The sequence below is a fragment of the Acinetobacter sp. YH12106 genome (assembly GCF_013418995.1).
Taxonomy (GTDB): domain Bacteria; phylum Pseudomonadota; class Gammaproteobacteria; order Pseudomonadales; family Moraxellaceae; genus Acinetobacter; species Acinetobacter pseudolwoffii.
In genome coordinates this window covers 57,672-115,342 of record NZ_VPAV01000002.1, presented here as the reverse complement: position 1 = coordinate 115,342, position 57,671 = coordinate 57,672, and the positions used below count along the sequence as shown (strand labels likewise).

General features: G+C 41.7%; 57 protein-coding genes (2 of these 57 cut by a window edge). 41 read left to right on the top strand and 16 right to left on the bottom strand.

All coding sequences use genetic code 11. The features are described 5' to 3' along the window. The 5 genes from FTU45_RS02940 to FTU45_RS02920 all read right to left on the bottom strand — a co-directional run. Positions 1 to 136, bottom strand: the start of a protein-coding gene (locus tag FTU45_RS02940) for a MacA family efflux pump subunit (RefSeq protein WP_100329237.1). It extends 1,214 nt beyond the left edge of the window; only the first 136 of its 1,350 coding nucleotides appear in the window; the start codon lies at positions 134 to 136; its stop codon lies beyond the left edge, outside the window. Positions 137 to 255: 119 nt separating this feature from the next. Beyond that, a complete protein-coding gene (gene holA, locus FTU45_RS02935) occupies positions 256 to 1,242 on the bottom strand; it encodes a DNA polymerase III subunit delta (protein ID WP_180075899.1) in 987 nt (328 codons plus the stop codon). A 9-nt stretch (positions 1,243 to 1,251) separates the two neighbouring features. Next, a complete protein-coding gene (locus tag FTU45_RS02930) occupies positions 1,252 to 1,785 on the bottom strand; it encodes a hypothetical protein (protein ID WP_100329236.1) in 534 nt (177 codons plus the stop codon). Between the two features lie 236 nt (positions 1,786 to 2,021). Then, a complete protein-coding gene (leuS, locus tag FTU45_RS02925) occupies positions 2,022 to 4,658 on the bottom strand; it encodes a leucine--tRNA ligase (RefSeq protein WP_180075898.1) in 2,637 nt (878 codons plus the stop codon). A 124-nt stretch (positions 4,659 to 4,782) separates the two neighbouring features. Continuing rightward, positions 4,783 to 5,133: a DUF4124 domain-containing protein gene (locus tag FTU45_RS02920; protein ID WP_159138487.1), complete on the bottom strand. Its 351-nt coding sequence runs from the start codon at positions 5,131 to 5,133 to the stop codon at positions 4,783 to 4,785. A gap of 687 nt (positions 5,134 to 5,820) precedes the next feature. Between FTU45_RS02920 and FTU45_RS02915 the strand changes: the two genes are divergently transcribed. From FTU45_RS02915 to der, 19 genes are all read left to right on the top strand, one after another. Next, the gene (locus tag FTU45_RS02915) at positions 5,821 to 7,548 is read left to right on the top strand and encodes an acetolactate synthase 3 large subunit (protein WP_180075897.1); all 1,728 of its coding nucleotides are present in this window, start codon (positions 5,821 to 5,823) and stop codon (positions 7,546 to 7,548) included. After that, on the top strand, positions 7,545 to 8,036 hold the full coding sequence (ilvN, locus tag FTU45_RS02910; protein WP_004813125.1) for an acetolactate synthase small subunit: 492 nt from the start codon (positions 7,545 to 7,547) through the stop codon (positions 8,034 to 8,036). The genes FTU45_RS02915 and ilvN overlap by 4 nt, the downstream gene beginning before the upstream one ends. Before the next feature lie 107 nt (positions 8,037 to 8,143). After that, positions 8,144 to 9,160, top strand: a complete 1,017-nt coding sequence (gene ilvC, locus FTU45_RS02905) for a ketol-acid reductoisomerase (protein WP_180040569.1) — start codon at positions 8,144 to 8,146, stop codon at positions 9,158 to 9,160. A 1,210-nt stretch (positions 9,161 to 10,370) separates the two neighbouring features. Further along, positions 10,371 to 10,910 (top strand): hypothetical protein, encoded by a 540-nt coding sequence (locus FTU45_RS02900; RefSeq protein WP_180075896.1) that lies wholly within the window; start codon positions 10,371 to 10,373, stop codon positions 10,908 to 10,910. A 76-nt stretch (positions 10,911 to 10,986) separates the two neighbouring features. Next, a complete protein-coding gene (locus FTU45_RS02895) occupies positions 10,987 to 11,691 on the top strand; it encodes a molecular chaperone (RefSeq protein ID WP_180075895.1) in 705 nt (234 codons plus the stop codon). Positions 11,692 to 11,713: 22 nt separating this feature from the next. Then, positions 11,714 to 14,050 (top strand): fimbria/pilus outer membrane usher protein, encoded by a 2,337-nt coding sequence (locus tag FTU45_RS02890; RefSeq protein ID WP_180075894.1) that lies wholly within the window; start codon positions 11,714 to 11,716, stop codon positions 14,048 to 14,050. Positions 14,051 to 14,063: 13 nt separating this feature from the next. Further along, positions 14,064 to 14,480 (top strand): hypothetical protein, encoded by a 417-nt coding sequence (locus tag FTU45_RS02885; protein ID WP_180040561.1) that lies wholly within the window; start codon positions 14,064 to 14,066, stop codon positions 14,478 to 14,480. A 277-nt stretch (positions 14,481 to 14,757) separates the two neighbouring features. After that, entirely contained in the window at positions 14,758 to 16,029 is a 1,272-nt protein-coding gene (locus FTU45_RS02880; protein WP_180075893.1) for a glycosyltransferase family 1 protein, read from the top strand. Positions 16,030 to 16,059: 30 nt separating this feature from the next. Next, positions 16,060 to 16,611: a phosphatase PAP2 family protein gene (locus tag FTU45_RS02875; RefSeq protein WP_005095663.1), complete on the top strand. Its 552-nt coding sequence runs from the start codon at positions 16,060 to 16,062 to the stop codon at positions 16,609 to 16,611. A gap of 87 nt (positions 16,612 to 16,698) precedes the next feature. After that, entirely contained in the window at positions 16,699 to 16,899 is a 201-nt protein-coding gene (iscX, locus tag FTU45_RS02870; protein WP_005172695.1) for a Fe-S cluster assembly protein IscX, read from the top strand. Positions 16,900 to 17,009: 110 nt separating this feature from the next. Continuing rightward, positions 17,010 to 17,441: a nucleoside-diphosphate kinase gene (ndk, locus tag FTU45_RS02865; RefSeq protein ID WP_004647460.1), complete on the top strand. Its 432-nt coding sequence runs from the start codon at positions 17,010 to 17,012 to the stop codon at positions 17,439 to 17,441. A gap of 122 nt (positions 17,442 to 17,563) precedes the next feature. Next, entirely contained in the window at positions 17,564 to 18,799 is a 1,236-nt protein-coding gene (rlmN, locus tag FTU45_RS02860) for a 23S rRNA (adenine(2503)-C(2))-methyltransferase RlmN (protein WP_005095669.1), read from the top strand. 14 nt (positions 18,800 to 18,813) lie between these two features. After that, a complete protein-coding gene (gene pilW / locus FTU45_RS02855) occupies positions 18,814 to 19,614 on the top strand; it encodes a type IV pilus biogenesis/stability protein PilW (RefSeq protein ID WP_005172689.1) in 801 nt (266 codons plus the stop codon). Beyond that, the gene (locus tag FTU45_RS02850; RefSeq protein ID WP_180001544.1) at positions 19,605 to 20,396 is read left to right on the top strand and encodes a DUF4115 domain-containing protein; all 792 of its coding nucleotides are present in this window, start codon (positions 19,605 to 19,607) and stop codon (positions 20,394 to 20,396) included. The genes pilW and FTU45_RS02850 overlap by 10 nt, the downstream gene beginning before the upstream one ends. 23 nt (positions 20,397 to 20,419) lie before the next feature. Then, entirely contained in the window at positions 20,420 to 21,541 is a 1,122-nt protein-coding gene (ispG, locus tag FTU45_RS02845) for a flavodoxin-dependent (E)-4-hydroxy-3-methylbut-2-enyl-diphosphate synthase (protein WP_005172685.1), read from the top strand. Positions 21,542 to 21,544: 3 nt separating this feature from the next. Then, entirely contained in the window at positions 21,545 to 22,840 is a 1,296-nt protein-coding gene (gene hisS / locus FTU45_RS02840; RefSeq protein WP_180075892.1) for a histidine--tRNA ligase, read from the top strand. Between the two features lie 30 nt (positions 22,841 to 22,870). Further along, positions 22,871 to 23,566: a tetratricopeptide repeat protein gene (locus FTU45_RS02835; protein WP_180075891.1), complete on the top strand. Its 696-nt coding sequence runs from the start codon at positions 22,871 to 22,873 to the stop codon at positions 23,564 to 23,566. Beyond that, the gene (bamB, locus tag FTU45_RS02830; RefSeq protein ID WP_005095682.1) at positions 23,563 to 24,711 is read left to right on the top strand and encodes an outer membrane protein assembly factor BamB; all 1,149 of its coding nucleotides are present in this window, start codon (positions 23,563 to 23,565) and stop codon (positions 24,709 to 24,711) included. Before FTU45_RS02835 ends, bamB begins: the two co-directional genes overlap by 4 nt. Before the next feature lie 171 nt (positions 24,712 to 24,882). After that, positions 24,883 to 26,292, top strand: coding sequence for a ribosome biogenesis GTPase Der (gene der / locus FTU45_RS02825; RefSeq protein WP_005095683.1), 1,410 nt, complete (start codon positions 24,883 to 24,885; stop codon positions 26,290 to 26,292). A gap of 58 nt (positions 26,293 to 26,350) precedes the next feature. Here the strand turns inward: der and FTU45_RS02820 are convergent, their stop codons facing one another. Beyond that, positions 26,351 to 26,920 (bottom strand): hypothetical protein, encoded by a 570-nt coding sequence (locus tag FTU45_RS02820; protein ID WP_005095685.1) that lies wholly within the window; start codon positions 26,918 to 26,920, stop codon positions 26,351 to 26,353. Between the two features lie 307 nt (positions 26,921 to 27,227). Between FTU45_RS02820 and FTU45_RS02815 the strand changes: the two genes are divergently transcribed. After that, positions 27,228 to 27,821 (top strand): 4'-phosphopantetheinyl transferase superfamily protein, encoded by a 594-nt coding sequence (locus FTU45_RS02815; protein WP_370982283.1) that lies wholly within the window; start codon positions 27,228 to 27,230, stop codon positions 27,819 to 27,821. A 22-nt stretch (positions 27,822 to 27,843) separates the two neighbouring features. Here FTU45_RS02815 and FTU45_RS02810 read toward each other — a convergent pair whose 3' ends face one another. Continuing rightward, positions 27,844 to 28,614, bottom strand: coding sequence for an SDR family oxidoreductase (locus FTU45_RS02810; RefSeq protein ID WP_180075890.1), 771 nt, complete (start codon positions 28,612 to 28,614; stop codon positions 27,844 to 27,846). 90 nt (positions 28,615 to 28,704) lie between these two features. Between FTU45_RS02810 and mazG the strand changes: the two genes are divergently transcribed. The 10 genes from mazG (at position 28,705) to FTU45_RS02760 (ending at position 37,339) form a co-directional block, all read left to right on the top strand. Beyond that, complete coding sequence (gene mazG, locus FTU45_RS02805; RefSeq protein WP_180075889.1) at positions 28,705 to 29,517, top strand: nucleoside triphosphate pyrophosphohydrolase; 813 nt, start codon at positions 28,705 to 28,707, stop codon at positions 29,515 to 29,517. Next, positions 29,477 to 29,890 carry a ComEA family DNA-binding protein gene (locus FTU45_RS02800; RefSeq protein ID WP_180075888.1) on the top strand — a complete coding sequence of 138 codons (414 nt, stop codon included), beginning with the start codon at positions 29,477 to 29,479 and terminating at the stop codon, positions 29,888 to 29,890. The genes mazG and FTU45_RS02800 overlap by 41 nt, the downstream gene beginning before the upstream one ends. Positions 29,891 to 30,026: 136 nt before the next feature. Then, positions 30,027 to 31,499, top strand: a complete 1,473-nt coding sequence (gene pcnB / locus FTU45_RS02795; RefSeq protein WP_180075887.1) for a polynucleotide adenylyltransferase PcnB — start codon at positions 30,027 to 30,029, stop codon at positions 31,497 to 31,499. Further along, positions 31,496 to 31,981, top strand: coding sequence for a 2-amino-4-hydroxy-6-hydroxymethyldihydropteridine diphosphokinase (folK, locus tag FTU45_RS02790; protein ID WP_180075886.1), 486 nt, complete (start codon positions 31,496 to 31,498; stop codon positions 31,979 to 31,981). Before pcnB ends, folK begins: the two co-directional genes overlap by 4 nt. A gap of 53 nt (positions 31,982 to 32,034) precedes the next feature. Next, on the top strand, positions 32,035 to 32,844 hold the full coding sequence (gene panB / locus FTU45_RS02785; protein ID WP_074384037.1) for a 3-methyl-2-oxobutanoate hydroxymethyltransferase: 810 nt from the start codon (positions 32,035 to 32,037) through the stop codon (positions 32,842 to 32,844). A 1-nt stretch (position 32,845) separates the two neighbouring features. Beyond that, entirely contained in the window at positions 32,846 to 33,694 is an 849-nt protein-coding gene (gene panC, locus FTU45_RS02780) for a pantoate--beta-alanine ligase (RefSeq protein WP_100329221.1), read from the top strand. Positions 33,695 to 33,712: 18 nt separating this feature from the next. Beyond that, the gene (rapZ, locus tag FTU45_RS02775; RefSeq protein ID WP_179999045.1) at positions 33,713 to 34,564 is read left to right on the top strand and encodes an RNase adapter RapZ; all 852 of its coding nucleotides are present in this window, start codon (positions 33,713 to 33,715) and stop codon (positions 34,562 to 34,564) included. Beyond that, positions 34,561 to 34,830: an HPr family phosphocarrier protein gene (locus tag FTU45_RS02770; protein ID WP_034608740.1), complete on the top strand. Its 270-nt coding sequence runs from the start codon at positions 34,561 to 34,563 to the stop codon at positions 34,828 to 34,830. Before rapZ ends, FTU45_RS02770 begins: the two co-directional genes overlap by 4 nt. Positions 34,831 to 34,832: 2 nt before the next feature. Next, a complete protein-coding gene (gene yjgA, locus FTU45_RS02765) occupies positions 34,833 to 35,366 on the top strand; it encodes a ribosome biogenesis factor YjgA (protein ID WP_074384040.1) in 534 nt (177 codons plus the stop codon). Between the two features lie 704 nt (positions 35,367 to 36,070). Next, positions 36,071 to 37,339 carry a sensor histidine kinase KdpD gene (locus FTU45_RS02760; RefSeq protein WP_180075885.1) on the top strand — a complete coding sequence of 423 codons (1,269 nt, stop codon included), beginning with the start codon at positions 36,071 to 36,073 and terminating at the stop codon, positions 37,337 to 37,339. Between the two features lie 12 nt (positions 37,340 to 37,351). Here the strand turns inward: FTU45_RS02760 and FTU45_RS02755 are convergent, their stop codons facing one another. Then, positions 37,352 to 38,419: an RNA-guided endonuclease TnpB family protein gene (locus tag FTU45_RS02755; RefSeq protein WP_180075884.1), complete on the bottom strand. Its 1,068-nt coding sequence runs from the start codon at positions 38,417 to 38,419 to the stop codon at positions 37,352 to 37,354. A gap of 198 nt (positions 38,420 to 38,617) precedes the next feature. Between FTU45_RS02755 and glnE the strand changes: the two genes are divergently transcribed. The 7 genes from glnE (at position 38,618) to FTU45_RS02720 (ending at position 46,830) form a co-directional block, all read left to right on the top strand. Further along, a complete protein-coding gene (gene glnE, locus FTU45_RS02750) occupies positions 38,618 to 41,368 on the top strand; it encodes a bifunctional [glutamate--ammonia ligase]-adenylyl-L-tyrosine phosphorylase/[glutamate--ammonia-ligase] adenylyltransferase (protein ID WP_180075883.1) in 2,751 nt (916 codons plus the stop codon). Positions 41,369 to 41,392: 24 nt separating this feature from the next. After that, positions 41,393 to 42,319 carry a branched-chain amino acid transaminase gene (locus FTU45_RS02745; protein WP_074384043.1) on the top strand — a complete coding sequence of 309 codons (927 nt, stop codon included), beginning with the start codon at positions 41,393 to 41,395 and terminating at the stop codon, positions 42,317 to 42,319. A 128-nt stretch (positions 42,320 to 42,447) separates the two neighbouring features. Next, positions 42,448 to 43,170, top strand: coding sequence for a glycosyltransferase (locus FTU45_RS02740; protein WP_180075882.1), 723 nt, complete (start codon positions 42,448 to 42,450; stop codon positions 43,168 to 43,170). Between the two features lie 38 nt (positions 43,171 to 43,208). Continuing rightward, positions 43,209 to 43,952: a hypothetical protein gene (locus FTU45_RS02735; protein WP_004733016.1), complete on the top strand. Its 744-nt coding sequence runs from the start codon at positions 43,209 to 43,211 to the stop codon at positions 43,950 to 43,952. 2 nt (positions 43,953 to 43,954) lie between these two features. Beyond that, complete coding sequence (locus FTU45_RS02730; RefSeq protein WP_373685731.1) at positions 43,955 to 44,767, top strand: glycosyltransferase family 25 protein; 813 nt, start codon at positions 43,955 to 43,957, stop codon at positions 44,765 to 44,767. A 6-nt stretch (positions 44,768 to 44,773) separates the two neighbouring features. Then, positions 44,774 to 45,817 (top strand): glycosyltransferase, encoded by a 1,044-nt coding sequence (locus FTU45_RS02725; protein WP_180075880.1) that lies wholly within the window; start codon positions 44,774 to 44,776, stop codon positions 45,815 to 45,817. Positions 45,818 to 45,852: 35 nt separating this feature from the next. Continuing rightward, on the top strand, positions 45,853 to 46,830 hold the full coding sequence (locus tag FTU45_RS02720; RefSeq protein WP_180075879.1) for a glycosyltransferase: 978 nt from the start codon (positions 45,853 to 45,855) through the stop codon (positions 46,828 to 46,830). Here the strand turns inward: FTU45_RS02720 and FTU45_RS02715 are convergent. From FTU45_RS02715 to FTU45_RS02695, 5 genes are all read right to left on the bottom strand, one after another. Beyond that, a complete protein-coding gene (locus FTU45_RS02715; protein WP_253134152.1) occupies positions 46,827 to 47,723 on the bottom strand; it encodes a capsular polysaccharide synthesis protein in 897 nt (298 codons plus the stop codon). The two genes, FTU45_RS02720 and FTU45_RS02715, sit on opposite strands and share 4 nt — an antisense overlap. Before the next feature lie 87 nt (positions 47,724 to 47,810). Then, the gene (locus tag FTU45_RS02710) at positions 47,811 to 48,674 is read right to left on the bottom strand and encodes a lysophospholipid acyltransferase family protein (protein WP_180075877.1); all 864 of its coding nucleotides are present in this window, start codon (positions 48,672 to 48,674) and stop codon (positions 47,811 to 47,813) included. An 18-nt stretch (positions 48,675 to 48,692) separates the two neighbouring features. Further along, positions 48,693 to 48,914, bottom strand: a complete 222-nt coding sequence (locus FTU45_RS02705) for a hypothetical protein (RefSeq protein ID WP_004733007.1) — start codon at positions 48,912 to 48,914, stop codon at positions 48,693 to 48,695. Between the two features lie 114 nt (positions 48,915 to 49,028). Then, a complete protein-coding gene (gene aspS / locus FTU45_RS02700) occupies positions 49,029 to 50,813 on the bottom strand; it encodes an aspartate--tRNA ligase (RefSeq protein WP_180075876.1) in 1,785 nt (594 codons plus the stop codon). A 162-nt stretch (positions 50,814 to 50,975) separates the two neighbouring features. Next, on the bottom strand, positions 50,976 to 51,740 hold the full coding sequence (locus FTU45_RS02695) for a DUF4184 family protein (protein ID WP_005095731.1): 765 nt from the start codon (positions 51,738 to 51,740) through the stop codon (positions 50,976 to 50,978). A gap of 140 nt (positions 51,741 to 51,880) precedes the next feature. Between FTU45_RS02695 and znuD the strand changes: the two genes are divergently transcribed. Continuing rightward, positions 51,881 to 53,938 (top strand): zinc piracy TonB-dependent receptor ZnuD, encoded by a 2,058-nt coding sequence (znuD, locus tag FTU45_RS02690; protein ID WP_180075875.1) that lies wholly within the window; start codon positions 51,881 to 51,883, stop codon positions 53,936 to 53,938. 105 nt (positions 53,939 to 54,043) lie between these two features. Then, entirely contained in the window at positions 54,044 to 55,507 is a 1,464-nt protein-coding gene (locus FTU45_RS02685; RefSeq protein WP_074384052.1) for a phospholipase D-like domain-containing protein, read from the top strand. An 83-nt stretch (positions 55,508 to 55,590) separates the two neighbouring features. Here FTU45_RS02685 and FTU45_RS02680 read toward each other — a convergent pair whose 3' ends face one another. Further along, entirely contained in the window at positions 55,591 to 56,043 is a 453-nt protein-coding gene (locus FTU45_RS02680; RefSeq protein ID WP_180075874.1) for a hypothetical protein, read from the bottom strand. Between the two features lie 179 nt (positions 56,044 to 56,222). Here FTU45_RS02680 and FTU45_RS02675 point away from each other — a divergent pair, with 179 nt between their 5' ends. Beyond that, a complete protein-coding gene (locus FTU45_RS02675) occupies positions 56,223 to 56,678 on the top strand; it encodes an RcnB family protein (RefSeq protein ID WP_159516249.1) in 456 nt (151 codons plus the stop codon). A gap of 38 nt (positions 56,679 to 56,716) precedes the next feature. On the opposite strand, the gene FTU45_RS02670 is transcribed toward FTU45_RS02675, so the two are convergent. Next, the gene (locus FTU45_RS02670) at positions 56,717 to 57,214 is read right to left on the bottom strand and encodes a phosphate-starvation-inducible protein PsiE (RefSeq protein ID WP_005095743.1); all 498 of its coding nucleotides are present in this window, start codon (positions 57,212 to 57,214) and stop codon (positions 56,717 to 56,719) included. 173 nt (positions 57,215 to 57,387) lie between these two features. Between FTU45_RS02670 and FTU45_RS02665 the strand changes: the two genes are divergently transcribed. Beyond that, positions 57,388 to 57,594 carry a hypothetical protein gene (locus tag FTU45_RS02665; protein ID WP_005095746.1) on the top strand — a complete coding sequence of 69 codons (207 nt, stop codon included), beginning with the start codon at positions 57,388 to 57,390 and terminating at the stop codon, positions 57,592 to 57,594. Between the two features lie 62 nt (positions 57,595 to 57,656). On the opposite strand, the gene FTU45_RS02660 is transcribed toward FTU45_RS02665, so the two are convergent. Then, positions 57,657 to 57,671: the final stretch of an acyl-CoA dehydrogenase C-terminal domain-containing protein gene (locus tag FTU45_RS02660; protein WP_180075873.1), read on the bottom strand. Its footprint extends 1,767 nt past the window's final position; the window shows 15 of its 1,782 coding nt (coding positions 1,768-1,782); its start codon lies beyond the right edge, outside the window; it ends in the stop codon at positions 57,657 to 57,659.

Sequence of the window (57,671 nt, the reverse complement as noted above, 5' to 3'; positions counted from 1 at the left end):
TATCGCCTGTGGTGACTTCAGCCGTAATGAATTGCATTGGTTTTTCTTTTGGTTTGAGGAAGTACCATGCGGTCGCTGCGACAGCAATGGCAATCACGACAGCCATAATCAGTTTAGTCGGTTTTATTTTTGGCATGATGAACAAATTTAAGTCGGAGATTTGATTGTGATTATAGAATCGAATTGAGGATAAATCGTGAATTTTTTTAACAAACAAGAATGATTATTATTTTATTTATCTAATTTTAAAGGAATTTAATGGAATAGGGATTTGCCACACATACTCGCAATTGCCTGTTGTACAAGGTGTTCAGCATTCTCGTGGCCTAAGCCTTTGATGGATGCGTCAATTCTAATTATGAGAGAAGGCCATGCTAAAAACGTTTGCGGACTTAAGCGACGTAAGGCTTGTTGATACTGACTAACTTTGGTTTTCCAAATACCGAGTTGTAAAGCATTTTGCGGTTGTTCAAACAGTTGCATGAGCAAACGCATCTCTTTACTAATACTCCACAAAATTAAACTTAAGGGTTCGCCTGAAGCCATTAAATACTGAAATATTTTAACCGACTGAGCAAGATTACCTGCCAACAAGGCATCACTTAAGTCATACGTGCTATAGCGTGATTGATCTTGCAGACACGCATATAAATGCTCAATCTCGATGACATCGACTTCAGCAAACGTATCTGACACACGCATCAAGCTATTTTTTGCAGCCAGTAAGTTATGTTCGTGATGTTGCTCCAGCCAAGCCCACGCATCATTGGCAAGTTTAATTCCGAGTTTATCTGCTTCAACGGCTAAAATTTGTTGACGATCACGAGGGTAATTTGCAGTGAGTGCGACATTGACACCATTGGCCTCAACCGTCTGGAAGAAGCTGGATTTGAGGCTGCTCGCATCTTGCTTGGGCATAACGACCAATAGCAGATTATCACTGTCTTGTTGTAAATAGCTTTTCAGCAGTTTGATGCTACTGGCATCTGGTTTGATATTGCCATGCACTTCAACTGCCAGTTGGGTTGAGAACAATGACAAACTGTTCAATGCATTAAAGACATTTTTCCACTCAGAAACTGAACTGACATCATAACGTTGACGTTCGATGTCTTTGGCTTGCCAATGTGCGCGAAAGGCATCGATCAGGTTTTGTTCTAGCAAAGGCTCTTGACCATGCAAGACCCAGGCACCGCGAGCTTCATCGACACGTTTTAGGGCTTGCAGATAGTCAAGTTTCATAAGGCGTTCTTATTGAGCAGGTTGCGCTGGGGTATTTTGTTTGGCCAAGGGTAGGCGGTTCGATGAAATCTGACGCGCGATCTGCTGTGCCACATCATCAATAATCACCTGATTGAGAAACTTTTGTTCCTGGTCATCAGTGTTGACTGTTTCAATGTCATATTGATAAGTACGCGTTGCCACCACAGTCCGTGGTTCGGTCACCGGATTGCCTTGCGCATCTTCAATGCGAAAAGTTACATTTAAACGTAGCAAGGTTTCAACCAGCTTACCATTCAATTCTAAGCGGCGCGGCGTGTAATCGAGAACACGTAAAACATAAGCTTCTGGTGCATTACTGAGTTGTACGCCCGCAGCACCTAAATAAACCGCCAGCTTTTCTTGTAATTCTTCAGTATTGGGGGGTAAAGAAAGGCTCATAACCGAATAGGCAACAGGTGCCGAGCTTGGGTTGGTGCCTTTCAGATGGAAGCCACAACCGACTAAGCCTGCACTTAGACCACAAGTTAAAACAATTGCTGCTAAACGTTTGCCTAAATGCATGAGTATCCTCTTTTTCCCTCAGGGAAATATTTGAAATCCTGAACCGGATTGTAAAGTCAAAGCCCGCTGGCTGGCAACGGGCTTTGTGTTTTTTAAGCCTCCCTTTGGCAAAGGGAAGTTTGGAGGGATTATTTCTTAAAGTCCTTCTCCTAAGTGAGGGTTAGGGAGAGGTGAATTATTCGCCCTCATCCCCTTGCAGAATTGTTTAAAGCAGTGCTTAAACCATTCTTCAGGATTTAAACCACCAAATTCACCAATTTATTCGGTACCACAATTTCTTTCTTGGTTGGACCAGTCAGGAATTGTTGAACTTCAGGCAATGCTTTGGCTTGCGCCAAGATGTCATCTTTTGATGCACCCACAGAAACTTCAAGTTTGCCACGAAGCTTACCGTTCACTTGTACCACAATGGTTTGCGTATTACGTGTCAGTGCAGATTCGTCCACAGCAGGGAATAGGGTTGAATTCAATTTAATCCCAAACTCAGCCAATAAAGTTTGGCTTAAGTGCGGTGCAAATGGAGCTAACAAAGTCAGAAGTGTAGTGATCGACTCACGTGCTACCGCAACGTCATTGTCATCTTTGGCTTCAAACTTATTGTTTGCGTTTAGCAATTCCATCATCGCGGCAATTGCAGTGTTAAATGCATGACGACGTTCGATGTCATCACCGACTTTCTGGATGGTTTCATGGGTTTTACGGCGTAAGTCTTGGGCAGCAGTAGAAAGTGCAGCTTTGTCGATATTTGATGCAGCATTACCTTTTTCAAGGAAACCTGTTGCCAAACGCCATACACGTTTCAAGAAACGGTTGGCACCTTCAACACCGGCATCCGACCATTCAAGCGATTGATCCGGTGGTGCTGCAAACATCATAAATACACGTGCCGTATCTGCACCGTATTGGTCGATAATGGATTGCGGGTCGATACCGTTATTTTTCGATTTCGACATTTTTTCCTGACCGCCAACCACAACCTCTTGACCATCGCCTGTGTATTTCGCAGATAGCACACGGCCTTTTTCATCTTTTTCCAGTTCGATATCGGCCGGGTTGAACCAGGTTTTTTTGCCAGAATCCGCTTCACGGTAGAAAGTATCTGCCAGTACCATACCTTGAGTTAAAAGGTTGGTGAATGGTTCATTGCCTTGGACTACACCTTCATCACGCATGAGTTTGTGGAAGAAGCGTGCGTATAACAAATGCAGAATCGCGTGTTCCACACCACCGATGTATTGGTTGACTGGAAGCCAGGTTTGACCTGCTTCTGGTTTCACCATGCCATCAGTAAAGTCAGGCGATGCATAACGTGCATAGTACCAAGAAGACTCTACGAAAGTGTCAAGCGTATCGGTTTCACGACGCGCGTCGCCACCACAGCTTGGGCATGACGTTTCGTAGAATTCGGGCATCTTGTTCAATGGATTGCCTGAACCGTCTGGAACAACGTCAGTCGGAAGTACAACAGGAAGTTGCTCTTCAGGCACTGGCACTTGACCACATGATGGACAGTTAATCATTGGAATTGGACAACCCCAGTAACGCTGACGGGAAACACCCCAGTCACGTAAACGGAATTGAACTTTAGAGCTTGCCAGACCTGTTGGTTCTAGTTTGGCTAGGAATGCATCGTATGCACCCTGAAAATCTAGACCGTCAAACTCGCCTGAATTCACCAGTTTGCCTTCTTTCGAACCGTACCATTCTTGCCATTCTGTTGCAGAAAAGTCGCTATCGTCAGCGCCTTTGGCATCAATGACTTGTTTGATGCTTAAGCCATATTTATTGGCAAATTCGAAGTCACGCTCATCGTGTGATGGAACCGCCATCACCGCACCTGAACCGTAAGACATCAACACATAGTTGGCGATCCAGACCGGAACTTCTTCACCAGTCACAGGATGCTTAACAGACAGGCCTGTTGCCATACCTTTCTTCTCGGCAGTCGCAAGATCCGCTTCAGCAACTGAACCCATACGACATTCTTCAATAAATGCAGCAAGTTCAGGGTTGCCTGCTTCTGATTGGAGAGCAGCAGCTTTGAGTGCCATTGGGTGTTCTGCTGCAACAGCAACATAAGTCACGCCCATCAACGTGTCAGCACGTGTGGTAAAGACTGTTAAGCCTTCAGCGTAGATTTCTGGATTTGCTGAAGGGAACGTAATGTCCATCCCTTGTGAGCGACCAATCCAGTTACGTTGCATGGTCAGAACTTGTTGAGGCCAACCGTCTTTCAATGTGTCTAGATCATCTAATAATTCTTGCGCATAATCGGTAATGCGGAAGTAGTACATTGGAATGTCACGTTTTTCAACCAATGCACCTGAACGCCAGCCGCGACCATTTTCAACCTGTTCGTTGGCAAGTACAGTCTGATCGACCGGATCCCAGTTCACGGTTGAAAGCTTACGGTAGATCAAGCCTTTTTTATAAAGCTGAACAAATAACCATTGTTCCCAACGATAGTATTCAGGGGTACAGGTGGCAAATTCACGATCCCAATCGACAGCTAGACCCAATTTCTTTAATTGGTCACGCATGTAAGCGATATTTTCAAATGTCCATTTTGCCGGAGCAACCTGGTGTGCAATCGCTGCGTTTTCAGCAGGTAGACCGAAAGCATCCCAACCCATCGGTTGCAGGACCGTTTCACCTTTTAAGCGATGGAAACGGCTGATCACGTCACCAATCGTATAGTTACGCACATGACCCATATGCAGTTTGCCACTTGGGTAAGGGAACATCGAGAGAATATAACGACGTGGACCTTCTACTTTGTCGGCAACTTTAAAGGCTTTGCGAGATTCCCAATCCTGTTGGACTTGAGGCTCGATCGCACTGGCTTGATATTCGGAATCAATGTGAGTAGTCATAAACGTATCAGTGAATTACGGTGAAAAAAGTCTGTTGCACAGCATAGCGCAAAATGCACCTAAAAGTGAATTTTGCGCAGGCATTTCCCTAAGAAAAAATGATCAGTTCCATAGTGGAGGTCGCTTATAAAGCCACTGCGCGATTTTTCGATTGTTCTAAGGCTTCGTTGGCTTCACGTTGCTGCTGATCCTGATTCGCAGGAATTTGAGGCTGTTGCAGTTGTTCTTGAGTACTATTTTCTGTTTGCACTTCAGTTTCATTCGTTCTAGGCGGTGTCGGTGCCGAGTTTTTCCAGCCATAGGTATCGACAGTTGTGGCTTTTTTCGCTGTTTTCGGGGGCGGTGTTTTTGTATAGTGCGTGGTGCCCTTGGCATCGACCCATTTATAATACTGGATTGCTGAAGCACTACTGCTACAAATGCCCAGAGAAATTGCACAACTCAGACTTAAGGCAGTTAAAAAAGATATTTTCATTGTTTTTGAGCCTCTGTGTTCTAGCCATAAAATACTACAAAACATTGTAGTGATTTTCACAGTAAAAATAATGAATTTTTATCCGCTCTATTCATGATCACGGATCGAACAGCTTCTGCATCTCGTTTGTAGAAGTGGTGAGCAAATTTTCAGACACAAAATTTATTGATAAACAACTTTACTGGATTTAATAAAAATTCATTCATTTTTTTTATATAAGACATACTAAAAATTTATAAAATTAAATATATAAGTTTATGAATTTTATTGGATTAAATATTATTAGATTAATTCTTTATTACTGTCCTTGCTCTAGATTGCTGTTAAAAACAGCAAATCAGGTGTTTTTAAGCGCATATTGCCTGTTTTTTAAACTTGACTTTAAAGCCTGAAAACACAAGAATGCTGCAATAGTTTTATATGCCTTAATCGATCACCCTTCGACTAAGTGTCATTTCATGCAGTGGGCGATTTCTCTAGCCGAGAAATTGAACAAAGCTAAGCAAAATATGTTTATCCCAACATGTTTTAGGTCTTGTATTGCTCGAACAGCCAAAAGATCAGATTTTTTTCCTATTGCTATGAAAACTATGAAATTTGTGTGCTATAACAGTGCAGACAGTTAACAAATGAAACACTGCAAATGCCTCCCATTTGTGCAGTGTCATAATATTAGGGTGAATCACGTTGGAACTTCTATCTGGTGGTGAAATGCTTGTTCGCGCATTAGCGGACGAAGGCGTTGAACATGTTTTTGGATACCCAGGCGGCGCAGTTCTTCATATTTATGATGCGCTATTTCAACAAGACAGAATCAATCATTATCTCGTACGTCACGAACAGGCTGCCGGTCACATGGCCGATGCTTACTCACGCGTGACAGGCAAGACCGGTGTTGTGCTGGTGACCTCAGGTCCGGGCGCAACCAATACGGTGACCCCAATTGCAACGGCTTATATGGACTCAATCCCGATGGTGATTTTGTCAGGTCAGGTTGCGAGTCATCTGATTGGTGAAGATGCATTCCAGGAAACCGATATGGTCGGTATTTCACGTCCAATCGTGAAACATAGTTTCCAGGTGCGTCATGCCAGCGAAATTCCTGCGATTATCAAAAAAGCCTTCTATATCGCGTCTTCAGGTCGTCCAGGCCCTGTAGTGATCGATATTCCAAAGGATGCGACCAATCCTGCAGAAAAATTTGCTTACGAATACCCAGAAAAAGTGAAGATGCGTTCGTATCAGCCACCATTCCGTGGTCATTCAGGTCAAATTCGTAAAGCCATTGAAGAGCTTATTCACGCAAAACGTCCTGTAATTTATTCAGGCGGTGGTGTGGTTCAAGGCAATGCTTCAGCACAATTGACAGAACTGGCGCATTTATTGGGTTATCCAGTGACCAATACCTTGATGGGTCTTGGTGCATTCCCGGGCGATGATGAACAGTTCATCGGTATGTTGGGTATGCACGGTACTTACGAAGCCAACATGACCATGCACAATGCAGATGTAATTCTGTGTGTGGGTGCGCGTTTCGATGACCGTGTTACTAATAACCCTGCGAAATTCTGTCCGAATGCCAAAGTCATTCATATTGATATCGACCCAGCGACGATTTCAAAAACCATTATGGCACACATTCCAATTGTCGGTGCTGTAGAGCCGGTATTGAATGAAATGCTGAACCAGTTGAAGCAGATGAATGTATCCAAGCCAAATCCTGAAGCGATTGCGGCATGGTGGAAACAGATCAATGAATGGCGCAAGGTTCATGGCGGTCGTTTTGAAGCGGGTGTTAATGGTGTAATGAAGCCACAGCAAGTGGTTCAGGCATTGGACAAGGTAACCAATGGCGAAGCGATCATCACTTCTGACGTAGGTCAGCATCAGATGTTTGGTGCGATGTATTACAAATACAAACGTCCACGTCAATGGATCAACTCGGGTGGTCTAGGCACCATGGGTGTCGGCTTGCCATATGCAATGGCGGCTAAGCTGGCATTCCCGGATCAACAGGTGGTGTGTATCACGGGTGAAGCATCAATTCAGATGTGTATCCAGGAGCTTTCGACCTGTAAACAATATGGCTTGAACGTAAAAATCTTGTGTCTGAATAACCGTGCCTTGGGTATGGTGAAACAATGGCAGGATATGAATTACGAAGGCCGTCATTCTAGCTCTTATGTAGAGTCACTGCCTGATTTTGCCAAATTGATGGAAGCCTATGGTCACGTCGGCATTCAGATTGACCATGCCGATGAGCTTGAATCGAAACTTGCAGAAGCGATGGCGATCAATGACAAGTGCGTATTTATTAACGTCATGGTTGATCGTACTGAACACGTTTATCCGATGTTGATTGCAGGCCAGTCGATGCAAGATATGTGGTTAGCAAAAGGGGAGCGCACAGCATGAGACATATCATCTCTGTACTTGTTGAAAACGAAGCAGGTGCGCTTTCCCGTTTAGTGGGTTTGTTCTCACAGCGTGGCTACAACATCGAAACATTGAATGTTGCCCCAACTGAAGATCCAACACTTTCTCGTTTGACATTGACCACCTATGGCGATGATCACAAGATTGAGCAAATCACCAAGCAACTCAACAAACTGGTTGAAGTGGTTAAAGTGGTTGATCTTTCTGAAGGTGCGCACATTGAACGTGAATTGATGTTGATTAAGGTGAAGGCACTCGGTTCATCTCGTGACGAAATTAAGCGTACTGCGGATATTTTCCGTGGTCAGATTGTTGATGTCACACCGACCACCTATACCATTCAAATTGCGGGTACGACTGAAAAAGTGGATGCATTTATCGATGCACTAGCAGAACACACCATTTTAGAAGTCGTGCGTTCAGGGGTTTCTGGTATCGCACGCGGTGAAAAAGTACTCACCATCTAAATTTTAAAGTATTTCCTCATCCTAATAAGAAGGGGGTATCAGGCAGTGTAAATACAAAGGTCACTGCCTGATTTAAACAGACAAACAAGCATTAAGCGGAGACAGCAATGCAAATTTTTTACGATAAAGACTGCGACTTATCTATCATCCAATCGAAGAAAGTAGCGATCATTGGTTACGGTTCACAAGGTCACGCACATGCGCTTAACCTTAAAGATTCTGGTGTTGACGTAACTGTTGGTCTGCGTGCGAACTCTACTTCTTGGAAAAAAGCTGAGAATTCTGGTCTTAAAGTTGCTGAAGTTGCTGCTGCTGTAGCGCAAGCTGACGTAGTTATGATCTTGACACCTGATGAATTCCAATCTCAACTTTACCGTGACGAGATTGAGCCAAACATCAAGCAAGGCGCGACTCTAGCATTTGCTCATGGCTTCTCTGTTCTTTATAACCAAGTTGTTCCACGTGCTGACCTTGATGTTATCATGGTTGCTCCAAAAGCGCCTGGTCACACTGTACGTTCTGAATACCAACGTGGTTCAGGTGTTCCTGATCTTATCGCGATTCACCAAGATGCTTCTGGTAACGCGCGTAACGTTGCACTTTCTTATGCTTCAGGCGTAGGTGGCGGCCGTACTGGTATTATCGAAACTTCATTCCGTGAAGAAACTGAAACTGACCTTTTCGGTGAGCAAGCAGTTCTTTGTGGTGGTGCAGTTGAACTGGTTAAAATGGGCTTCGAAACTTTGGTTGAAGCTGGTTATGCGCCTGAAATGGCGTACTTCGAATGTCTACACGAGCTTAAATTGATCGTTGACTTGATGTTCGAAGGCGGTATCGCGGATATGAACTACTCAGTATCGAACAACGCTGAATATGGTGAATATGTAACGGGTACTGAAGTAATTAACGAGCAGTCTCGTGAAGCGATGCGTAATGCACTTAAACGTATTCAATCTGGCGAATACGCGAAGATGTTCATTCAAGAAGGTGCTTTAAACTACCCTTCAATGACTGCACGTCGTCGTCAAAACGCTGCTCACGGTATCGAAGTAACAGGTAACAAACTTCGTTCTATGATGCCTTGGATTCAAGCGAACAAGATCGTTGATAAAGAAAAGAACTAAGTTCTGATTTCTAAGTCAAAAAGCCCTTGCTTTTAACAGGGGCTTTTTTATGTCTTGTAAAAATAAAATGACTTATTTGAGTTGAACTGCGTGCCTCAAATAGAAGAAAGCAGTGTTTTCACTTCTTGCGTTTCATTCAAAGTAGTGCTTGCCTCCTTGCACTTCGTACAAAACAGTATTTTGTACTTGTTCATACCTTAGATTCAAGCGAACAAGATTGTAGACAAAGAAAAGAACTAAGTTCTTGATCAATTGATTTGATGCTAAAACCTACTCAATTTGAGTGGATTTTTTATTGCAAGTTTTTAGTTAAATCTGAGAGATAATGTCAAATTTTTTTCAGACTTTTATGAGAAGAAGATCAGATAGTGTATTAAAAAAATAATATAATATTGTGGGAAACGAAAGATGAGCCAAATTTTTATATAAGTTGATCGCTAGTTTTTATTTAAAATAGATTATTTTTAATAATAGGGATAAATATTCTTTAAATAGTTGATTGAATCTATCAGAAGTATAGTTATTTAATTGATTTAAATGGGATAAAGAATATAAAGTATAGTTTTAATGAGAATTTTCATTCAATAAGATATTAAATTAATTAATTGAATTGTAAGATGATTCAAAGAGTGTAAATTTTATAAAAATATAGGTGTTGATTAGGATGTTATGAAATCAAAAGATTTAAATGAATGTATTAATTTAACAATAAGTTTTCAGAGTGAGATTAATAGTAAGTATAGGAGGGGGATTTTTACTAAAGGCGATGATGTATGAAAAATAACAAAAAAAACAAAACGGAATCACACTTTTTTTACCTATCCGAGGGTAAGTTGTAAATCTTTGTAAATAATGCAAATAGTTTGGGGTTATTATTATTTAAAAAATATGAAAATCATATAGTTAAATTTTATTTGATTATCTTCAATTTTTTAAGTTCTTTTTTAGCTTTATGGGGAGTTTCGTAGGAATTACATGTAATAATTATTATTTTTAAATAATTGTATATAAAATAATGACATACAAAAAAATACTAATCCAGGGAAATAGGGAAATATATTGTGAATAATAAAGTATCTGTATGTTTTTTTATTAATGATAGTAAGATAACTACACGCTGTATAGCCTTACTCATAATAAGAAAGAGTTTTTATATCAGCGCGACCCAAACAAATAAATATATTCTTTTTTTTAAAGAATGGAGAAGATCATGAATAAAATGACTCAAACAGTATTAGCAGCATTAGCACTAAGCTTTGGTTTTGGCTCAACAGTTGTTTATGCAGAAGATATGGGAGCTGCAGGACGCCCAGGTCATAATCCTAAACCACCAATTGACTGGAGTAAATGTAATACTTTAGGTTGTGAAAAAGAAATTCCAATTTCACTTAAAATTAATAAGAAATGTATTTTAACTGGTGGAAATGCAATAGTATTATCTGCTGCTGGTGGAACCCAAACTACAAATTATTCAATTACAACAAACACCCCTTATGTTCTGAATTTGCAAACTGCAAATGCTAGCGCTAGTAATAATACGTTTGTTAGACATGAAACAGATGCATCTGAAACAATTTCTACAACAATTGTGACAACTAAACAAGGTGCAGGCGCTGTTCCGTTTGGTAATTCAAATCATAACGGTCAAGCAGTTGATAATTATACACTTGCAGTTACTAATGCTGCAGTTAATGCTACAAAGTTAGCAGGTAATTATACCGATCGCTATCTAATCAAAGCTTACTACTAATTTATTTAATCAACCTAACCTAACATTTATGTTGGGTTAGGTTGCCTTATTATATTTTTAAGTGGAAAATTATAATATGAGAAAAATAGCTAAATTATTTATTATATCTTTTTTTTCTATGACTGGGGTAAAGGCTGATGTGGCAATTGATCCAGTACAAATGTATATACTTAATGATACAAAACAAAAAACAACAACACTTACTTTAGAATCTATAAATGAAGCAGAAAAAAAGATATTTGAAATAAAAGCATTTAAATGGGATCAAAATAATAAAGGTGAAGACGTGTTGGAGAAGGATAACACTCTTATTATTAATCCAAGAAATTTTATTTTGAAACCTAATGGAAAACAAGTTATACGTGTTGGGTTTAATCGTCCAATAGCATCTGTATTAGATGGTAGGGAAGAGGGTGCCTGGCGCATTGTAATTGAGGAATTACCTCAGCCTGTAAAAGAATCATCTATTACTTTTTTGATGAATTTTAACCTGCCATTATTTATTGGAAAGCAAGATAACCTAAAATTAAATTTCAATATTGAGAATGATAAGCTTATTGTTAAAAACAAAGCAGAATCTCATATTCAAATTTCAAAGTTACAAATTTTAGATTCTAATAAGAAAGAAGTTTTTACTAGTAATAATATGAAATATGCCCTTAAAGACAAGAATATTTTCTATGAGTTAGAAGGGGTTAAGATAAATAATCCTCGTAATTATTTTGTTAAAGTAATGACAGATAAGTCGCATGAGGAAATAGAGTTAAAGCTTATGGATTAAAATTATAATTAAGGATTATATTATGCAGTTAAATAGAAAAATAATTATTCTAGTTAATATTTTATTCTTGTGTAATGCTAATGCTAACCAGAATCCTGATGATGAATTTTTTGCTAATCTCTGGATAAACGAGCTTGATCATAATATAGATATTATTTTAATAAAAAGTAATGATAATTTTTATATAGAGTGCAATATATTGTCGGAACGAGATATTGATATATCTAAATTATCAAAAATGGCTTCTCGGGATGAGTTTTGTCTTATTTCGGATCGGAATATTCAATCTAATTTTGATGCCTCTAAGCAAACAATTAATCTCACGATACCTACCCAACTGTTTAAATCAAGTACACAGATCTCCCAGTTGCAGACTATGCCAGAGAGAGCCAGCTTTGGAGGTTTCGTAAATTATGATTTTACCTATTTAAATGCAAAAATAGACAGAGAGACGAATTCTTTATATAACGGCCTGACAGAGCTGGGTATTTTTAAAGATTATTGGATTTTTAAGAACTCAATAGCATATTATAATCATCCTTTGAATGAATATTTTACTCGACTCAGTACTAGTATTGACTTTGAATTTCCTAAAAGTATGACTCAGCTTACTTTAGGAGATACAACTACAGTATATAATCCATTAATTAATTCTTTACGTTTTGCCGGTTTAAACTGGGGAACTAATTTTACTGAGCGACCAAATTTTATTTATTGGAATACTCCAACCTTACAGGGGAGTGCGCGTGTTCCTTCTACAGTTGATTTGTATATTAATGGGGTAAGTATATATAGCCAAAGAGTCAGTCCTGGTGATTTTAATCTTCAAACTGGTGCACAAATTCAACAGGCAGGAAATGCACAAATTGTTGTTGAAGATGTGTTAGGGAATAGGAGTGTACAAAGTTTTCCTATTCTGGTGACGAATCGGTTATTAAGACCTGATCTTAGTGAATATAATGTTTCATTAGGAAAGTTGCGTTATAATTATAATATAGAAAGTGATGACTATCGTGATTTTTTCTCTAACTTTTATTATCGTTATGGGGTATCTAATTGGACAACCCTTGGTTCTAATTTTGCTTATAGCGAAGACTTGCAAAATTTAGGCTTTCTATGGACTCAAGCGATTAGTCATTATTTGGTTTTGGATAGTGTAGTTCAAGCTTCACATGATGAACTTAATAATTTTAATTATTCATATGGATTATCTGCAGCAAAGGATTTCGGAAGAGTTTCACTTGGTGCCAGTGCAAAATATACAGAAAGAGATTTTAAATATTTAGGTGATGAACTGGATAATTTTTATAGTTATCCTAAGTATGAATATTTAATTTATGCAGGAATGAGCAATGTCCCTCTCTTGCATAATATTTATTTGAATTATGCTGCCCAGAGTTTTCATCAGCAAGAAATACGCGTGGAAGATGAGATTCCTTTATTTTTTCAAAATGATCGTAAAACTTTAAATTTAGGGTTTAATCGTCGGCTAGGTAGGAAGGGAAGCCTAGGTTTAAGTTATTTTAGCTCATTCGGTGATGATCGGGATTCTGGAGTTGTCTTATCACTTAGCTATAGTTTTGATGATGATAAAGCAGTTTATTTTAGTCATTCAACAGATGAAAGAACTAAATTGCAATTTGTTAAAAGTAATCCTAATCAGGTTGGATTTGACTATGAAACAGGTGTAAATAGACTCGAAGATGAAACACTATATAATTTCAATGGGCGATTGAAAACAGATGTTGGGGATTTAAGTTTTTATCATATAGAGGGAGATAATGAGTCTGAATCACAATTAAACTATCGTGGTGCGGTTGTTTTTCTTAATAATAAATTTAATTTTACCAAGTTAGTTGATAATGCATTTTCTGTTGTTAGTGTGGGAGATTATCAGGATGTCGATGTTTTAAGGTCTTTATCTGTAGTGGATAAAACGAATAAGAAAGGCTATACCTTTGTTCATGATATTATTCCTTATGTAAATTATGATATTGGTTTTGATCAGAATCAGTTACCAGTTGAAGATAAGATTCCTTATGCAACCAAGAGGCTTACTGCTTTAGATCAGCGGGGCTATATTATTAATTTTCCTATATATAATACAAAACAGGTCACGATTTTACCTGTAGATAGTAATAATAATAAATTTACAGCCGGTTCAGAGTTATATATCGATAATGATGGTGGGGATGTTTATCCTATCTCATCGGACGGTACGGTCACTCTATATGGGCTTATTCCAAATACTTACAATATTAAAATCATCAGCACCGAATCTAAAACTTGCTTTGCACAATTGACGGTTACAGAAAATCAAAAAGAAGAAAGCGGACTGTCTACGCTTATTTGTAAATAAAGGATGAAAAATAATGAAACTTAAATTTACTGTACTTATGTTCACTCTATTATTGACCAGCCTAAGTCATGCCCAACGTTGTCAGATTGATCGGTCGACAGCATCAGAACTCAAATTGAACTCCTCTTATCTGAGCCAGGCTGCGACTTCATTTATCGTAAGGTGTGATAGCAGTTATGCTATTCAATTTAATTCTAGAAACTTAACCAGCACTAATGGCAGCAGTTATTTGGTTAATGAGCGCAATCATAAAATAAGAACACAAATGTATATTTCTGGAGCAACCTCATCCCGTTGGAATATGCCGATATCCCAACCGGCAACTAGCCTAAGTAAATTTGTTGTATTGGTACAACTGGCTGAACAACCTTCTGCTTTGACCCCAGCTGGAGTTTATAAGGACAGTTTATATGTTGATCTTATCTACTGAATTCTTTTAGCTAGCTCTTAACAGGGAATTAAACTTTGGTCTATTTAAGTCCTTTAGCCAGATTTTGAGGCTTTCTGTCTGGATTTTTTAGGCATAAGCTATGGTTGTGAATAGGTAAGTTAATTTATTGTCAACGCTGTTAATTGTTAGTCGAGTGAATTAGATATCTCTATAAGTACATAAACTTCCGAATAAAATGAAAGAAGGGGACAATATCATTAAAATGCAATAAACAAGCATTAGACTCTAGCTTAAAATATAATCACATAGGTGTGATATGGAACAGCCCTGCACCTCAGCGTTATCGAAAAAAATGTCTGCACTTCAAAATATTAGCTTTGACTTAAAACAGTTGCGACAGCAAAAAACAAAAATGACCCTGCCTTTGGAAGAGTTGACTCGTCCTCGTCTCAAAATTGCCATAGTGACCGAAACATGGCCACCTGAAATTAATGGTGTAGCCCATTCACTGTTACAACTCTGCAAAGGGCTGAAAAAACAGGGGCATAAAATTTTATTGATTCGACCCGAGCAAAAAGGCATCTGTGCTGAATTTCAACCCTATCGGGAATGTTTGGTTAAAGCACAGCGTATTCCCAAATATTCAGGCTTACAGTTCGGTTGGCCGCAGTTTCTAAAAGTTCGCCATGCGGTAGAAGTCTTTGCACCCGATGTAGTGCATATCGTCACAGAAGGCCCATTAGGGCTTGCCGCGCAGCAAACTGCAAGATTCCTTAAAATTCCTGTATCGAGCGGTTTTCATTCACCATTTCAGGAATTTAGCCGTTTCTTTGATTTGGCATTCTTGGTTAAACCTATTCAGCATTATCTCAAATGGTTTCATAATCATACCGCAATTACCTGTGTACCGAGTCGTGAGACTGCCGAAGCACTCCGCAAATTTGGAGTGACGTGTCCACTGGTTGTGGTGGGGCGAGGGGTAGATACACAAGCCTTTTCACCTAAATGGCGTTCTGATTCCCTACGCCAGAGCTGGGGAGCTTCCAAAGAGACCCGTGTCATGTTGTATGTCGGGCGTTTATCGCCTGAAAAAGAAATACCAGTGGTGATTCAGGCATATTTCACATTGCGTCATATGCATTGTCAGGATGTGCGTCTGGTGGTGGTCGGAGATGGTCCAGACCGACAGCGCTTAGAGCAGTTGAATCATGATGCTTCGATTGTGTTTACCGGGAGTTTGCGTGGTCAACAGCTTGCTGAAGCCTATGCCAGTGCCGATGTGTTTTGCTTTGCGAGTCAGGTTGAAACCTTTGGCAATGTGGTATTGGAGGCGATGGCCAGTGGACTGCCGGTTATTGCTTATGATTATGCTTGTGCACATCTACATGTACAACACGACCGAACAGGCTGGCTCAGCTCACTGGGTCTGCAAGAAGATTTAACAGCCAATATCTTAAAGTTACCAGATTATCACACACTTAGAAGAATGGGTGTGTATGCTTCACACTGTGCACAGAAGGTCGGATGGCAACATCCTGTAGAGCAGTTTGAACAGGTTCTGTACTCAATCACAAGGCAAAATAAATGACCTAATTAAAACAAGAGCGGGAGCAACATGATGAAAATCCACAATGCCAAACTCAAATTTTTAGAAATAGATTTAAAAGGCTGTGTCTACCTCAATCATCTCTCCCACTCAAATCGAATCGCTGCTTTTTTTAAAATCATTAGCCGTTTGGGGGATGGCGTGTTTTGGTATGTGATGTGTTTTGCTGCATGGGGACTTCGTGGCTTGGAGTATGGGCTACAGATGCTCTATATCATTTTGGGCGGAACGTTCGGTACGCTGATTTATAAAATTCTCAAAACAAAAACTGTACGTCCAAGACCTTATCAGGTGCATCAGGTGATTCGACTGGGTGAGCGGCCGCTGGATCATTTTAGTTTTCCGTCTGGACATACCTTGCATGCGGTAATGGCAACCACGGTCTTGGGTTATGTTGCACCGCTATTATTGCTGTTGATGCTCCCTTTTACGCTGCTGGTGGCTTTATCGCGCATGATTCTGGGATTGCATTATCCAAGTGATGTCGCAGTTGGGGCAATGATCGGAGGCATGATGGCCGTGGTCATTGTGCTGAGCGCACCTTATCTCAATATTATGTTGTAAAAATAAGTGAAAACTGAGGCGAAAGCTCGCAGATTTTTATAAATTTGCTAAAGTACAGCATTAAAGCAAATATGGTGAGAAATAGAGATGGGTTTACGTTGGACTGATACCCTCGATATCGCGATTGAACTCTACGAAGCGCATCCAGATGTGGATCCGCAGTGGATTCGTTTTACTGATTTACACGCCTGGGTATGTGCCTTGCCTGAGTTTGCAGATGACCCGACTAAATCCACAGAAGGTCTGCTGGAAGCGATTCAAATGGCATGGATTGACGAAGCGCGTTAAGTGCCCGATTGAAAAAAGCATATTTTTACAGTGTAAAAGCAGAAAAGTGCGCATTATCTCGGTATAATGCGCCAAATTTTCATGTCAACAATTGACTTAAGGAGCCTATCATGGCTATCGAACGTACTTTATCTATCGTAAAACCAGACGCAGTTGCTAAAAACCACATCGGCGACATCTTTGCTCGTTTCGAGAAAGCTGGTCTTCAAATCGTTGCAACTAAAATGAAACACTTGACTCAAGCTGAAGCTGAAGGCTTCTACGCTGAGCACAAAGAACGTGGTTTCTTTGCTGATCTTGTTGCTTTCATGACTTCTGGTCCAGTGGTTGTTTCAGTTCTTGAAGGTGAAAACGCTGTTCTTGCTCACCGTGACATCCTTGGCGCGACGAATCCTAAAGAAGCTGCTCCTGGTACAATCCGTGCAGATTTCGCTGTAAGCATCGACGAAAATGCTGCTCACGGTTCTGACTCTGTAGCATCAGCTGACCGTGAAGTTAACTACTTCTTCGCTCAAACTGAGATTGCTCCACGTACTCGTTAATTCGCAGTATTCAAACCAGATAAGTGTTATTATACTTATCTGGTTTTTTTATTCTTTGAATAATTCTTTGCTCACATATTGAGCTTCTCCTTTGATCTTTAGACATGGTTTAGGTAATACACATGAGTACTGAAGTCGTCGCTGTATCTGCAGTTTCAGCTGCACAGCAACCATCTCCGTCCACTCCCACACAGCAGAATGCTGTGGAAAAAGTGAACCTACTCGGCATGTCTCGTCCGCAAATGGAGAAATTCTTTGAGGATATGGGGGAGAAGAAGTTTCGTGCCGGGCAGGTAATGAAATGGATTCACCAATTTTTCGTGACCGATTTTGCCGAGATGACCAATATCTCGGGCAAACTGCGTGAAAAACTGGAACGTATTTGTGAAATTAAAGCGCCCGAAGTGGTGCATAAAAATTATTCTAAAGACGGTACCCGGAAATGGGTCTTCCGTGTCGGTGATGGTGACGGCTCACTCGTCGAAACTGTGTTGATTCCTGCTGAACATCGTAGTGGCCTACGTCGTACCTTGTGTATTTCGTCTCAAGTGGGCTGCGCACTGGACTGTTCATTCTGTTCAACCGGTAAACAGGGTTTTCAGCGCGATTTAGATCAGTCAGAAATCATTGGTCAGTTGTGGGTGGCGAACTATTCCTATATGGAAGATGTGCCTGTGGCAGATCGTGAACGTTCAGTCACGAATGTGGTCATGATGGGCATGGGCGAACCACTGCTTAACTACGATGCCGTACTCAATTCCATGCGCATTATGCTCGACGACTTTGCTTATGGCATGTCGAAACGTCGCGTGACTTTATCGACATCAGGTGTGGTGCCGAAAATTGATCAAATGGTCAAAGACATTGATGTGGCACTGGCCATTTCATTGCACGCACCAAATGACGAACTACGTAATGAACTGGTGCCAATCAACAAGAAATATCCGTTAGAACAACTGATTGCGGCGTGTCAGCGTTATATTGCCAAAGATGGTAATGAAAGTTCACGTAAACACGTCACCATTGAATATGTGATGCTGGATGGTGTGAATGATCATCCTGAACATGCACAGCAAATGATTAAGCTGCTGAAGAACTTGCCGAGCAAGATTAATTTGATTCCATTCAACCCTTTCCCGCACGCGCCTTATGGGCGTTCAAGCCGTAACCGCATTATTTCTTTCCAAAAAACTTTGTCTGATGCCGGTTTTGTGTGTACGATTCGTCAGACACGCGGTGATGATATTGATGCGGCGTGTGGACAGCTTGTAGGTCAAGTGGCTGATCGTACCCGTCGTGCGGAACAGTGGAAAAAGAAAATTGCGCAGTCAAATGAGATTATGCGTTCACAAGGATAATAAGAGGTCGCCAGTTGAGAAATCTAACATCTAAAATTGCTTTGATTTCAACAGTATGTGTGTCTTTAGCTTTGGTTGCATGTCAAACGCCAGATTTAGGTCAGAAAGATCCTGAAAAAGCCACCAAAGTCCGTACCCAATTGGCGGCAGAATATTTAAGAACAGGTGACCTAGATGCAGCCAAACGTGCGCTGGATCAGGCACTCGAAACGACTCCGCGTGATTCGCAAGCGAATATGATGATGGGCGTGCTATTGCAACAGGAAGGTAGTCAGCTCAATCTTGAGAAAGCAGATGCTTATTTCAAGCGTGCAATTTCGGCAGATCCGAAAAATGCACAGGCACGCAACAACTATGGCACGTATTTATATCAGCTAGAACGCTATAATGATGCGATCGAGCAGTTTAACATTGCCGGTGCAACTTTAGGTTATGATCAGCGTTTCCGTGCGCTGGAAAATATGGGACGTATTTACCTGAAAATGGGCGATGTGGTGAATGCTGAAAAATCATTCAAACAGGCGCTTCAGGCGAATCGCGATTCATATATATCAATGTTAGAGTTGTCAGAAATTTTTTATTTAAACCAGCAGTTCCCGGCAGCGACACAACTGTATCAACAGTTTGCGCGTGGTGTGGGACAGAAAAATCAGGGTGCCCGTGCGCTCTGGGTTGGCATTCGCACTGCGCGTGCCAGTGGTGATCAGTTGGGGATGCAGGTATTGGTGAACCAGTTACGTGCATTGTTTCCTGAAAGCCAGGAATACCAACGTTATTTGCAATTACAGTACAGTACTGAGGCCGTATGGAAGTAAATCCTAATTCACCTTCGAATCATTCGAGCGTAGCTCCAAATGCGTTAGGAAATATTCAACGTCCGGGCGAGTACTTGCGCCAGATTCGTCTCAATCAGCAACGTGATCTGGAAAATGTGGCCAAAGAGCTGAATATTCCGGTCAAAACCCTGACTGCACTTGAGCAGGATGAATATAAGTCTTTGCCTGAGGCGACTTTTATCAAAGGCTATTACCGGATCTATGCCAAACTTTTGGGTGTAGATGCGTCGACTATTATTCAGCGTTTTGATGAAATTTATACCAATGATACGGGTTTGTTGCCCAATCATGCGCTGAATAATTCCCCCATCAAAATTATGGGGAAATTGCCAGGTTCCAAGCGTGACCGTAACCGTAAATGGTTAAAGCGCATTTTTATTACGCTGGTCTTGCTGCTAATTTTGGGCGCACTGTTTGCCATGGTTCAGAACTGGTCGAGCAGTAGTTCGCAAAATAGCAGTGAAGTTTCTGGAGTCGGTGCTTCCAATATCGAGATTCTGAATCTGGATGCAGGCGCCGCACTGTCTGGCGACCAGCTAAAACTCGATTTTAACCGTCCGACCTCTGTGCATATCGTCGATTCAGCCGGTAACGTTTTAGCGACTGGCCGTCAGGCATCGAGTTTGCAACTCAATGGTGAAGCGCCATTCCAGATTCGTCTTGATGATGCGGCAGCTGTATCGCTCAGTTTGAATAATGAAAATATTTCATTGTCACCTTATACCGTAAACGGAAAAGCAGAATTCCGTTTGTCACCTTAACAGATCAAGAGTAGAGCAAAACCATGATCGTAAATCCAATTAAACGTCGTCCAACACGTAAAATTCGTGTCGGTTCAGTTTATGTGGGTGGTGATGCACCAATCAGTATCCAGTCTATGACCAATACTGAAACCTGTGATGTGGCAGCCACGGTTGCACAGATCCAGCGCTGTGTCGATGCCGGTGCAGACATCATGCGGGTTTCTGTGCCTACGATGGAAGCGGCGGCAGCCTTTGGTGAAATTCGTAAGCAGGTGAATGTGCCTTTGGTGGCGGATATTCACTTCGACTATAAAATTGCTTTGGCAGTTGCGGACTTCGGTGCAGACTGTTTGCGGATTAACCCGGGCAATATCGGCTCAGAAGCCAAGATTCGTGAAGTGGTGGCAGCAGCACGTCATAATGATATTTCAATGCGGATTGGTGTCAATGCCGGTTCACTCGAAAAAGACATTCAAAAGAAATATGGCGAGCCGACAGGCGCAGCATTGCTTGAATCTGCGATGCGTCATATCGACATTTTAGACCGTCTGGATTTTCAGGAATTTAAAATTTCAGTTAAAGCATCCAATGTGTTCCTGACCATGGATGCGTACCGTTTGCTGTCACAGCAAATTGATAATCCGCTGCATTTGGGTGTAACCGAAGCCGGTATTTACCGTACAGGTTCGGTTAAATCTGCAATCGCTCTGGGTGGTTTGCTGATGGAAGGCATTGGCGATACCATGCGTATTTCGCTTGCTGCCGAGCCTGAAGAAGAAATTAAAATCGGTTTTGATATTCTAAAATCGCTGGGTCTGCGTTCTAACGGCATTAATTTTATTGCCTGCCCAAGCTGTTCACGTCAGGAATTTAATGTGATTTCAGTGATGCAACAACTGGAAGAGCGTCTGGAAGATATCCGTACCCCGATGGATGTCTCGGTGATTGGCTGTAAAGTAAATGGGCCGGGCGAGGCTAAAGAAGCCGATATCGGTGTCGTAGGTGCAGCGCCACGTTCACTGGTGTATCGTAATGGTGAAAAGAGCCATCTAATTGATACCAATCAACTGGTTGATGAGATCGAAAATATGGTTCGTCAACGTGTTACCGAGCTTGAAGAAGCTAAATCTAAAGAAATTATTCGTACAAGTTTTTCTGAGTAGATCATGAGTTCAATCGTCGCAATCAAAGGTTTTAATGACATTCTCCCAACGCAAAGCCCAGCTTGGAGACGTCTTGAACAACATCTGTCGGGTTTGATGGATGCTTATGGCTATCAACAAATCCGTTTGCCTATCGTTGAACAGACCAATCTGTTCAAACGTTCGATCGGTGATGCCACCGATATCGTTGAAAAAGAAATGTATACCTTTCTGGACAAAGGTAATCCGCCTGAGTCTCTGACACTACGCCCTGAAGGAACTGCAGGCTGTGTACGTGCCATGCTGGAGCATAATCTGCTTCGTGGTGCAACTCCTCGCGTCTGGTATATCGGGCCAATGTTCCGTTATGAAAAACCACAGAAAGGCCGTTACCGTCAGTTCCACCAGTTTGGTGTAGAAACCTTTGGTGTGGCGACTCCGGACATGGATGCAGAGCTGATTTTGATGACTGCCCGTCTGTGGAAACGTATGGGCGTAGCGGACAAGGTTCAACTTGAATTAAATACTTTAGGCGAATCGGATGAACGTGCAGCCTATCGTGCAGCCTTGGTTGAATTTTTAGAGTCACATAAAGCAGATTTAGACGAAGATTCTCAGCGCCGTCTGACCACAAATCCACTGCGTATTCTGGATTCTAAAGATGCCAAAACCCAAAGCATCCTAGAAAATGCACCGAAACTGCATGACTTTATGGGTGAAGAAACTCTGGCGCATTTTGTCCAGTTACAACAGTACCTGACTGATGCCGGCGTGAGTTTTGTGATCAACCAAAAACTGGTACGTGGCTTAGACTACTACAACAAAACTGTGTTTGAATGGACCACAACACATTTAGGTTCACAAGGAACCGTGTGTGCCGGTGGCCGTTATGACGGTCTTGTTGGTCAATTGAAGGGCAAGCCTGATCAGTCTGTACCTGCGGTTGGTTTTGCCATGGGTATCGAACGTTTATTGCTTCTGCTTGAACAGGTTGAAGACAATACACCAACGCGTGATTGTGAAGTATTCCTGGTGGCTGAACCGGCTTCTCAAGGTCAAGCCTTGGTCATTGCTGAACAGATCCGTGATCAGCTTGAAGCAGCGGGGAGTCAGGTGCGTTTGAAAGTGGGCTCTCAAGGTTCAATGAAGTCGCAAATGAAAAAGGCCGATCAGGCCGGTGCTTTGTTTGCTGCGATTTTAGGTGAGCGTGAACTTGAAGCGCAGACTTTTACGGTGAAAGAACTGGCAACCGCAGAGCAATCGAATGTGCCATTTACGGACTTCGTTGCATTTTTTAGTGCTAAAATTTCTTTAAAATAATCGATAAAACATCAGGAAAAGGGTAGTCTCATGAGCGCAGTGGGTGATGAACAGTTTGAAAGCTTAAAATCCTTTACGAAGAAATATGGTTCTTCGATCATTACAGGGATTTTGATTGCGCTGATTGCCTTTTTTGGATGGGAATATTGGCAGAAGAAAAACCTGGCAGAGTCGCAAATGCACACTGCCAAGGTTCAGCAGTTGATGGATGATGCACAGGCGACGCAGGGCGATGCCTTTGCCAAGCTGTCTGAAACTGCGGACAAAATTGTCAAAGAAGCACCAGATTCAGCTCAGGCCATTCAGACTCAGCTGGTCATGGCGAAACTGGCCTATGACAAAGAAGATTATGCTGCGGCTGAGAAAGCGCTACAAAAAGTTGAAAACTCGACACTAGACGATAAAGGTCTGGTTCAGGTGGTCAAACTTCGTCTGGCTTATGCGCAACTGGCACAGAAAAAATATGATGCTGCATTGAAAACTTTAGAAGCAGTGACTGAACCTGCGTTTAAAGCAACTGCCGATGAAGCACGTGGCGATATCTATGTTGCCAAAAATGATATTGAAAATGCGAAAAAAGTATATCAAAGTGCATGGGATGCCTTGATTGAACGTAAAGAAGAACGTCAGATTTTACAAATTAAGCTCGAAAGCGTAGGCGTGTTGGTCGATGATCCAGAAATCGAACGCCCAATTATAGAAACACAAGCGGAAGAAGCTGTATGAATAGAAAATACAAAATTACCTGTGCCTTGACTGTTTTAACGCTTGCACTGGCTGGCTGTGCAGGTAAAACAAATAAAGTTCCAGAAGTAAAACCGAACCCACTTCCAAAACTGACCCAAGCCAAAACACTGGTTCCTGTATTTTCCACCAGTGTATCTGCGACAGATGCTGCCGATCCATTGCGTTTACGTCTGGATGCAGACAATGGTGTGGTTTTTGCGATTGATCCAAAAGGTGAGGTGTCTGCATTTAAGGGCAAACAGCGTCTTTGGCAGAAAAAAGTCAGCAAAGATAATCTAAGTTCTGGCGTTGAAGCGGCCGAGGGTCTGGTTGTTGTCGGTAGCCAGAAGGGCCAACTGTTTGCACTCGATCAGCAAACCGGTGAGCAAAAATGGACTGCACAATTGACGGGTGCTTTACTGGCGCCTTCACTGATTCATGCAGGTCGTGTGATTAGTGTGAGCAATGACGGTATGGTCTATGCGCATGAAGTGGCAAGCGGTGCACAAGTTTGGACTTATAACCTGCCTAATGTACAATTCAGCCTGCGTGGTATGGCGGCTCCTGTGCCATTAGATGCGCGTAATGTGCTGATTGCATCTTCAAATGCGTATATTTATGCACTGGATGCCTTAAGTGGCGTACCAAAGTTACAGCGTCGTGTCGCCGTGTCGGATGGCCGTTCTGATATTCAGCGTCTGGTCGATATCGACGGTGAGCCGGTCGTTGCAGGCCAGTTTGTGGTGACGACCAGTTATCAAGGTCAGGTGACTGTACTGGACTTGGCTTCACAGCAAGTCATCTGGAGTGAAGATGCCAGCAGCATCCAGCGTCCAGAAGTTGTCGGAAATGGCGTATTCGTGGCGCAAACTGATGGCAAAATTAAAGCTTTTGAGATTAGCTCGGGTCAACCGCTTTGGGAAAATGATCAATTGCTGAATCGTCAGCTCAGTAATCCAGTGATGTTAGGCACGGATTTGGTGGTCGGTGATCTGGATGGTGTGTTGCACCTGATTGACCCGCGTACCGGACAAATTACTGGTCGTTCGAAAACCTCTGGTGAAGTGCGTAACTTACGCGTGATCGACAACCAGCTTTATGTTTCTACACGCAAGGGCGCATTAAGCATTTGGCAGAACCGTTAATTTTAACGAGCCTTATGTTAAACTAGCCGCAACCGTATTTTTGTGAACGCGGGGTGATTGAAAAATCAATGCCCCGTGTTTTTATTTAGGGTATTTTTCCCCTTATATCTTCCTATACTTTCTGATGTTCAGGCCACTTTGACTGCCTGATTATTGAATAAAGGTTACTCTATGAAACCCGTAATTGCGCTCATTGGTCGTCCGAACGTCGGAAAATCAACTCTGTTCAATCAGATTACCAAGAGCCGTGACGCATTGGTGGCAGACTTTGCTGGTCTGACACGCGACCGTAAATATGGCGATGCAACCTATCAAAATAAATCTTTCATTGTGGTTGATACCGGTGGTATTGGTGAAAATGAAGGCGGTATTGACTCGTATATGGCAGAGCAATCTAAAACTGCCATTCATGAAGCCGATATTATCATTTTTGTGGTCGACGCGCGTGCCGGACTGCTGGCTTCCGATGAGCAGATTGCGCGTGAACTGCGTACTTTAGGTAAAAAGGTCTTTCTGGCGGCCAATAAAGTCGATGGCGTACATGCTGAAGCTGCCTTGGTTGAATTCTACAAACTGGGCATGGGCGAGCCGCTACAAGTTGCTGCCAGCCATGGTCGTGGTGTTCAGCAAATGCTGGAAGACGTGCTTGCCGATGTACCGGAAGATGAAAACCCGGAAGAGCATGATAAAAACACTGGTCTGCGTTTAGCGATTATTGGTCGTCCAAACGTGGGTAAATCTACGCTGGTGAACCGTTTGCTCGGCGAAGAGCGTGTGGTGGCATTTGACCAGCCGGGTACAACACGTGACTCGATTTATATTCCATTCGAGCGTGATGGCCGTCAATATACCCTGATTGATACTGCAGGGGTGCGTCGTAAAGGTAAAGTGGATGAAATGATTGAGAAATTCTCGATTGTTAAAACTTTACAGGCGATGAAAGATGCCAACGTGATTGTGGTTGTGGTCGATGCACGTGATGGTATTGTAGAGCAAGATTTGCATCTGATTGGCTATGCGCTTGAAGCGGGTCGTGCCATGGTCATTGCTGTCAACAAATGGGATAACATGACTGAATATGATCGCAAGCAATGTAAGCTCGATGTAGAGCGTCGCTTCGATTTCATTCCATGGGCAAAAGTGCATTTGATTTCTGCATTGCATGGAACGGGTGTGGGTGAGCTTTATCCTTCGATTCACCGTGCCTATGATTCATCTCGTTTGAAAGTATCACCGGCAAAAATCACCCAGATTTTAAATGATGCAACAGATGCCCACCAACCGCCTATGGTTCAGGGTCGTCGTATTAAAATGCGTTATGCGCATATGGGCGGACAGAATCCACCAACCATCGTGATCCATGGTAACAAGGTCGATAAAACCCCTGCGGATTACCGTCGTTATCTTGAAAACGTATTCCGTAAAGTATACAAGCTTGAAGGTACGCCGATTAAAATCGAGTTTAAAACCTCTGAAAACCCGTTTGAAGGGCGTAAGACGGTGATGGATGAGCGTATTGCAGCGCGTAAACGTCGTTATGTACAGAAGTTCAAGAAAGCCGAGAAGAAATTTAAACGTTAATTTCTTTTTTTAGTTTTCGATAAAAAGCCTGCTGATGCAGGCTTTTTATCGGCTACATTTAGATAGTGCATTTTTTTGCTTTTTGATAAATACGGATATTTTCAAGATTAGCTAAAGCAACATCTGCATCGGCTTGAGAAGCGGCTAAATTATTTTGATTATTATTGCCAGAAAAGGCATTCGTAATTTCACTTGCACGTGCAACTGTTTGTGATTGACCTGCAAAAGCAGACAATGCACCACTTGCAATACCAGCTAATTTTGAAACAGGATTATTGGCTTGAGCATTTGCCTGGTTTTGTGCATTTTGACTGGCTTCTAGAGTGCGTTCAAAGCTGCGTGCTTCTACCGCTAAATCAGTACAATCTAAACCTTTTAAGTATGCGGTTGAGTAGACGCTATTATTCTGCTGTGAAGCATTATTATAGTTAAAAGCATATGTGCGGTCTGCTCGTGCCACAGCAGCATTCGCCTGTGCACGGCTACGCTCCATATTAGCTTCGGCCTGATCCATAATCGCGCCATTTTTTGCTCCCATCACCGCTGTTGCAGCTTCTAACCAAGAGGCGGCCTGTATTGAAAATGATGATACTGCAAGAGTGGTGCTGAGTATGATTTGTTTAAACATGTGACCCTCTGTTTTTGTATGTGTGAAATTGTAATTGAATTGTAACTAATGTTTGTATAAATTTTAAATGACATTTAATAACAGTATTTTAATTTTAATTTTTTAAATAATTTTAATAAGCATTGATTTTTGTGTGGGAGATTAACAGATGCTTGAACAATACTTAGGATTAGATAATGCGACGTCAGATACAGCTATCTAGGAAATTTTATGTTAGAAATAAGCTTTGTAATAAGCCTGTAGGCATTTAATATTGAAACGAAATATCAATATTCATTGGACTCCTCTAGAGCCTTTATTGGCAAATTTGATCCAAAATAATCGTAAAGACTATATTCAACAGCGTAAAAATATTATTTATGCCCATCGTAACCAATTGCTTTCAGATCAACTTAATTATCTTATCCAGTCTTCAGATTTTAGCATTACTGAATTCGGCAAACCCTATCTCCACACTCATCCAGACTTCAACTTTAACCATAGCCATAGTCAAAATTTCTATGCTCTGGCAACGAGCAATAATGTCCAAAATTTGGGAATTGATATTGAAGAGCTGAGCCGTAAGGTTCGATTTGAAGCCATGGCACAACATGCCTTTCATCCTGAAGAGCTTAAACAGTGGCAGGCACTGGACTATGATTCCGAATACTGGTTTAAGGTCTGGACCACCAAGGAAGCTGTATTAAAGGCCTCAGGACTGGGCATACGCATCAACCTGAATGAGTTAAATACCCAGATTCATCCAGATCAGAATGGTGGAAGATGTGAACATCCAGAGATCGGCGTCTATGCCTATCAAAATTATAATATGGCAGGATGTATGCTCACCGTGGCCTGGCAAAGTGAGCATTCATGCAAGGGTTTCAGATTTCCGCTAATCCAGATTCACCAATCTGTTTAAAGCAGCAGAGTAGAAATAGACTCTATTGTCTGGCAATCAACAGGTTGCTGATTCGGTTCACAAACTGTGGACTCATACGTGATAGATGAAATAAAAATTTACTTTTTAATCCAACCGGATGGTGCGTAGCGTGCCAGATAGAGTCTTTAAGCTGTACCAGTTTCAGAATATCTTGTGCGACATCCTCTGCTTTCAAATGTACGCCCATTTTTTTAATACTTTCTGCCTGCATATCTTTCACCATGGCTGTACCGACGAAAAGTGGCATCACATCAAGCACCCGAATCCCATAGGGTTGCCATTCAATATCCAGACTTTCAGTCAGACCGCGCACGGCAAATTTACTGGTCGCATAAGAGGCTAAATCGGCCTGTCCATAAATGGCGGATGCCGAAGATAAATTAATGACACGAGCAAATGAAGATTCTTTTAAATAAGAGAAAGTGGCATGACAACCATTGAGGAGGCCTTTAACATTAATATCCAGCGTGCGATGATGCGCTGCAATTGTGGTGTCTTCAAAAGGCCCTGAATATAAAATTCCGGCATTATTCACCAGAATGTTGATTTCACCGGCCCAGGCTGAAAACTCCGCCAAAGCTGTTTCCCAGGAAGCATAGTCTGCCACATCCAGAAAGCCTGCTTTGGCATGTTCGCCCAGTTGCTGAGCCAGCTGTTCGGCCTGTACCACATTGATATCATAAATACCGACTTTATAGCCGTGCTGGTAAAATAGCATGGCTGTCGCTGCGCCAATTCCTTGTGCTGCCCCACTAATCAATATACTGTGCATGTGCTTGATCTCCTTATTGTCTTTTTTTCTTGAGCATAACAAGAAACAGGCAGATTGACGCGACTATTTGGTAAAGAAGAGGTTTTAAAAGTGGAACAATTGCTTAATATCATGCGTGAATTACGTGAAAAATGTCCATGGGATCAGCAGCAGACTCCCGAATCTCTGACCCAATATGCGATTGAAGAAGCTTATGAAGTAGAAGCTGCGGTACGTTCTGGAAATGTTGACGAGATTCGCGATGAACTGGGCGATCTGCTGTTACAGGTGGTGTTCCAGTCGCAAATGTACAGCGAGCAGGGCGCTTTTGATTTTCAGGATGTGGTGCAGGTCATTAGCGACAAGCTTATCCGCCGTCATCCGCATGTATTTCAGGCTGAACAGTTTGTAAAATTGAGCCCGGAAGATGTCTCTCAGCTCTGGCAAGAAATTAAACAGCAAGAAAAGCAGGGCAAGCCACGTTCCCGTTTAGATGAAATCAAGCATGCACCGGCCTTGGTACAGGCAGATGAAATCCAGAAAAATGTCGCAAAAATCGGCTTTGATTTTCCCGATGTCACTGGGGCATATGACAAAGTAGAAGAAGAGCTGGCCGAGTTAAAAGAAGCTTTGGCAAGCCAGAATTCCGATGAAATACAGGAAGAATTTGGTGACTGCTTATTTTCTCTGGTCAATGTTGGCCGTAAACTTGGAATCTCGAGTGAAATGGCATTATTAGGCACGATCCATAAGTTTCGTACTCGATTTGCCTTGATGGAACATCAGGCGGAAAAACAACAACTCAATATAGACCGCTTGTCACTGGCTGAATTGGATCAGCTCTGGGAACAGGCCAAATTAGAATTAAAACAAAGAGCGGCGCATGAACAAACAACAACATCGAACAGGTCCGGCGTGGATTAATCTTCTTTTGGGTTTATGGCTAGGCTATATTGCTATTGGAACTACACATGCAACTGCGACCGATTATATGGAATGGAAGACCAGACAACAGCAACATGATGCGCGGCTCAAACAACAGAATGCATCGACTAAAGCAGATCACTATCTGGCAAAACCGCCACTTTCGGTACAAGCGACGGGTGATAGAATTAGTTTAAACAGTGCAAATATTGAACAATTGCAACAGTTGCATGGTGTGGGACAAAAGAAAGCCCAAGCCATTGTCGAGTACCGGCAGAAAAATGGGAAATTTAAAAGCATTGAAGATATTCAGCTGGTCAAAGGCATTGGGCCGGCATTATTTGTCAAAAACAAGGCCAGACTCGCGTTGTGAATAGACGGAATTGATGCTGAATACAAAATCAATCTGAGCGGCAGGATTGACATAATCAAATTGCCCTTTAGTCGTGTAAGCGATATGATTAGCGTCATCTTGGAATTTTACGTTCAGACGTAGGAGACAGCGTCTTTTGCAAACTTTGCGCGCGTCAAAATGTGGTTTATCAACCGCTCAATTACCTTCTTATATTCTCGATGTGATTGATGCCTTAAATAAGGCAGGCTATGAAGCTTATATCGTGGGTGGTGGTGTTCGAGATCTGATGTTAGGTTTGAATCCTAAAGATTTCGATGCAGTCACCAATGCAACCCCGGCTCAGGTCAAGGAAGTATTCGGACGACGTTGTCGAATTATCGGACGGCGTTTTGAACTGGCGCATGTCTATTCAGGGCGGGAACTGGTCGAAGTGGCCACCTTCCGTGCACCTCCAAAAAAAGCAGTCACCTCGGCCGCGGGGATGATTCTGCGTGATAATAACTGGGGCAGCATCGAGCAGGATTTTGCCCGTCGCGACTTCTCGATCAATGCAATGTATTACCAGCCGCGTAAAGCGATTGTGCTGGATTTCTGCAATGCTGTAGATGATATTCACAGCAAAACTTTACGTTTGCTCGGTGATCCGGCCTTAAGATTTGAAGAAGATCCGGTGCGGATGTTACGTACTTTACGTTTTGCTGCCAAGCTGAATTTCAGTATTGATGAAGCCATTCTGGATATTTTCACGCCGGAAATGACCCAGCTGCTGCGTGATGTCTCTCCGCATCGACTCTATGATGAATCACAAAAGTTATTCACCATGGGGCATCTGAATCGTGTGTTGCCCATGCTGATTGATTTCGGAATCTGGCATCAGCTGTTCGCCGATATCAAAGCTGAAATCACGCCGTTTATGGAGCGTGCCGCGAAAAATACCGATCAGCGTATTTCGATTGGCAAGACCATCAATCCTGCATTTTTCTACGCGGTACTGTTATGGCAGCCATTCCTCGAGCGTTGTGAGTTTTATCTGAATAAAGGCGTGGTCGCAGCAGAAGCACGTGCCCAAGCGGGTCTGGATGTTTTGAAACGTCAGGCAACCCGAACCATTATTCCTCGCTTCGCCGAGACTTTCATTCGTGAAGTCTGGGAAATGCAGACCCGTTTACTGAATCCAAAACCGCAACAAATTGAGGCCTTGTCTAGTCATGCGCGTTTCCGTGCCGGATTTGACTTTTTGCTGTTGCGCGAAAAATCAGGCGATGCAACGGCGCAAGGCATGGGCAGTTGGTGGGATGCTTACCAGCAAATGAGCGGTGATGAGAAAGAACGGGCGATTAGCCAGTATAACCGTCAGCGTGCCAAGAGCCGTCGTAAGGCGAGTCAAGAAGAACATCTGGAACAGAAACTGACCCAGCAGCAAGATCTTGCCGAGATTGAGCCTTTAGTCAATGAACCTGAACCACGTAACCGCCGGGTGCGTAAAGCCAAGTTTGAAGACAAGGCGAAAACCCTGTCACATGTGGCAGCCAGTGCCAGTGGTGAAATTGGCGCAGATCATCCGATTATGAAACGTAAGCGGGTGCAACGTGATTTAAGCCAGGTGGTGTTTGGGCCAACACAATGATCGTGACGTATATTGGCCTGGGTAGTAACTTGGGCGATTCACGCCAGATTTTGGCAGAAGCTGTACAGAAACTGGCGACATTGGGTCAGGTAAAAACCTCGCATCTGTATCAAAGTCCACCGATGGGGCCACAGGATCAGCCAAATTATCTGAATGCTGTGGTGCAGTTGAATACTAATCTGGCAGCTTTAAGCTTGCTGGATTATTTGCAAGCCTTCGAGCAGGAAGCCGGTCGGGTACGTTTGCGTCATTGGGGCGAGCGTACGCTGGATCTGGACTTGCTGATCTACGGAGATGAACAGATACAGAGTCAACGCCTGACTGTACCGCATGTCGGCGTGTTAGAGCGTGACTTCGTACTCATTCCGTTGCTGGACATTGATGCTGAAATACAGGTTCATGCTACATCCTTAAAAGACCTGGACATCGTCAAGCAATCGACCTTAACGGTACTCGATGACACAAACTGGGCAAATATTTAATTTTTGAGTTATGGGTATGTTCGCGAGAACTTCAATCATAGAGGAACATCTTCATGGTCAGTCTGAGTGACTTAAGACGCTTCAAAGCAGATGGACGCAAATTTTCATGTCTGACTTGCTATGATGCCAGCATGGCCAAAGCCATGGAAATTGCAGAAGTAGACAGTATTCTGATTGGCGACTCTTTGGGAATGTCAATTCAGGGCCGCGATTCGACTTTACCAGTGACTGTTGCAGATATGGCCTATCATACCGCTGCGGTACGCCGTGGTAACCAGCATGCCTTTATCATGACTGACTTGCCGTTTATGAGTTATGCTACCTTAAATGATGCCTTGCAAAGTTCCAAAACCGTGATGCAGGCCGGTGCGCAAATGGTGAAAATGGAAGGCGGTGCATGGCTGGCAGAAACCGTGCAGGTGCTGACCCGTAACGGTATTCCAGTCTGTGTGCACTTGGGATTAACGCCACAATCGGTACATGTCTTTGGCGGTTATAAGCTGCAAGCTCGTACCCGTGAAGCAGCGGATCAACTGATTGCAGACTGTAAAGCAGTGGTTGATGCAGGTGCTGCACTGTTACTGCTGGAATGTGTACCGGCACAATTGGGTCAGGAAATCACGGAACTGTTTCCACAAATTCCGGTGATTGGCATTGGTGCAGGCGCAGCCACTGATGGTCAGGTCTTGGTAGTACAAGACATGCTGGGTTTAACCTTTGGCCATACTGCAAAATTTGTCCGTAATTTTATGCAGGAACAATCGGGTGCTACTGCCATTCTGGATGCTTTTAAAGCTTACCATGCTGCAGTTTTGGATGGATCTTTCCCGGCACCCGCACAAACTTTTCAGGTTGAATTGTAAGATGAAAACAGAAACCACCATTCAGGGACTCGCGGCCTCACTTAATCCGGCACGTGCCAACCGCAAGATTATTGGTTTTGTGCCCACCATGGGCAATCTGCATCAGGGTCATTTAAATCTGGTACGTGAAGCGCGTAAGCTGTGTGATGTGGTGGTGGTCAGTATCTTTGTCAATCCGATCCAGTTTGGACCCAATGAAGATTTTGATAACTACCCGCGTACGCTGGAGCAGGACCAGCAGCTTTTGGCAGACGTCGGTTGTGATATCGTCTTCGCGCCAACGGTTGAGCAAATGTATGGCAAAAAACCGCGTCTGACCAATATCAGTGTCTCTGACATTACTGATGACTTGTGTGGTTTGCAGCGCCCCGGCCATTTTGATGGTGTGGCGGTGGTGGTGACCAAATTGTTTAACATTGTTCAGCCAAACTATGCTTTCTTTGGGCAAAAAGATTATCAGCAGTTGGCAGTGATTCGCCAGTTTGTACAAGACCTGAATATTCCATTAGAAGTGATTGGTGTGCCGATTGCGCGTGCAGAAGATGGTTTAGCCTTAAGTTCTCGAAATGGTTACCTAAGCCAAGAGCATCGTGCAATCGCACCGGTCATTTATCAAAGCTTACAAAAGGCTGAACAGCAGCTCCATGCTGCGATTGAACTGGATACGGTATTGGCCGAGCTTCGCCAGACTTTAACAGATGTCGGGTTTGTCGTAGACTATGTTGAAGCACGAACGCCAGAATTACAAAAAATTCATACGTTTAATCAAGATGTTGTGTTATTTGTAGCTGCAAAGATAGGTAATACACGTCTGATCGATAACCTGCAGGTCAAATACACTGCCGGATAGAATGAAAGGGTAGCATGTATGAAGCGCATTTTAATTGTCACGGGACAATCTGGTTCAGGTAAATCATCTGCATTGCAGGTGCTTGAGGATCTGGGTTATTACTGTATTGATAATCTGCCTTTGGCATTGCTTCCCGAAATCGTAGCGAAACTGCACAGTGAGAACAATCTGGAACAGTTGGCCTTGGGTGTCGATGTACGCAGTACCCGTGCCGATTTGCAAGAATTTGATCATGTCTTTGAACAGCTGCAACAGCATGGCTCGGTCGATATTATCTATCTGACCACGCAGGATCAGGAACTGATTGCGCGCTTTAGTGCCTCGCGTCGGCCGCATCCTCTAGCTTCGCGCTTTAAGAGTCTGAACGAGTGCATTCAGGAAGAAAAAATCCTGCTAATGCCCATCCAGCTGCGTTCTACCGTGCACATCGATACTACAGATAAAAGCGTGCATGACCTGAAACATACCTTATTGACCAAGTTGGGACAGACCGATAACCTGATCCTGATTTTGCAGTCTTTTGGTTATAAGCATGGCATTCCACTGGATGCCGATTATGTCTTTGATGTCCGGCATTTGCCGAATCCGCATTGGGAACTGGAATTACGCAAATTTTCAGGACTCGATCAACCGGTGCAGGAGTTTTTGCAAAAGAGCGATCAGGTCGAGGATATGTTTAATGATATTTATCATTTTCTGGACAAATGGTTGCCAACCTTTTCTGAAGGGCATCGTCATTATATGACTGTGTCGGTTGGCTGTACCGGTGGTCAGCATCGTTCTGTTTACATTGTGGATAGACTAAAAAAAGCCCTTGAGGCAAAATGGTCTATTCAAGTCCTCCATCGAGAAATGAAGCACTGGTCATGATTGATACCACTGTTGACGTAATTAATAAACTGGGTTTACATGCACGCGCATCTGGTAAACTTATAGAAGTGACTACCAAATTTCGTTCCAGTATCCAGATTGGAAAAACGGACAAACTGGTAGATGCAAAAAATATCATGTCCTTGCTGATGCTCGGTGCGGGCAAAGGAACAACTTTACGCTTGGTGATTGAAGGAGCGGATGAGGACAAAGCCTTATCTGAAATTCAGGCACTATTTGCAGCAAAATTTTATGAGGCAGATTAATCGTGGCACGTCGACCGAACAGTTTAACTGAAGAAGATTTTGATTCTTTAGAGGGACGCGCAAGTAAAACCGAACAGAAAAAAGCAGTCCAGCGTATGGCGGCTTTGGGTGCACAGCTGGCTGAGTTGAGTGCTAAACAAATTAAAAACTTGCCTGTTGAAGAGCGTTTGATTGAAGCATTGCTCGATGTACAGGAATTTACCTCACATGAAGCACGTCGCCGTCAATTTTCACGTATTGGTAAATTACTGCGCAATGAAAATGAAACGGTGATTTTATCTTATTTAACACCAAAACAAGGTCTTAAAAAGACAGCCCAATTACAGCGTTGGGTCGATCGAATTGTCAAAGATGGTGACCCGGCCATTAATGAATTTACCAAAACCTATAATGCCACAGAACGTCATACCTTGCGTCAGCATTATCTTCGCGTACATCGTGATTTAAAGAATCAGGCACCTGAAGCAGAGGTCAGTGCGTCTAAGTTAAAGTTATTTAACTATGTACAGCAAGTGGCGTTAATTTCAGACAATTAATTCTTCGTTAAAAAGCGGTCTTTTTAGGCTGCTTTTTTTTGTCTTTACCTTAAGTGCACTGTTCCTTGTGTAAAAAATACCCTGAATTGGATTCATTCTTCCTCAGCATGAAATTTCCATTTTTAATGTAAGCTTGAGTGATAAAAAATCACAAAATTTTCGCAATTAATTTGTTAAAGACTGTAATTTCTTTACAATTCAAAGGCTATCTTTCAGACAGTTTTTTTGAGACTTTAAGTTGAGACTCAAGATCATTGTTAAGTATTTTTTAAAAATAAAAAATGAATTTTGAGCGTTATTAGAGAGTGAAGCCAATCTAATTTATTTTTTTAAACGAAATTTAAATCTATATAGTTGAAAAACCATTAACTTTTATTTAAAAGGGGATAAAAATCGATGCTGAGTATTTTTTGGTCAAGAGTATGTTAAAGTAAATACAAATAAACATGCTTAATTTTAGCTTAGATATTGAGTTTCAAATACTTAAGCAGACTTTTTTTGAAGATTAAATTTTCAAGTTATTCTTAATTAATTAAATATCAGTGCCTTGCGGTTATGAGTGTATTTGGATAGAAACAGATTAACAAATCCTTTAACCTATAGGTGAGTTTTCAGCGTTCAGTAAATATAGAATCTTTGTTATTGATTGTATAAATTTGGTCGGCAGTGTTTTCTATATTCCATACATATTCAGAGAGGCAGACATGGAACTAAAACTGCTAGAGGTCGGTCAGAATACGGAGCTTTTAAGCTCATGTCGTATATCTCTCATTTTAGGCGTCTATACCTCCAATAATTTACTAGACACCTTCTGTAAGGTTGCCGGTAAAGTCCTAGGCGTTAAAACCAGTATTATTGGATTCCATATGGAGCCGTATATCTGGTACAGCTGTCCGCACGGTTTTCGGGCCTTGCATGCTCCGCAGGAAATTGCCATCCCTACATATCTGCAACAGGCAGATGTCATCGACCAGACTCATCCTGCTTATGCAGAATTGTCGAATTATGTGAAAGAGCTGGGTGTGGTGCATCACCGACTGGTCGCATTTAATTTAAAAGCGAATGCTGGTCAGCCGCTAGGTCAGGTGATTTTTTTTGATGATCAAACTGACATGTTTGATCAGGATGATATTGAGACCGTTAAGCAATTTGCTGAAAGTTTAGTAATTCGAATCCAACTCAATGAAGAACATACTGAGCTGAAAGAACTATACGAACAGCAATGTGCACAAAACTTTAGTACAACCAAATTTTTTCAGATCATCGCACATGATCTGCGTGCGCCATTTCATGGACTGCTGGGCTTTTCCGAAGTTCTGGCGCAGGAACGTGATACCTTGGATGAGTCCAGTATTCAGAGTATCGCGGATTATTTATATGATAATGCACAATCGACTTATAACCTGCTGGAAAGCTTGCTGACCTGGGCCATGGCCGAGGGCGGACGCTTTGTATATCATCCGATTAATTATGAACTCAAGCAATCCAGTAAAATTGTCTGCAGTGTATTGCACAGTCTGGCGTTGAATAAAAAAATTGAATTAATCGACAATATTCCCGAAGACATTAAAGTCCATGCGGATATCAATATGATTACTTCAGTGATGCAGAATCTGGTCTCCAATGCGCTGAAATTCACTCCGGTTAATCAAGGCGGTAAAGTCATTTTAGAGGCAGAAATGGACGGTGAGCAGGTTAAAATCACCATTCAGGATACCGGTCTGGGCATGACTGAAGAGCAGATACAGAATCTGTTCAAGCCGACGTTGATGGTGAGTGTTCGAGGTACTGCTGAAGAGAAAGGTGCTGGTTTAGGTTTGGTATTGTGCAAGCGCTTTATTGATCTGAATCATGGTCAAATCGCGGTGGATTCTAAAGAAGGTCGAGGTACGACCTTTACGGTGCGTTTGCCAATGGTCACCAATGATCATCAGGCACTGGTGCTTGAAGATCTGCATGCTGAGAAATCCTAAAAGTTGACATCCTCACCTCCCTGAAACGGAGGTGATTCCTACTGCTAGACGCTTATGCCCAAGCGCAAGTATGTTCTTCGCTGCATTTTCATCCCTGTTATTGGAACTTCCGCATTCACATTCCCATACTCTTATTCGCAAATCTGCTCTACCTTTCGGACTGCTAGAAGTGATCTCACCACAGCACGAACAGATTTGGGTTGTGAATCTCTCACTTACTTCTCCAAAAATTGCCCCTGCGTTCTCGCATTTATACTTGAGCATTGTTTTGAATGCTGAAAAACCTGTATCTAAAACAGATTTTGCCATTTTAGTTTTTACAAGTTTACCCGCACTCAGATCGCCAATAACAATCAGTGCATTTTCTCTCACAAGCATGGTGCTTGCCTTATGCAAATGATCTTTACGACAATTAGCAATTTTAGCGTGTAATGCACGTACACGTTTTTTATTCTTGGCTCGTTGAGCAATACCTAATTTCTGTTCATATTTCCGATAGAACTTAGGATTTGAAATTACAGTACCATCAGAACAGGTGGCAACGTCTTTTAAACCTAGATCAATACCAATCGCTTTAGTTGCAGTAGGTTTATTTTGCTTAGATGAATCCACTACAAGGCATACATACCACCGTCCACGACTATCCTCAACGAATGAGCCTGTTCTCACGCTGTATTTACTTAATCCGTAACTATCCCATAACTTGAATTGATGCTTGCCGTACTGAACATATCCATCAGCGTATTTGATTGCTACTTTCTTGAAAGGAATCCAACCAAGTGATCTTCTCGCTGACTTCTTATTGCTCACACACCATTTCAGCTTTGCTTTCTTGAACTGTTTTCTTCGAGTGATTAATTCTTCTGTAACAGCCTGAATGGTTTGGCTATGTAGATTGCATTCTTTCGATGCGCCTTTGGTGTATTTGGCAACATCATAGGCTGATAGAAATTCACCTTTTCTTTTTAGATGTTTAAACCCTAAATCATTGACATAATTCCAGACAAAGTTCACCTCAGATGCTAATTGGTCTAGCACCTTGCAATGTTTGTCTTTTATGCGTAATTTAAGTGTTTTCATGTGGTTATATTAACAATTTTTTCTCTATACCCTATGTTGGGCAATTCTTAAAACGACATTTTATGTCGTGTCGCTTATATCTCTGCTCTGAAGGACAGAGTTTGACGCTTCATTTGATAAATTTCAAACTAAAACCCTCCCCCTGAGACAAAACTCCTGCTATAACTAGGCAGAACGTTTCGGGGGAAGAGTTGAGTGATGAATGCGGCACAATTGCAAAAAACCTTAAGAGCAAGCCAATATGCTGAACAGGTATTGGCCAATCACCAGAGCCTCCTGGAACAGGATTATGCAATTGACCAGTTTCAGGCTGCACTCAGTCGGGAATATATTGATCAGCTGGTGCAGCACTGTATCCTGAATATTATAGATGAAGCCGCCTGGATGCGCGCCATGCGTATTCTGCGGGCCCGCCTGATGTTTCGCTGGATCTGGCAGGATGCCAATCAACTGACCGATGTCATCACCCTCACCCGAGAACTCTCCGATTTTGCTGATGCTTGTATTTGTGCAGCCAAAGATTTTGCCCGTATGCCGATTGCTGCCAAGTATGGCCAGCCGATTGCTTATAACGGAAAAGTTCAGGATCTTATTGTTATCGCTATGGGTAAACTCGGCGCGCAAGAACTTAATCTTTCCAGTGATATTGACCTGATTTTTGCCTTCGATGAGCAGGGTGAAACCGATGGGCGCAAATGTATCGATGTGCAGCAGTTTTGCATCCTGTGGGGACAAAAACTGATTCACCTGCTGGATCAGATCACGGCGGATGGTTTTGTGTTTCGGGTCGATATGCGCCTGCGTCCTTGGGGTGATGGTTCAGCCCTGGCCATTAGTCATGTGGCCTTAGAAAAATACTTAAGTCAGCATGGCCGGGAATGGGAGCGCTACGCCTGGATCAAGGCGCGTGTTGTCAATCCAAGTCCGGAAGGTGATGCCCTGCTTGACATGACCCGTCCTTTCGTCTTTCGTAAATACGTGGATTACAGTGCTTTTGAAGCCATGCGCGAAATGAAAACCATGATCGAGCGTGAAGTCCAGCGGCGTAATATTGAAGATGATATCAAGCTCGGTGCTGGCGGTATTCGCGAAGTTGAATTTATCGTGCAGGTCTTTCAGCTGATTTATGGTGGAGCCAAACTTGAATTGCAGGATCGCCAATGTCTGGTCAATCTGAACCATCTCGATGATGCTGAACTCTTGGATGAACAGGCAGTCCAAGATCTGGAAGATGCCTATCTGTTCCTGCGCCGGGTGGAACATGCGATTCAGGCCTTAAACGATCAACAAACCCAATCTTTACCGACTGAGCCTGATTTACGTCAGCGAATGGTAGAGACCTTAGGTTTTGCAGACTGGTCAGATTTTATGACTGTCCTGAACCAGAAGCGAGCCAAAGTCATTTATCAGTTTGAGCATCTGATTAAGGAAAATGAACCGGAAACCCAGGTCGAAAGTTTTGTCCAGCTGGAAAAGAAGCTCAATGATGTTCTGGATGATGCCGCCAAGAATCTGGTTCATGAATTCTGGCATGGTCATGCATTGAAAAAGCTACCAGCCAAGGCGATTCAACGTTTAAAAACCTTTTGGCCTTATCTGATTGAAGCGATTCTGGAGTCTGCCAAGCCGCAAATGGCGTTGTTGCGTCTCATGCCTCTGGTTGAGTCGGTGATGCGCCGTACTGTCTATCTGGTCATGCTGATTGAAAGTAAAGGCGCACTGCAACGACTGGTGAAAATGGCCACGGTGAGTCCCTGGATTTGTGAAGAACTCTCGCAATATCCGGTATTGCTGGATGAGTTTCTGTCGATGGATTTTGAGTTGCCGAAACGACAGGATCTGGAAGATTCTTTACGCCAGCAATTACTCCGTATTGAGATTGATCAGGTTGAAGATCAGATGCGGGTATTGCGCCTGTTTAAAAAATCCAATGTCTTGGCCGTCGCAGCCAGTGATGTTCTGGCTGAAAGTCCTTTGATGAAAGTTTCTGATGCCTTAACCGATATTGCTGAAGTATCTGTCAATGCAGCTCTGCATTTGGCCTATCAGATGGTGGCCAAAAGGCATGGTTTTCCCCTCGATGCCGAAGGCAATCGCTGTTCAATCGAGCATACTGCCTTTGCGGTCATTGGTTATGGCAAGGTCGGTGGCATTGAATTGGGTTATGGCTCGGACTTGGATTTAGTGTTTATTCATTTTATGGGAGAACAGGCCGATACAGATGGACTCAAGCCGATTAGTGGTTTTGAGTTTGCCATGCGCGTGGCACAAAAATTCATGTCATTGATGACCACGCAAACCCTGGATGGGCGGGTCTATGAGGTCGATACCCGTTTACGTCCCTCTGGTGAAGCAGGACTCTTGGTCACCAGTCTGAAAGCCTTTGAGCAATATCAGCTTAAGAGTGCCTGGTTATGGGAGCATCAAGCCTTGGTGCGCGCGCGTCCAATTGCAGGTGAGTTAAGCCTAAGACAAAAATTTGAAATCTTACGCCGTAATATTTTGATTCAGCCTCGTGATGAAAATTATGTGCGGGCAGAAGTGCTGAAAATGCGTCAGAAAATGAAGGATCATCTGGGCTCCTCCAAAGCGCAGAAAAAAGATGGAATTTTTCATTTAAAACAAGATACAGGTGGTATCGTAGACATCGAATTTATGGCACAGTATGCGGTGTTGGCCTGGAGTGGGACGAATAAAGATCTCGCCCATTTCTCCGACAATGTAAGAATTCTTGAGGATACCGCAAAATCAGGTTGCTTATCCAGCGACGATGCGACTGCTCTGATTCAAGCTTATCTCAGTGAACGCGCCGAGAGCCACCGCTTAGCCCTTGCAAATCAATCCATGCAAGTGTCTGCAAGCGACTGGCACGATACCCGAATGACCGTTTGCAAGTTATGGCAAAGACTAATTGATCCAAGTGCAAGCTTTGCGCTGGATAGTGAATAATTGTGAAAAATTGGAGTTTGTGGCATGAATTTGGCTGATCGTGATGGTTTTATTTGGCAAGATGGACAACTGGTTGACTGGCGTGAGGCGAAAACCCACGTATTAACCCATACTTTGCATTACAGCATGGGTGTGTTTGAAGGCGTCCGAGCTTATGAAACTCCGAATGGAACGGCTATTTTCCGTCTAAAAGAACATACCAAGCGTTTGTTGAATTCTGCAAAAATTTATCAAATGAAAGTTCCATTTGATCATGCAACATTAGAACAAGCGCAAATTGATGTGGTGCGTGAAAATAAACTGGCATCTTGCTATTTACGTCCAATCCTTTTTATTGGCTCTGAAAAACTGGGTATTGCTGCAACTGATAACACGATTCATGCTGTGGTTGCGGCATGGAGCTGGGGTGCTTACTTGGGTGAAGAAGCCATGGCGAAGGGTATTCGCGTGAAAACTTCATCATTTACCCACCATCATCCAAACGTGACCATGTGTAAAGCCAAAGCATCTGGGAACTACACGCTGTCGATTCTGGCGCATCAGGAAGTCGCGCATTCGGGTTATGACGAAGCCATGTTACTTGATCCACAAGGCTATGTATGCCAGGGGTCAGGCGAAAACGTATTCCTGGTGACTGACGGTGTAATTCATACCCCTGATATTGCCGGTGGTGCGCTGGATGGTATTACCCGTCAAACCATTATTACCATTGCCAAAGACTTGGGTTATGACGTGGTTGAACGCCGTATTACCCGTGATGAATTCTATATTGCCGATGAAGCGTTCTTTACTGGTACTGCTGCGGAAGTGACACCAATCCGTGAATATGATGACCGTCAAATTGGTGAAGGTGTGCGTGGTCCAATCACGACGCAAATCCAGAAAGCTTATTTTGATGCAGTTCAGGGTAAAGATCCTAAATATGCACATTGGTTAACTTACGTGAAATAAGTAATAATTTACTGATTGAAAAAACCTCTCATTTGAGAGGTTTTTTTTAAGGGATATACTTATTCTGCCGAACTTATGTCATCATATTCGGTATCCAGAAGATTTTAAGATGAGCTTAGGCATACGCAATGAGTAACATCGTTATTTGTATGAAATGGGGAACCAAATACGGTTCTGAATACGTCAATCGTTTATACAACATGGTTAAACGACATACGACAGTCGATTTCAAAATGGTCTGTCTGACGGATCGTACGGAAGGAATTAATTCTGAAGTACAATGTTTCCCAATTCCACCTTTGGCATTGCCTGAAGGTGCGCCTGAGCGTGGCTGGAATAAGCTGTCTACTTTTGAACCGGATTTATATGGTTTAGAGGGCAATGCGCTATTTCTCGATCTTGATGTGGTGATTGTCGATAACATCGATGAGTTTTTTAGCTATCCGGGTGATTTTCTGATTATCCATGACTGGAAACGTCCTTGGCGGATTACCGGCAACAGTTCGGTGTATCGTTTTAAACTCGGTGCTTTCCCAGGTTTATTGCCATATTTTCGTGAAAACTTTGATGAGATTCGTCAAAAATTCCGTAATGAACAGGCTTATTTGTCGTGGTATGTCGATAAACATGCCAAGCAAACTTACTGGCCTGACAGTTGGTGCAAAAGCTATAAATATCACTGCCTACAAAAAATTCCGATGGCGTTCTTTAAGCCACCCGTCAAGCCTGAAGGCGCTAAAATTATTATTTTCCATGGTGAAATTAATCCACCTGATGCAGTCAATGGTGGTGGTGGGAAATGGTATCGTTATGTGTTGCCATCAAAATGGATTAAGGATGCTTGGCAGTAAGCTGAATCAATGAGAAATTGAAAGAGATTTAATTTCAAATGCCGGTAAGAAAGAAAAGTAAGTTCGAACAATGGTTTTCATTTAGTCGTCATCAGCGTCGTTTTGGTGCTGAAAAGATTTATGCGCAATTTGGTCAAGCCGATTTAAATCAGTTAAAAAATACCATCATTGATGGGGATCAAATTCAATATACGCATGGTTCGGCCAAAGATCTCAATGAGCATATTGAACAACTCAAACAGGAGTTTGTGGGGCAGTCTGCATTAAATCATTTCCATGCCAGTCTGATTGTTTTAATTCGCCGTGAGGTCGATACTCAAAATAATTATGACAAATTCAAGGCATTATGGATGGCTGAACGAGATTTTCTTGTACAGTCATTGAATATACGCTGGCTGATTTCAGCCTGTGATACTTTTATTGATTTTGATGAAGACGTAACTCTAAAAGCCATTTTGATGAATGCAGTGGTATTGATTAATACGCTTAAGTTACAGGAAACAGAACGTTTTTTGTGTGATCAGTCTTTAACTGTAAATCAGGAGCATCAGCAGTTATTACAACAACAGCGCTATGCCTTATTTGATGGTACGGCTGCATTTGCGGTTGGAACTGATGATACTTTACGTAATATGCGATGGCGTCTCGAGCAAATATGTGAGGCTCATGAACTGGGTCAAATTGTAATTGAGGTTTTTGACAGATTACAGCTTGATCAGAATAATAATATATATTCACGTTTTAAACAGCGTCACACTCGTGAAAAGACGAGATGGTGGTAATTGTGAATATTTTGATTATTAATTTAAAAACATCGAAAGACCGATTAGAGTTTCAAAAAAAGCAATTTGAAAAATTGGGATTGCCTTTTGACGTCTTAGAAGCATTTTCAGTTGTTGATTTGAATGAAGAGCAATACCAAAAGCTCGGTTTTGGTTGGCAAAGGCCTTTGCGTAAAGTTGAGGTAGCGTGCTTTCTCAGTCATCAAAAAGCTTGGGAAGAGGTACTGAAGAGGAATCAACCTTGTTTAATTCTTGAAGATGATGCAGTACTGGCTTCAAATGTAAAAGAAATTTTAAACGAAATTGAGCAGCATCAAATTCAAGGTGTAGATTTAATTAACTTGGAAGTGAGAAGTCGTAAAAAAATTATAAGTCGAAAACCTGTATGTACCTTAAATCATACTCAGGTTGAATTATATGATTTATATCAGGATCGTACTGGAGCGGCAGGTTATATTCTTTATCCGAGTGGTGCGCAAAAATTATTAAATCGTTTGGCAAAGACAGCACCGGCGATTGCAGATGGATTTATATTTTCGGCTTATGAGTTACAGTGTTTGCAAGTCGAACCTGCAGCGATTATCCAAGAAGATCAACTGGCTGCTTATGGTCTAATTCAACAAGAAAGTTTTGATTCGACCATTGGGCGTTCTGAACACTTTAAGCCTGAATTTAGTTCAATCAATGAAAAATGTAAGTTTAGAAAAAGACGTTTAGCGGGACAAATAGCGATGGCTATACGATATTTACAAGTCATGGGTAAAGCAGAAAAAAGACTGATTAACCTAGATCAAGAAAAATTTATTCAGGATTAGTGCTTCATGAAAAAAACAATCGTATTAGCCATTTTTACTTTACAGGGAAATGGCGCTGAACGTTTTGCTTTAACCTTGGCAAAGGGCCTAATTGATGCAGGTCATGAAGCACATATTGTTTATTTTAAAAATATTATTGATTTACCGATTCCTGAGGGTGTAAAACTTCACTTTTTTGATTATCAAAAGTATCGTGCAATTCCTAAATTTATGCGTGCCGGCTTTGCAGCAAAAGCATTTGATCGGTTTGTTATTAAAAATATTGGGACTCCTGATCTTGTCCTATCAAACTTATTTCCTGTTGATTTTGTATTATCAAAAAGTCAGTTACCGAATGTTCATTTAGTCATTCATAACACGACTAGTCTGGAATATGGTGAAAGATTAGAAGGGATGAGAAAAGAGCTGACTAAAATTTATTTAGCAAAACCGTGCGTGGCAGTTAGTAAAGGTGTCGAGACAGATTTTATTAAAGTATTTGGTTCTGAAAGTCGAATAACTACTATTTATAATCCGATTGATGTTGATCAAGTCATTTCAACCGCAAATGAATATGTGCCAGAAATTGAAGGGCCTTATATTGTAAATGTTGGGAAATTTAAGCGGCAAAAGCGACATGATATTTTAATTGAAGCTTATGCAAAAGCAAATGTTCAGGAAAAGTTGGTTTTAGTTGGAACTGGTGAATTATTAGAATCATCTAAAAAATTGGTTAAAAGCTTAGGGATAGAAGGTAAGGTTGTTTTTACAGGTTTTAAAAAAAATCCATATCCTTATATAAAACATGCAAAATTAATGGTGGTATCTTCTGATTTTGAAGGTTTTAGCATAGCAATTTTAGAAGCTTTAGCTTTAGGTACACCTATTATTAGTACAGATTGTCCGTCTGGGCCTAGAGAAATTCTTCCAATTAAAAATTTAGTAGAAATAGGAGATATTAAATCCTTTGCTGAAAAATTACGAAATGCTTGTGAGAGTTCGTCAGTACTAGAGTTAGATAGAAGGTTTACATATGAATATGCAACACAAGAGTATCTGAAGTTACTATAGAGAATAGCTGTTTATAAAATTTTGAGGGAAGATTAGTGTTCGATAAAAAATTAAGTATATTAATTCCAGTCTATAATGTGGCTGAATACTTAGCAGAGTGTTTAGACTCTATCATGTTGCAGTTAAATAATAAATGTGAAGTTATAATTTATGATGATGCTTCTACAGATACAAGCCGTGAGATATTGTTAGAATATAAAAAAAAATTCCCTCATATAAAATTAATTTTAAATGATAAAAATATGGGGGTATCACATGTTAGAAATACTTTGTTTGAAAACTCTAGAGGTGATTATATTTGGTTTATTGATTCTGATGATTTTATTAATAATAATAGTGTAGATATAGTTTTAGAAAATATCGATAAAAAATCTAATTATGATGTAATCGTCTCAGACTTCATATTTTTTGATAAGTGTAAAAATCAATATAATATTGAAAAATGTTACATTAATGGTAAGGATGATTATTTAAGTGTTTTAACGATGCTTAGAAAAAATTATGTATGGAATCAGGTTTTTAGAAGGGAAGTTGTTGAAGGTATTAAGTTTTTTAATAAAAAAAGATTTGAGGATATAATTTTTGTTACAGATATTTCAGATAAAGTTAAAAATGTAAAATATCTTGAGCTACCATTAGTTAATTATAGGTATAGAGTGGGTTCTAGTGTAAATAGTTTTAAGTCAGTCGAATATGTTGAGGATTATTTATTTGCATTAAATTATAGATATGAATTTATTTTAAGTTCCTGCAAAGTATTAAAGAAGGGATATTTAAAATATAAGATTTTTAATTCATATGTTTCATTGATAAGAAATATTGACAATGATTATAAAAAGCATCAAGATTTAAAGGAAACAATAAAAGTTTTAAAATATATTAAATCAAATTACCATAAGTTTTTTTTGGAAATATTAAATATGAATATATTTGATATTGATATTTTTAGATATATCAATATTAGAGTGAAACTACATAAAATAGACGAAATTTTTAGTAAGTATGACTGTTAACAGTCATACTTAAAGTTTAGTAGAGAATCTTTGTGATATATACTTTTATCATATATTTTTTCCAAAATTTTTCTATCAGTACCAATGATTTTTATTAATTTTGGTGGGTTTTTAGGCTTATAGTTAATACCCAAATCTAAGCATAGTTTAAATGTGTTCCAATTGTTTTTAGTTTGAAATTGAAAGGCATTCTTATCGCAATTTATTAAAGTGAAAGATGCCTTGGTTTTTCGCATAGCGACTTGACATGCAACATAAATAATTAAATATTCAAGATCTCCAATATTTTGGAAATAATCTTCTGGTTTTTCATTCTCTTTTTTTATTTCATTAATATAATTTAGTTTTCCAATTTTAATAGCTTTAATCAACTCATTTTTCCATGCTAAAAAAAAAGGATTTGATTGTGATGTTGCAAGTAACCAACTTTCAATTACTGGGAAATCAAAATTAGTCGTATTGCCACTACGATAATATCCGAAAGCATTCGTTGAATTTTTTTCTATAATTTCATCAATCCAGTTTAGGTTTTCATTAAGAATGACACTAGCATCAATCCATATCCCGCCATAACTGTATAGTAAATCTAACCGAAGTACATCAGTTTTTAGCTGAGGACTTATTTCTCCAAAGTCCTCATAGGGAATAGTACTAAAATGACTAATATTTTTATCATTTAAAATATTAACTTCATAATTAGTATTTAATTTTTGTATTTTTTTTAGACAATCCTCGAGGAATTTTGAGATAGGGCCTTCCCAGTAGATCCAGATTATCTTTTCAATCGGTTTTATATTCATGGAAGGATTTAAATTTATTAAATCAGCAGTGTTATCTGAATCAAAATTTTTTTTTCTAATTCCTAGAAAAAAACGAATCAAATAATTAAGCATATATTTATTTTTCATTTTTAAAAAAGATATTGAATGAACTGTAATTATACTTGAAACTATATATTTTAAAACATTAATATGAAGACTTCATTTATAAAGATTTTTTAAATTAGCAATCTTCCTAAACCTCTTATACCCCCATAAATACTGTTCTGGAGCGACATTAATCATGCGCTCCATTTCTTTATTTAAAGTATCGACAGAAAGCTGTAAGTCTTTAGATAAAATATCATCTGATAACTCGGTGACATGAATATCGTAGCCGGATAAATCTTCACGTCTTAAACAACTGAGTCCAACCACAGAGCATTGTGTTTTAGCCGCAAGTTTGGAAAGAAGCGTAGAAGATAGCGCATTTTGACCATAAAAATAAGAATAGATTCCACCAGATTCTTTCGGGACATGATCCGGTAAAATCGCAGAAAACCCCCCCTGTTTGAGATGCTTAAATAAAGCACGCACACCAGAATCATCAGTCGGAACCAGTGTCGCATTCAGACGTTGCCGAGCTTCCAGCATAAAGCGATCGACATCTTCATTTTTGCTGGGCTTGTACATAATCACAGGGGAGGTATATTGATTGACCCAGACATTCAACAGCTCCCAAGTACCAAAATGAGGCACCACCGCCAAGCAGCCATGCGGGTTTTTTAAAGCCTGAATAAATAAATCTGCACCATGCACATCTTGAATTAAAGACAGTGCATAATCTGGTGATGAACCCCAAATCTTGACCGATTCCGCATAGGTCATACACTGACTTTTCAGGCTGCGTTTACTTAAATCAGCGCGTTCAGATTCCGAAAGTTCAGGATAGGCAGAGGCCAGATTAATCTCAGTTACTCGGCGTGCAGAAGAATGGCTGAGATACAAAAGAGATCCAGCCAGTTGCGCAAGATTTTGAATCAATCTTAATGGAAATTTGGAGAAATTTTTCAGTAAGGTGTACATGCTATCCAGAGCGTCAGATTATAGGTCTTTATCTGGATTGCCCTTCAGCACCATATAAATCAAACCGACGAAAATCAGTAAGGCACCTAAAATACTGCTCAGGCAAAAATACACAATACGTTCATTGGTATCGAGGTTGAACAGGTTGTTGGCAAGGATATAACGCATGAACAGCCATTGAACCACTGAAAATACAATAAGCATAATGCTGCGATTACGAACTGCAGGACGCATAGCCATTGCGAATTACCTTAGATTAAAAACTATCGCTATTATGCCACTGTTCCAGAGTCGACTCAATCACACAAAAAAAGCCCCGCGCAAGGCAGGGCTTTTCACTTAAATCTTCAAGAATTATTCTGGAGATTCAGCTTTTGGTTTTTCACGTAAGCGAATACCAAGGTCACGCAGTTGGTTTGATTCAACTGGTGCCGGTGCTTGCGTCAATGGACATTCCGCAGTTTTGGTTTTCGGGAATGCGATCACGTCACGGATTGAAGATGCACCAGTCATCAACATTACCAGACGGTCAAGACCGAATGCCAAACCACCATGTGGAGGTGCGCCATAACGTAAAGCATTGAGCAAGAAGCTGAATTTCTCTTCCGCTTCTTCTTCATCAATGCCTAAAGCTTCAAAAATCGCTTTTTGCATTTCAAGGTTATGAATACGCAGCGAACCACCACCCACTTCAGTACCGTTCAATACCATATCGTAAGCAACAGAAAGTGCAGCACCCGGGTTGTTCTTCACCTCTTCAACGCTTGATTTCGGTAGCGTGAATGGGTGATGCACAGAGGTCCATTTGCCATCGTCAGTTTCTTCGAACATCGGGAAGTCAACGACCCAAAGCGGTGCCCACTCACATGTTGCCAATTTCATGTCATGGCCGACTTTAATACGTAAAGCACCCATCGCATCGTTTACGATTTTGGCTTTGTCCGCACCAAAGAATACGATGTCGCCATTTTCAGCACCCACACGTTGCAACAGATCCAGCACGATTGGCTCGATGAATTTCACGATTGGAGACTGAAGACCTTCGATACCTTTTTCAAGTTCGTTGACTTTGATATAAGCCAAACCTTTTGCACCGTAGATGCCGACAAATTTGGTGTATTCATCAATCTGGCTACGTGGCAATGAACCTGCGCCCGGTACGCGAAGCGCAACGATACGGCCTTTAGGGTCTTTAGCAGGACCTGCGAATACTTTGAATTCAACGTCTTGCATCATATCTGCAACGTCAACCAGTTTCAAAGGAATACGCATATCCGGTTTATCAGATGCATAGTCACGCATTGCATCGGCATAAGTCATACGTGGGAATTTGTCGAATTCAACATTTAAAAGTTCTTTGAACATTTTAACTGTCAAGGTTTCCATCAAATCCATAATGTCATCGTCACTCATGAACGATGTTTCAACGTCAATCTGGGTAAATTCTGGCTGACGATCTGCACGCAGGTCTTCGTCACGGAAACATTTTGCGATTTGGTAGTAACGATCGATACCGCCGACCATCAACAACTGTTTGAATAGCTGTGGAGATTGTGGCAGTGCATAGAAGCTACCGTTTGATACACGGCTTGGTACCAAATAGTCACGCGCGCCTTCTGGGGTTGCACGGGTCAAAATCGGAGTTTCAACGTCTAGGAAACCATTGTCTTCGAAGTAGTTACGAATCAGGTTGGTCAATTTAGAACGGAAACGTAGGCGATCTAACATTTCTGGACGACGGATGTCCAGGAAGCGGTATTTCAAACGGATTTCTTCAGAAATATTGGTATTTTCGTCATTCAACGGGAATGGCGGAGTTTCTGACTGAGCAAGAACTTCAATCTCTTTACCCAGGACTTCAATCTGACCGCTCACCATATTGGCATTTTCTGTGCCTTCATAACGGCGACGCACACGGCCTGTAATTTTTAATACAAATTCTGAACGTACTTTATCAGCAGTTGCGAATGCTTCAGGAGTATCTGGGTCAATAACCACTTGAACAAGACCATCACGGTCACGCATGTCAAGGAAGATTACACCACCGTGGTCACGGCGACGGTGTACCCAACCGCATAATGTTACGGTTTGGTCAATTTGAGCTTCGGTTAAAGAACCGCAGTAATGAGTTCGCATCATAGCGTTAGAAATCCAACTATATGGGTTAAGGTCAGCGAATACGTAAACAGCGTACCGCTTTGAGTAAAGGTAGGATTATGCCTCTTTGGGCATGTTGTCACAAGAACTTGGGTCAAAAACAATATCATTTTAAAGTGAATAGGCGCAAAGCCAGTGCTTTGTTTAACCCATCCGGCGATCGCGATCTAAAAATAAAAACAATAAACAGCCCAGACTGAAGGTGATCAGAAAGCCTTGGCTAAATTCATTGATCGAGCGACCAGTAAAATAATAGAGGTCCGATTGCCAGACTTCCGTAGAAATATAGCGCGCATAATCCCAGACAGAAAATAAGCCGGTCAAGATAGATATAAGGAATAACCCCCAGGCAAACGACTTAATTTTCAGGCTAACTGCAAGATATTGCTGATGAGTTTTGTAGTAATGCAGGCTCATCCACAGGATAAAAGGCAAAACGATCACGGATGTGCCGATCTGTAAAATCCGATGCAAGGGATAGCTGTTGCCAAATAGCTGAAACTGTTGGGCTAAAAAATCATGAAAGGCAAAAGTTCGAAAATCGACATGGGTTAGTCCATCCCAGATTAAATGGGTGGCTGTACCAATGATGAGTGCCAGACATATCACCAGGATAAATTTTAGTGCTGAAAGGATATTGTGAATCTTTAAATCATGCTGAATACCGATGAAACGGTAAATCACGGGCCGGTAAATCAGGTACCAGACGGCACAAAAAGCCAGACCGATCCAGAGATCCGGATGAATCAACGAAGACCATAAATGGGTAATATTAGAATTAGTATGAGTAAACAGACGATGTAGATCGGGGACCATGCTGCCAATGGCCAGCGCAGCAATAGGTAGTCTATTCCCAGTCAAATATGAAATAGGTGGAGCAAGCACAGCATGCGATAAGGTAAAGGGCATAAAGATAATGCTTTAATGTAATCAAAAATATTCAAAGGACATTCTAATAAAATATAGCACTGAGTATCGTAAAGGATTGCAAAAATAATGAAATGTTATATTATAACATTCACCCAGATTACTGAATTTGAGCTTCGGTCATGTCCTTTCCTAAGAATCTAATAACATTGTCAATTTTTGCTGTAGTTGCGCCTACAGTATTTGCAGAGCAATCCTCATCTTCTATCCCGGTTCAGACCATGGACACGATTCAGGTGCAAGCTCATCCACTGGTGCAAACTGCAGCGGACTTTGCGGTAGCGGATCATGTTGTAGATCAGAAAGCCTTGTCTGAACGTGCAACCACCATTGGAGATGCATTGGCAGATGAGCTTGGGGTTTATTCTAATCAATATGGCTCAGGCTCAAGCCGTCCGGTGATTCGTGGTCAAGATGGTCCACGTATGAAAGTGTTGCAGCATGCTTCTGAAACAGCGGATGTATCTACTTTGTCTCCTGACCATGCTGTCACCGTTGATCCGATTCTGGCGAAACAGGTCGAAGTGATTCGCGGTCCATCTACGTTGCTTTATGGTGCCGGTACAGTCGGTGGTCTGGTAAATGTCACTGATCAAAAAATTCCGACCCAGATGCCTGAAGATGGTTTAGAAGGTACAGTCGGCCTGCGTTATAACTCAGGCAGTGATGAAAAACTGGCAAGTGCTGGTGTGACAGCAGGTATTGGTGAAAACTTTGCTTTGCGTGTAGAAGGCTCAAAGCGTAACGCCAATGATTATATTGCTCCGGATTATTTTCATGAGCATGATGACGAATTAGAAAAAGAACGTCGTGTGGGCAATACTTTTGCTGAAGGGCAGACAGTAAATATTGGCGGATCATGGATTCATGATCGTGGTTTTGTCGGGCTGTCTTATAGCAACCGTCAAGATCAATATGGTTTACCAGGGCATAGTCATGGCGATGAAGAACATGGACATGATGAACATGAAGAAGCAGGTGCTTGGATTGATTTGAAGTCTGAACGCTACGATGTTCGAACAGAGTTATATAACCCAATGGCTGGTTTTGAAAAACTCCGTGCACATGCTAGTTTTACAGATTATAAACATGCTGAATTAGAAGGGGCAGAGGCACTAAGCTACTTTAAAAGTGAAGCTTATGATGCTCGCTTAGAGTTGGTTCATGTTCCTGTCTTGGATTGGGAAGGTGTGATTGGTCTACAGTTAAGTCAGCAAAAAGTTAAAATTTCTGGTACAGGTCATGAGCCTGAAGCTGAAGAAGAGGATCATGGACATGATCACGAGCATGATCTTTTAATGGCAGATAACAAGACTCAAAAATATAGTTTATTTGCCTTAGAGCATAAGCAAATGGGTGATGTGCATATTGAATTGGGTGCACGTGCTGATCATCAAGAAATTAAAATTGATTCGAATCAGAAAAATCATTCAGATACGGCTTTTTCAGGTTCTGCTGCAGCCAATTGGGAATTTGCACCGAACTATAAGCTTTCAATTGTTGGTTCACATCAGCAGCGATTACCGATTGCGCAAGAGCTTTATGCGCAAGGTAAGCACTATGCGAGTGAAACGATTGAACATGGTAATGATCAACTCGATGTCGAAAAGTCAAATAACTTAGAGCTTGGTTTTCACTATGAAGGTGAAAAGTTAGATTACCATGTCCATGTGTATCACAATTGGTTTGATAACTACATTTATGGGGATGTGGTCGGTGAAGATCACGGTTTCTTAGAACTAGATTACACGCAAGACAAAGCCAAGTTTTATGGTGCAGAAGCACAAGCCGGTTATCAGATCAATGATATGTATAAGCTCAGCGTCTTTGGGGATTATGTACGTGGCAAGATTGAAGCTGAGAATGCACCACGTGTGCCCGCAGGTCGTTTAGGAACAAAAGTCGAAGCAGACTTTGCCGATGGCTGGTCAGGTCTGGCTGAGTATTATCATGTCTTTAATCAGGACAAGATCGCCAGCTATGAGGATGAAACCCAGGGCTACAATATGGTGAATGTGGGCTTAAGCTATACCAATACCCTTGCAGATAACAATGCTTATCGGGTGTATTTCAAGGCCAATAACCTGCTCGATGATCAGGTCTATTCCCATACTTCATTCCTGTCGAATATTCCGCAAGTCGGTCGTAACTTTAGCGTCGGTGTGCAGTATGATTTCTAAAGTAGTGATGAAATAACTGACCAAATCAAAGAGATGTCACTGAAATTGACTTGAAAAATCATCTGATAAAACCTAGCCTGAGCATATTGGGTTAGGTTTTTTCTTATGCGTATCTTTCAACGAATTCACAATAAACTGAACTGGTCAAATCGCCGTTATGCGGCATTGATTATCAGTCTACTGGCGGTCAGTTATCTGGCATCTGCTGTTTATCATACTTATAAGCCTTTACCAGAAGGTCTGAATTACACCGGCAAGCTGCGCCATGCCGAAGTCAAGTTTCTGGCCGATCGGACTTATCTGGATGCCGAAGGAAAACAGCACTTAGATCATCGTATTTTTAATGAAATGCTGAAGATGATTGAAGAGGCCAAATCACTGATTGTACTGGATCTGTTTTTATTTAATCAGCAAACCGGTGCCTCGACACAGGAACATCAGGCATTGAGTCAACAGTTGAGCGATGCCTTAATCAGTAAACGCCTGTTGCAACCGCAAGTTGAAATCAAGTTCATTACCGATCCGATCAATTCAGTCTATGGCGGAATTCAGTCCGAGCAGTATCGCAAGTTACGTCAGCATGGTATAGATGTGATTGAAACCAATCTGATCCCTTTGCGGGCGTCCAATCCGAGCTGGTCGGGGTTCTGGTATTTATGTTGCCAGGGCATTGGTAATAATCCGGAAAAAGGCTGGTTGCCGAATCCATTTGGCCCAGAAAAAATTACTCTGCGCAGTTATTTTGATTTATTTAACTTTAAAGCCAATCATCGTAAAACCTTGGTGGTAGACACCGATCAGGGCTGGAAAGCGCTGGTCACCTCCATGAATCCGCATGATGGGAGTTCGCGGCATTCCAATATCGGTTTATTGGTCTGGGGAACCACAGCCGTGGATATTCTGAGAACAGAACAATCGGTCGGCATCATGTCACAGGCCAATATGCCAGCCATTATCGCGGGCGATTTTCAGGCAGAAAATACCCAGCCACAGGTGCAGGTCCTGACGGAAAAAGCCATTTATGATGCGACTTTAAATCTGATTCAGACGGCGAAAGAAAATGAACAGATTGATCTGGCCATGTTTTATCTGTCCGAGCGTAAGATTATTAAAAGTCTGATTGCGGCGCATGAACGCGGGGTTAAGGTTCGGGTTTTACTCGATCCCAATAAAGATGCCTTTGGCCGTGAGAAAAACGGGATTCCAAACCGACAGGTGGCTTCGGAACTGCACAAGGCAGGCATTGATGTACGCTGGTGCAATACCCAGGGTGAGCAATGTCATAGCAAAATATTGATGAAGCGTAATGCTCAGCAGGCTGAAATGATTTTAGGCTCGGCCAATTTCACCGCACGCAATCTGAAAAACTATAATCTGGAAACCAATATGCGCGTGCTGGGTCAGCATCAGGCAGAAGTGTTTAAAGATGCCCAACAATATTTTGATGGTGCATGGTCAAATCTGAATGGCCGTGTGATGAGTGTGGACTATAGACAATATGAAGACAATTCATGGTCTAAATATTGGCTGTACCGCTTTATGGAATGGAGCGGCTGGTCGACGTTTTAGCATCTCTAATAATCTCCCTAAATCCCTCTTTTGAAAAGAGGGACTTTACCTCCCTTTTTTAAAGGGAGGGTAGGAGGGATTTTTTAAGGCTCCGGATTCGGTGGAACCAGTTCATCCAGTTCTTTATCGGACAATGCATCAAGTTCAGCAAGATCCGTTTTAATTTTCCATTGCTCTTCATGGTCGACCGGATTGGGTAAACGCGCTTCTAGCCAGTCACAGACTACATCTGGCGGGAAATCGGCATGATTACATTGAATCACCCAAGACAAGAAATCTTTGGCGACACCATTCATATACGGTGGTGGCGATACTGGCAGGAACTGAGTCGGAAGACGTTCATTTTTAGAAATATAATTCAGGACATGACCTAGTTCCTGTACCGTCTGCCAAGCCAGCGAATGATCTACATTGATCTGAAATTTAAACCACCATGCCTGTTTGCCATCTGAACCATAGCTATCAATCCGTTCTTTTTGAACACTCGGCACTTTAGAAAAATATTCATGTAAACGATCGAAATTTAAATCAGACACAGTATTCAACTCGAAACATTAAAAAAGTGATTTTAGCATAAAGCAGTCGCCTGCCGATGGGCCTGCTAGATTGAAAATACGCAGGCACATTACAAAAAATTGCAGGGTCAGTAAGCTTATTCATATTTTCTGCATTTATTTTGTTTAAAATATAGACGAGTGATTAAGAGGACGCCCAAATGAAAATAGTGTTATTGAGTGCAATATTTGCTGCATTGCTATTGGGGGCTTCTGCACAGACGATGGCCGGAAACGCTTGGGGTGGATATACAGGGGTTGAACGTTCTAAACCGAATTACCGCGCTGCACCATCACGCTCTTATGATCCACCACGGCACTCTTATCCGCAGCGTCCGATGCCACCTAGACCACATTACCCGCAACGCCCGATCCATTGGGGTTATCCGCCGGCTCAAAGTCAAAGTGGTCTCAATATCCAGTATCAGGCGCCGACCACCATTTATCAAAATTCCAATAGCTATAGCTGGGTGAATGGCGATCCGAATGTGGCTCGAATTGAAAGTTCAAGATATAGCGTTATCAGTGACTGGCAGCGTCTGGGCTTACCTGCACCACCGCGTGGCAGTTACTGGATTTATGAAAATGGACGTTATGTGCTGGTGCCGAATCGTTAAGTTAAAAATCCCCCCTTTATTCAAGGGGGATTTTTATATCAAGCCAACTCATCATCTTCCGGACGAGGCGTTTTGCCTTGTGGCACTGGTTTCTCGCTGTGTTTGTCACGAATCACCGATGGATAGGTCCATGACGCATAGCGCACCACTAAAATGGCAAATGCCATAATCAGGATCGAACCGGTAATAATCACCAGATCCATACTGGCTTTATGCGTGTGCTGAATGTCCGCAATGAGCAAGCGGGTCAGTGCGGTAATGGCAATATAAATCAGGAAGCGTACCGGCATATGATTGGTTTTAAAATAGATCCCCACCATGGCACCGAGTTCGAGATAGATGAACAGTAAAAGAATATCGTCAATGGTGGCGAACTGTTTCACGGTCAGAATATCGATGACGGTATGGCCAGCGGACCAGATCACCATACAGCCAATAATAAACAGCGCAATATAATGAAAACTTTCTACAGCAAGATTACCAAAACGGTCGAGGAGGGCTTCAAGTTTTTCAACTTTGGGATGGGGTTTCGGCATAAGATCCTCCTGATTTTTATGTGATATAAACAATACTTATAGAATAACCTGCAAAAATTATGCACAGAATGATTGGATGAAAAATAAAGATTAAATTATTTGAACTTTTGCGCTTTTTTTAGACTAAATTGCTATATTGTATGGGTGGTACATTGAATAAATAGGAGAAAAAAGTGTTAGATAAAATTCAAACAAAAATTGACCAATTAGAAGCCGGAAAAAAATTAATCCTCGGCGTAGGCATTAAGGCTGAAGATATGCAAAAGGTGGTGGAACTCTGCGAGTCTTTAGAGTCAGAGGGGAATATCAAAATTGTGAATAAACATCTGAATCCGAAAAGCAATAATCAACCAGATTCTTTAATGATTCAGAAAGTTTAAGTTTCGAATTGTAATAAAAACGCCTGCATCAAGCAGGCGTTTTTGATTATGGCTGTTTCAGCTTAAGCTTGAGTCGT

What these genes read in the sequence shown, in the direction of transcription:
- holA (WP_180075899.1), bottom strand. Translation starts at nt 1,242, where the DNA reads ATGAAACTTGACTATCTGCAAGCCCTAAAACGTGTCGATGAAGCTCGC.
- FTU45_RS02930 (WP_100329236.1), bottom strand. Translation starts at nt 1,785, where the DNA reads ATGCATTTAGGCAAACGTTTAGCAGCAATTGTTTTAACTTGTGGTCTA.
- leuS (WP_180075898.1), bottom strand. Translation starts at nt 4,658, where the DNA reads ATGACTACTCACATTGATTCCGAATATCAAGCCAGTGCGATCGAGCCT.
- FTU45_RS02920 (WP_159138487.1), bottom strand. Translation starts at nt 5,133, where the DNA reads ATGAAAATATCTTTTTTAACTGCCTTAAGTCTGAGTTGTGCAATTTCT.
- ilvN (WP_004813125.1), top strand. Translation starts at nt 7,545, where the DNA reads ATGAGACATATCATCTCTGTACTTGTTGAAAACGAAGCAGGTGCGCTT.
- ilvC (WP_180040569.1), top strand. Translation starts at nt 8,144, where the DNA reads ATGCAAATTTTTTACGATAAAGACTGCGACTTATCTATCATCCAATCG.
- FTU45_RS02900 (WP_180075896.1), top strand. Translation starts at nt 10,371, where the DNA reads ATGAATAAAATGACTCAAACAGTATTAGCAGCATTAGCACTAAGCTTT.
- FTU45_RS02895 (WP_180075895.1), top strand. Translation starts at nt 10,987, where the DNA reads ATGAGAAAAATAGCTAAATTATTTATTATATCTTTTTTTTCTATGACT.
- FTU45_RS02890 (WP_180075894.1), top strand. Translation starts at nt 11,714, where the DNA reads ATGCAGTTAAATAGAAAAATAATTATTCTAGTTAATATTTTATTCTTG.
- FTU45_RS02885 (WP_180040561.1), top strand. Translation starts at nt 14,064, where the DNA reads ATGAAACTTAAATTTACTGTACTTATGTTCACTCTATTATTGACCAGC.
- FTU45_RS02880 (WP_180075893.1), top strand. Translation starts at nt 14,758, where the DNA reads ATGGAACAGCCCTGCACCTCAGCGTTATCGAAAAAAATGTCTGCACTT.
- FTU45_RS02875 (WP_005095663.1), top strand. Translation starts at nt 16,060, where the DNA reads ATGAAAATCCACAATGCCAAACTCAAATTTTTAGAAATAGATTTAAAA.
- iscX (WP_005172695.1), top strand. Translation starts at nt 16,699, where the DNA reads ATGGGTTTACGTTGGACTGATACCCTCGATATCGCGATTGAACTCTAC.
- ndk (WP_004647460.1), top strand. Translation starts at nt 17,010, where the DNA reads ATGGCTATCGAACGTACTTTATCTATCGTAAAACCAGACGCAGTTGCT.
- rlmN (WP_005095669.1), top strand. Translation starts at nt 17,564, where the DNA reads ATGAGTACTGAAGTCGTCGCTGTATCTGCAGTTTCAGCTGCACAGCAA.
- FTU45_RS02850 (WP_180001544.1), top strand. Translation starts at nt 19,605, where the DNA reads ATGGAAGTAAATCCTAATTCACCTTCGAATCATTCGAGCGTAGCTCCA.
- ispG (WP_005172685.1), top strand. Translation starts at nt 20,420, where the DNA reads ATGATCGTAAATCCAATTAAACGTCGTCCAACACGTAAAATTCGTGTC.
- hisS (WP_180075892.1), top strand. Translation starts at nt 21,545, where the DNA reads ATGAGTTCAATCGTCGCAATCAAAGGTTTTAATGACATTCTCCCAACG.
- FTU45_RS02835 (WP_180075891.1), top strand. Translation starts at nt 22,871, where the DNA reads ATGAGCGCAGTGGGTGATGAACAGTTTGAAAGCTTAAAATCCTTTACG.
- bamB (WP_005095682.1), top strand. Translation starts at nt 23,563, where the DNA reads ATGAATAGAAAATACAAAATTACCTGTGCCTTGACTGTTTTAACGCTT.
- der (WP_005095683.1), top strand. Translation starts at nt 24,883, where the DNA reads ATGAAACCCGTAATTGCGCTCATTGGTCGTCCGAACGTCGGAAAATCA.
- FTU45_RS02820 (WP_005095685.1), bottom strand. Translation starts at nt 26,920, where the DNA reads ATGTTTAAACAAATCATACTCAGCACCACTCTTGCAGTATCATCATTT.
- FTU45_RS02810 (WP_180075890.1), bottom strand. Translation starts at nt 28,614, where the DNA reads ATGCACAGTATATTGATTAGTGGGGCAGCACAAGGAATTGGCGCAGCG.
- FTU45_RS02800 (WP_180075888.1), top strand. Translation starts at nt 29,477, where the DNA reads ATGAACAAACAACAACATCGAACAGGTCCGGCGTGGATTAATCTTCTT.
- folK (WP_180075886.1), top strand. Translation starts at nt 31,496, where the DNA reads ATGATCGTGACGTATATTGGCCTGGGTAGTAACTTGGGCGATTCACGC.
- panB (WP_074384037.1), top strand. Translation starts at nt 32,035, where the DNA reads ATGGTCAGTCTGAGTGACTTAAGACGCTTCAAAGCAGATGGACGCAAA.
- panC (WP_100329221.1), top strand. Translation starts at nt 32,846, where the DNA reads ATGAAAACAGAAACCACCATTCAGGGACTCGCGGCCTCACTTAATCCG.
- rapZ (WP_179999045.1), top strand. Translation starts at nt 33,713, where the DNA reads ATGAAGCGCATTTTAATTGTCACGGGACAATCTGGTTCAGGTAAATCA.
- FTU45_RS02770 (WP_034608740.1), top strand. Translation starts at nt 34,561, where the DNA reads ATGATTGATACCACTGTTGACGTAATTAATAAACTGGGTTTACATGCA.
- FTU45_RS02760 (WP_180075885.1), top strand. Translation starts at nt 36,071, where the DNA reads ATGGAACTAAAACTGCTAGAGGTCGGTCAGAATACGGAGCTTTTAAGC.
- FTU45_RS02755 (WP_180075884.1), bottom strand. Translation starts at nt 38,419, where the DNA reads ATGAAAACACTTAAATTACGCATAAAAGACAAACATTGCAAGGTGCTA.
- glnE (WP_180075883.1), top strand. Translation starts at nt 38,618, where the DNA reads ATGAATGCGGCACAATTGCAAAAAACCTTAAGAGCAAGCCAATATGCT.
- FTU45_RS02745 (WP_074384043.1), top strand. Translation starts at nt 41,393, where the DNA reads ATGAATTTGGCTGATCGTGATGGTTTTATTTGGCAAGATGGACAACTG.
- FTU45_RS02740 (WP_180075882.1), top strand. Translation starts at nt 42,448, where the DNA reads ATGAGTAACATCGTTATTTGTATGAAATGGGGAACCAAATACGGTTCT.
- FTU45_RS02735 (WP_004733016.1), top strand. Translation starts at nt 43,209, where the DNA reads ATGCCGGTAAGAAAGAAAAGTAAGTTCGAACAATGGTTTTCATTTAGT.
- FTU45_RS02725 (WP_180075880.1), top strand. Translation starts at nt 44,774, where the DNA reads ATGAAAAAAACAATCGTATTAGCCATTTTTACTTTACAGGGAAATGGC.
- FTU45_RS02715 (WP_253134152.1), bottom strand. Translation starts at nt 47,723, where the DNA reads ATGCTTAATTATTTGATTCGTTTTTTTCTAGGAATTAGAAAAAAAAAT.
- FTU45_RS02710 (WP_180075877.1), bottom strand. Translation starts at nt 48,674, where the DNA reads ATGTACACCTTACTGAAAAATTTCTCCAAATTTCCATTAAGATTGATT.
- FTU45_RS02705 (WP_004733007.1), bottom strand. Translation starts at nt 48,914, where the DNA reads ATGGCTATGCGTCCTGCAGTTCGTAATCGCAGCATTATGCTTATTGTA.
- aspS (WP_180075876.1), bottom strand. Translation starts at nt 50,813, where the DNA reads ATGATGCGAACTCATTACTGCGGTTCTTTAACCGAAGCTCAAATTGAC.
- FTU45_RS02695 (WP_005095731.1), bottom strand. Translation starts at nt 51,740, where the DNA reads ATGCCCTTTACCTTATCGCATGCTGTGCTTGCTCCACCTATTTCATAT.
- znuD (WP_180075875.1), top strand. Translation starts at nt 51,881, where the DNA reads ATGTCCTTTCCTAAGAATCTAATAACATTGTCAATTTTTGCTGTAGTT.
- FTU45_RS02685 (WP_074384052.1), top strand. Translation starts at nt 54,044, where the DNA reads ATGCGTATCTTTCAACGAATTCACAATAAACTGAACTGGTCAAATCGC.
- FTU45_RS02675 (WP_159516249.1), top strand. Translation starts at nt 56,223, where the DNA reads ATGAAAATAGTGTTATTGAGTGCAATATTTGCTGCATTGCTATTGGGG.
- FTU45_RS02670 (WP_005095743.1), bottom strand. Translation starts at nt 57,214, where the DNA reads ATGCCGAAACCCCATCCCAAAGTTGAAAAACTTGAAGCCCTCCTCGAC.